Origin of the sequence: Pseudidiomarina salinarum (genome assembly GCF_000753715.1) — a bacterium.
Lineage (GTDB): Bacteria > Pseudomonadota > Gammaproteobacteria > Enterobacterales > Alteromonadaceae > Pseudidiomarina > Pseudidiomarina salinarum.
Genome location: NZ_JPER01000002.1, coordinates 1 through 56,784, shown reverse-complemented (window position 1 = coordinate 56,784; position 56,784 = coordinate 1). Strand labels below are relative to the sequence as shown.

The following is a 56,784-nucleotide window of genomic DNA, read 5'->3' as shown; positions in this document are numbered from 1 at the left end:
GTCGTTTCGCGGCGCTCCACGCGCCACAAATGCTGCAGTTCAGCCTCTAACTTATGGTAGCCCGCGCGGGTAATTAAGTTGGTTCTCATAAATTCACCCGCGCAATGGCTATTTATCCAGCCAGGCGGCGAGTAGTGGTATGTGTATTAGCACGTTGATGGGGAAGGTGATGCCCAGCGAGGCGAGCATGGCCAGCCCGATATCGGCTTTTTTGATGGCGGCGCGGATTGCAGCCGGTGCGGCGATATAGGACGCACTGGCGGTGAGCGCGGCCAGCACCAGCACGCTGCCAGTAGGTAGTTCCAGCCACCAACCGACGGCCAGACCGAGCCAGGCCAGCGGGAAAGGAGCCAGCGCCGCGAATATGATCAGACGCCAGTGCTGCCAGGGCAGTGGCTGGAATACCCGCGCGGTGCAGAGCCCCATTTCCAGCAGGAACAATGACAGGAAGGCTTTAAAGCCCCCGACCACAACCCCTTCGATAGGTGCCAGCCCCTCCGGGCCGTACGCCCAACCCAACAGCACACCGCCGATCAGCAAAATCACACCGCGGCTGGTTAGGGCTTCAATCCAGATGGCTGCCATCGAGCCTTCGATGTTTGGATCCCGGTGCTGATACAGGGCCAGCATCAGGATAATGGCTGGTAGCTCGAGAATGACCAGAAAGAGGGTGGTTTCTGGTGCCAGCGGCATGCCAGCGCTTTCGGCCAGCGCCCAGGCTACGGCGAAGGTACCGGCGCTGACTGAGCCATAATGGGCCGCGATACTGGCAGCGTTAGCTGGATTCAGTTTCACCGCGTAGCTTAGTACCGGGTACACCAGTAAGGGAATAATCAGGCCGAGGGCGCCGACGAGCAGGAGTTGACTTAATTCAATACTGGCGGCGTCAGCATGGAGTGCCAGACCACCTTTGATACCGATGCTCAGCATCAGCAATATGGTTAGAATTTCATAAACCGAGCCCGGAACCTTGAGATCAGATTTCAGTACCCCGGCCAGCAAACCAAGTGCAAAAAAGGCGATGACTATATCAGGCATAACGTCTCCAGAGTTGTTGCTGGCGGCAGTATAACAATCGGTGCTAAGAATGGCGATGAGAAAATCAACTGGCTTGACCAAAGAAATGAATCGTGATTCACTTCTTTGGTAGCCACTAATTTTGGTATTCAACAATGGCCTATCGTGAAACCGAGCGTGGTAAAGCACGCAAAGAAAAAACCCGCCAGCAAATACTTCAGGCGACGGCCGAACTGGTCGACGCAAGTGGCTTCAGACTCGTGCAGATGGCACAGATTGCCGAGCGGGCCGGTATCGCGGCCGGTACGCTGTACCGCTACTTCGCCAGCAAAGAAGCCCTGTTTGCCGACTACTTTCGCCGTGCCACCGAGCAGGAAGTGCGGCAGGTCGCCGCCGCACTTCAGGAGCCGGGGCAGAGCAGTGAGCGGGTAGAGGCCGGCTTACGGGTGTTTGCCCGGCGGGCGCTGCTGAAACCACGCACGGCGTGGGCGTTGATTGCTGAACCTGTCGATCCGGCGGTTGATGAGCAGCGGCTACGCTATCGCCAGCGCTACGCCCGATTGTTTGAACAGGTGATCAGTTTCGGCATCGACCATGGTGAGCTGCCGCACCAGGATGCCCGGCTGACCAGTACGGCTATGGTTGGCGCGCTGGCTGAAGCCCTGGTCGGGCCGCTGGCTGAGCCTCCGGCCCAAAACGAGACCACTATTGATCATATTATTGCGTTTTGCCTGGCCGGGCTGACGCGTAAGGAGTATCCGCAATGAGCAAAGAATCCTTCAGTCAGGCAGAGAAATTTCTTGCCAGCACTCATGAGGTGTTTAATCAGCCGCCGGCGCTGGAAAACTATAACCTGTATACATCCGATGTGGCGCTGCAGGAAGCGGTCCGCCGTGAGGGCGCCGGCTGGGCCGAAGACGATATCAGCGCTTTTGGTGCACTGGCCGGGCGCAGCGATATTATTGAACTGGGCTTTAAAGCCAATGCCAATAAGCCGGAGTTTCACTCCCACGACCGCTTTGGTCATCGTATTGACGAAGTAAAATACCATGACGCCTATCACCAGCTGATGCAGATTGCGGTTGAAAACGGGTTGCACAGCAGCCCCTGGGCTGATCCAAAGCCTGGTGCCCAGGTGGCGCGCGCGGCTAAATATTATCTGCATACTCAGGTTGAAGCCGCGCATGGCTGTCCCATTACCATGACCTTTGCCGCGGTGCCGGCGCTGCAGCATCAGCCGGATCTGGCTAAGCTCTGGGTGCCTAAGATCATCGCTCCGCACTACGACGGCCGTAATGTACCCCATAGCGAAAAACGGGGCCTGACCATCGGCATGGCAATGACCGAAAAACAGGGTGGCTCGGATGTCAGAGCCAATACCACCCGTGCTTATGCGATTGATCAGCAAGGACCAGGCCAGGCCTATGAACTGGTCGGCCATAAGTGGTTCGTGTCAGCCCCCATGTGCGATGCATTCCTGGTGCTGGCGCAAACCGATAACGGGGTGAGCTGCTTCCTGCTACCGCGCTGGCGGCCTGATGGCAGTAAGAATCCGCTGCAGATTCAGCGCCTGAAAAATAAGATGGGCAATGTCGCCAACGCCTCCAGCGAAGCGGAACTGCGTGGCGCGCTGGCCTGGATGGTAGGTGAAGAAGGCCGCGGCGTACGTACTATTATCGAGATGGTAGCCATGACCCGCTACGACTGCATGATTGGCTCATCGGCGGGGCAGCGGCAGGCGGCGGTGCAGGCGCTGCATCACTGCCATCACCGCGCGGCGTTCGGTGCGAAGCTTGACGATCAACCACTGATGCAGAACGTGCTCGCTGATCTGGCGCTGGAGAGTGAAGCTGCAATGACCTTCACCATGCGCATGGCCCGCGCCATGGATAACCTGCATGATGAACACGAGAAATTGCTCACGCGTATCGCCGTACCTGTAGGTAAGTACTGGATCTGCAAGCGCTCGGCGAATCACGCCTATGAAGCCATGGAATGTATTGGTGGTAGCGGGGTGATGGAAGACTGCATTATGCCGCGGTTGTATCGTGAAGCGCCGATCAACGCCATCTGGGAAGGCAGCGGCAACATCCAGTGTCTTGATGTGCTGCGCGCTATCAGCAAACAGCCGGAGGTGCTGGATGCCTATTTTACGGAAATCAAAGCGGCCCGCGGTGGCAACAAGTACCTGGATCGGGCGGTTAACCGGCTGCAGGATGCCTTCGCTGATACCAGTAATATGGCGTACCGGGCGCGCAGTATTGTTGACCAGCTGGCACTGACCCTGCAGGGGGCGCTGCTGGTGCAACATGCGCCGAACAACCTCTCTGATGCGTTCTGTGCCAGCCGCCTTGGCGATCAGCCCCATAGCAATTATGGTACCTTACCTCAGGGCATCGATGTTGAGGCATTGATCACACGCGGATTTAACCAGGCGGAGTAAACCAATATGAAAAATTTGACGCAATTGCTGGCGCTTACAGTCGGGCTGGCATTCGCTGCGAGTCTGCAAAGCGCGGCGGCCAACCCGGTGAAGCTGGATTACCAGAAACCGGCACAGGAAATTATCGATATCGTTGATGCGGCACCATCTCCCGGCGCCGGTCTGAGCCCGGATGGCCGTCTGTTGGTGGTTACCGGCTACCCGGCGCTGCCGGAAATCAGCGATCTTGCCGCGCCGGAATATAAACTGGCCGGCCGCCGTATTAACCCCGCCAATAACAGCATCAGCCAGGCCCGTTATATTAATAAGCTGAGCCTGATTGACGTGAACAACGGCAACGAGACCGCGATTAAAGGCTTGCCGAAAAATCTGAAGGTGATCGGTTTGTCCTGGGCTCCTGACAGCTCAGCCTTTGCGTTTTTGCAGATGAACGATGATGCGGTCAACCTCTGGCATGTTGATGTCGCTAAGCAGAAAGCAAAGCGGTGGAGCAAAGAAAAGATTAACGCGGTCTGGGGCAGCCAAATTGAGTGGAGCCATGATAGCAAGGGTGTCTATGTGCTGACGGTGCCAGGCAACCGCGGTGAAGAACCCAAGCGTAACCCGGTACCGACCGGGCCGGTTATTACCGAAAGCCGCGGCCGCAGCGCTCCGGCACGGACCTATCAGGATCTGCTCCAGGGTAAATATGATGAGGCCCTGTTTGACTATTACTTCACCAGTCAGGTGATGCATATCAGCACCCGTGGCAAAGCCACCGAGCTGAATATTCCGGCAGTGATTGATGACATCAGCCTGTCACCCAACGATGATTACCTGTTGGTGACTACCCTGCAGGCGCCTTATTCCTATGCGGTTCCCCATTACCGGTTTGCCCGCACTACCGATGTATGGAATACCAAAGGCCGCACCATTTATCAGGTGGTTGATCAGCCGCTGGCCGATGATATGCCAATCGCATTTGATGCGGTGGTGACCGGCCGTCGTGACATCAGCTGGCGCAATGACGCTGACGCGACCCTGGTCTGGGCACAGGCCACCGATGGGGGCGACCCGGCCAATGAAGCCGAGATCCGTGATCAGGTGTTTCAACTGGCAGCGCCATTTACCGGCGAGCCGCAGAAGCTGGTGGATTTAAGCAAACGTTATGCCCGCTTACTGGCCGCAGACGCGCAACACGCGCTGGTCTGGGAACGCTGGTGGGCCGATCGCGATGAAAAGCTCTGGTTAGTCGACACTACTGGCGCAAACGAGCCGCGCCTGGTGTGGGAGCGTTCATGGGAAGACAGATACAACAATCCGGGTACGCCGCAGACGATCACCCGTGATGGTCGCCAGTTACTTTACCTTGCCGACGGTGCCATGTTGCTGACCGGCGACGGTGCATCTGATGAAGGTGATCGCCCCTTTATTGACCGCTACTATCTGAGCGACGGCCGCACCGAACGCCTGTGGCGCTCAGCAGCGCCTTACTACGAAGAGCCGGTGGATTTGATTGACCCCGCGGCACTGACCTTCCTGACCCGGCGCGAAGCGGTGGACGAGCCAGCAGATTTCTATATCCGGGATCTGAAGCAGGACAAACTGACTGCCCTGACTGACACCTCGCACCCGATGCCGCACACCTTAGGTATCAGTCGCGAACTGATTCACTATGAACGTGAAGATGGTCTGGCGATGTCGGCCAAGCTCTTCCTGCCAGCGGGCTACGATAAAGAAAAAGATGGCCCGTTGCCGACTATCGTCTGGGCTTATCCACGTGAGTATAAGAGTTCCTCGGCTGCCGCACAGGTGTCGGGCTCACCTTATGAGTTCAACCGCATCAGCTACTGGACGCCGCAGTTCCTGGCAACCCAGGGCTATGCGGTCATGGATGCCGCTACCATGCCTATTGTTGGCGAGGGCGCGCAGCGGCCGAACGACAGCTTTCTCGAACAGCTGGTCATGAACGGCAAAGCGGTGATTAAAGCCGGTGTTGACCGCGGCGTGACTGACCCGGAGCGGGTGGCGCTGGGAGGCCATTCCTATGGTGCCTTTATGACCGCCAATATTCTGGCGCACAGCGATTTATTCGCCGCCGGTGTGGCGCGCAGTGGCGCTTATAACCGTAGCCTGACGCCGTTTGGCTTCCAGCGCGAAGAACGCACCGTGTGGGATGACGCTGAACTTTATGTGCGCATGTCGCCGTTCTTCCATGCCAACAAGATCAATGAGCCATTGCTGATGATCCACGGCATGAATGATAACAACTCGGGTACCTTCCCGATGCAGAGCGAGCGCCTGTATCAGGCTGTTAAAGGCCTTGGCGGCACCAGCCGGCTGGTGATGCTGCCGCTGGAATCGCATGGCTATCGCGCGCGTGAGTCGGTGCTGCATATGCTCTGGGAAACCACTAACTGGCTGGACGAGTTTGTGAAGAACAAGCCAGCTTCGGAATAAGTAACCAAGGGAACAGGGATATGACTATCGCGAATTTGCTGGCCCGCAATGGCCGTAAATATGCTGAACGGGAAGCCGTGATTGCCGGCGACCAGCGCTATAGCTGGCAGCAACTGGCAGAGCATGCTGCCCGGCTGGCGCAACTGCTGCGCAGTGAGCATGGTGTGGAAGCTGGGCAGCGTGTGGGCCTGGTGATGCCTAACAGCTACGGCTTTATCGTCGGCTTTTTCGCGATTCAGCAACTGGGCGCAATAGCAGTACCAATTAATGTGCGTCTGGCCACGCCGGAGCTGGACTACATTATTGATGATGCCGGCATTCGCCTGGTGCTGACCTGTCAGATGACCGACGCAGCGCTTAAGCCCCTGCTGAACGACGATGTCAGTGGCTACTGGCTGGATTCACCGGCCAGCCAGCTTGCTGACCAGAGCGAGCTGGCCGCTATCTGCGCACGCGCGGATGAGGACCCCTGTACCCTGTTATATACCTCCGGCACCACCGGCAGGCCCAAAGGCGTGTTGTTTAACCATAAGGCAATCGCGGCTGTCGCTACCATGATTGCGGTTGAGATGAAAATGGCGCCCGAAAGCCGGTTATTGCATTTGATGCCTTTTACCCATTCGGCGCCGCTGAATTTGTTTTTGATGGCCGGTACCCTGGTTGGGGCGACCCATGTGGTGGCACCCACCTTTACGCCTGATTTGCTGTTGAATTTGACCGAGCAGGAGCGGATAACGCACTTCTTCGGTGCACCGGTGGCTTATTTGCTGACCGCCCAGCATCCGCAAGTCAGCGAGCGTAATCTGTCATCGGTGCGTTGCTGGATATATGGCGGCGCGCCTTTATCCACTCAGCAGACCCAACTGGTGCAAAAGGCCTTCCGAACCGATCAGTTCTACTGCGTATATGGACTGACCGAAGCGGGCCCTTCCGGCACCTTATTGCTGCCTTCAGAGCATGCGGACAAAGCCGGATCAGTGGGACGGCGCGCGGCGCTGGGCTGCGAAGTCCGGTTACGCGATAAAAACGGCAAGCAGCCAGCGGTGAATGAGCCCGGTGAAATTCAGCTTAAGGGCGACAGCCTGATGCTGGAATACTGGAATAAGCCCGATGCCACGGCTGAAACCTTTACCGAAGATGGCTGGTTGAAAACCGGCGATATCGGCGTACGTGATAAAGATGGCTTTTACTGGATAAAAGACCGTATGAAAGACATCATTATCTCGGGCGGCGTGAATATTTATCCGCGCGAGATTGAAGACGCCCTGACCCAGCACCCCGCAGTCGCAGAAGCCGCGGTTACCGGGATCCCGCACGAGGAGTGGGGTGAAACCGCCAAAGCCTGGCTGGTGCTGCGCGATGAGCTGGCTGATCCGGCCGCCGAACTGAAAGCCTTTTTGCAGCAGCACATCGCGGATTATAAAATCCCGCGGGCTTTTGAGGTGCTGCCGGAACTGCCTCGTAACGCCAACGGCAAAGTGCTTAAACACCAACTGCGCTAAAACATTTGGAAACAAAAAGCCGCGCTGTGTTACATCGCGGTTATTGGTAAAACCCGCCGCTTCTTTTATAGTAGCTGCAGATGCCTATTTAACGGAGAGCACGGGATGTCACAGGAAACCTTCAAGGTTCTGGTCGTCGACGATGACGCGCGGCTACGCAGCCTGCTGGAGCGTTACCTGAGCGAGCAGAATTTTTATGTACGCACCGCTGGCCAGGGCGAACAGATGGACCGTTTACTCGAGCGCGAGAACTTTCACCTGATGGTGCTGGATCTGATGCTGCCGGGCGAGGACGGGCTATCAATCTGTCGCCGCCTGCGCCAGGCCAGTAATGATATTCCTATTGTCATGCTCACCGCCAAAGGTGATGAAGTGGATCGCATTATCGGCCTCGAACTGGGTGCCGATGATTACCTGGCCAAGCCCTTTAACCCTCGTGAACTCTTAGCCCGGATCCGCGCTGTGTTGCGCCGTCGCGGCAAAGAAATCCCCGGCGCGCCGTCCAACAGTGACGAGCAGATCAAATTTGGTGACTTCCGGCTTAGCCTGGGTACCCGCGAGATGTTCCGTGGCGATGAACCTATGCCGCTGACCAGCGGTGAGTTCGCTGTCCTGAAAGCCTTAGTTACCCACCCACGGCAGCCGATGTCGCGGGATAAGCTGATGAATCAGGCCCGTGGACGCGACTACAGCGCGCTCGAGCGCAGCATTGATGTTCAGGTTTCGCGGTTGCGGCGCATGCTGGAAGCCGATCCTGCCAACCCACGCTACATTCAGACCGTATGGGGACTCGGGTACGTGTTCGTGCCCGACGGCGAAAGTAAGTCAGCGTAAGCCTTGATGCGAATTCTGCCGCGTTCCGCATTTGCCCGCACTGTCGCATTAATTGCCGGTCTGCTGCTGATTAATCAGGTGGTGTCGTACATCATGGTGGGTTTGTATGTGGTCAAGCCCAGCATGCAGCAAATCAGTTCCGTGGTCGCCCGCCAGGTAGAAGGGGTACTGACCCTGGACCAATGGCTCTCCGACAGCCGCTTGTCGATGCCTGAAAAGCGCGATCTGGCGCGCGCATACACCGCTGCCACCGGCATCAAGCTCATGAGCCAGAATGAAGCGCTGCAACAGGGTCTGACCCAAACCACCGGTTATAGCTTTTTATCCTCAGAGATGAGCCGCCTGCTTGGCACTGACGCCGAGGTGCGGATCTCGCAGGGAAAGAATTATCAGGTCTGGATCCATACTGAAGGGATGCCGGATTACTGGCTGCAGATGGAACTGGACAGTTTTGATGAAGCGCGGTTTTCGCCGTTACTGTTCTATCTTATCCTGATCGGTATCCTCAGTGTCTTGGGCGGCATGCTCTTTACCAACTGGCAGAACAGGCCGCTTAAGGCCCTGCAGGCAGCGGCGCGCAAAATTGGCCGGGGCGAAGTGCCGGAGCAGTTGCCTGAACGCGGTTCCACCGAAGTGATTGCTGTAACCCGCGCCTTTAACCAGATGTCCAAAGGCGTGCAGCAGTTGGAGCAGGATCGCGCGTTGTTGATGGCCGGGGTATCCCACGACCTGCGCACGCCGCTGACACGGATCCGGTTAGCCACCGAAATGATGCCACCGAGCGAGGATTTTCTCGCTGAGGGTATTATCAGTGATATCGATGATATGAATGCCATCATTGATCAGTTTATCGACTATGTACGCATCGATACGTCTGCCGACAATGAAACCCAGAACCTGAACTACCTGATTGAAGATGTGGTGGGGCATGTGCCGGATACCTGGAAATCGATCATTACCGTGAATTACCAGACCATTCCCGATGTTCCGGTGCGGGCGATTTCTATTAAGCGGGTATTACTCAATTTGCTGGAAAATGCCGAGCGCTATGGTCGCCAGCGTATTCAGATTGATACCGGCTTTGATGTGGATGAGCAGCAGGTCTGGTTCAGTGTCAGCGATGATGGACCCGGCATCCCGGCCACCGATGTCGAGCATTTGTTGCTGCCCTTTACACAGGGCGACAAGGCGCGCGCAACCAGCGGCTCGGGGCTAGGATTAGCCATTGTGAAACGGATTATTGAGCGTCACCGCGGCCATATTAGTCTGGGCCGCAGCGAACAACTCGGAGGCTTGCAGGTACGGGTAGAGCTGCCGGTCAGCAGCTCAGCAGGCTCAGCCCCGTAGGCGGTTGAGCCCGTTCAGTGCTGCTACCCGATAGGCTTCGGCCATGGTCGGATAGTTAAAGGTGGTGCTGACAAAATACTCAATGGTATTGGCTTCACCTTTCTGCTCCATGATGGCCTGGCCGATATGGATAATCTCCGCCGCCCGCTCACCAAAACAGTGAATACCCAGTACTTCTTTGGTTTCCTGATGGAATAAAATCTTCAGGCTACCCACCGCCATATTGGAAATCTGGGCCCGGGCCAGATGTTTAAACTGGGCGCGGCCGACTTCATAAGGAACCCGCTGTTCCGTCAGCTCTTCTTCAGTTTTACCCACTGAACTGATTTCCGGGATGGTATAAATTCCCGTCGGGATATCGCTTTTCAGGCGCTGGGCGCAATCACCCGACAACATCGCGGTGGCACAGATACGGCCCTGATCATAGGCGGCGCTGGCCAGCGACGGATAACCAATGATGTCGCCGACTGCATAGATGTTGTCAGTCGAGGTCTGATAAAGCTTCGACACTTCAAGCTGCCCCCGGTAATTCGGTTTCAGGCCCACTTTATCGACCTGCAGCTCTTCGATATTGCCCGAGCGACCATTGGCAAACAGCAGACAGTCAGCAACAATGCGCTTGCCGGACTTGGTCTTCATGACCACATTGTCATCGGTGCCTTCGATGCTTTCATATTCTTCGTTATGGCGAATCACAACGCCACTGTTGCGCAGATGATAAGACAGCGCATCGGAAATTTCCGCATCCAGGAATGACAACAAGCGATCACGGGTATTGATCAGATCTACTTTAACGCCGAGGCCACGGAAAATGCTGGCGTATTCACAGCCAACCACGCCAGCGCCGTAAATGATAATACTGCGCGGCTCGTGCTCCAGGGCTAACACAGTGTCGGAGTCATAAATCCGCGGATGGCTGAAGTCGACGTCTTCGGGATGATAAGGGCGTGAGCCGCTGGCTATCACCACCTGCCGGGTTTCGATATATTCTTCGACGCCGTCGTCCTGAACCACCTTGATACAGCTCTCGCTTTCGAAACTGGCGACGCCGTGAATCACTGTCACGCCGTTGCGGTTATAAAAACTGCTGCGTAGATTGACCTGTTTGCGGATCACGCCCTGGGCGTGTTTCAGGATCTCGGCGAACGTCAGGCCGCGCTGAATGCGGTCGTTCGAGAACAGTGGATTACTGTGGTATTCAATGAGCCGGCTTACCGAATGCCGCAACGCTTTCGACGGAATGGTTCCCCAATGGGTACAGCCACCACCGATGGAGCTGTGTTTTTCGATCATTACGACCGAGCAGCCACTTTTTGCCAGTTGCATGGCCGCGCCTTCGCCACCAGGGCCGCTGCCAATCACTACTGCGTCAAATTGTGTCTTGGTCTGGCTCATTAAGGACTCCTTTAGGTTGTGCGGTGCTGTTCTTTCCCGTTATAGTAACTAAAACCAAGCATGTTGAGCCAGCTTTAAACGGATCTGTGATGGCGCGCAAACAAATTCCCGAAATACTGACCCGGCAAACCGTCGCCCGCAGCAGATTGCTGCGCATTGAGGCGATCGATCTGCGTTTCAGCAACGGCGTTGAACGTCAGTTTGAACGCATGCAGGGCAGCGGCCGGGGCGCTGTCATGATGGTGCCATTTATGGATGACGATACTATCATGCTGGTACGGGAATACGCAGCCGGTCTGCACAATTATCAGCTTGGTTTTCCCAAAGGCCTGATTGATGCCGGCGAGAGTCCCGAACAGGCAGCTATCCGCGAACTGAAGGAAGAAATTGGTTACGGTGCGCGCGAACTTATTCCGCTGAAAAGTGTGACCATGGCGCCCCAGTTTTTTGCCGCGACCATGCATATCTTCATTGCCCGTGACCTGTATCCCGAGCAGCTTGCTGGTGATGAACCTGAACCGCTGGAACTGGTGCCCTGGTCGCTGCAGAAAGTCGATGCGCTGCTGGATCAGGAAGATTTCACTGAAGCCCGCAGTATTGCGGCGCTGCTGATGATGCTAAGGGAGCGTAACGGTCATGACTAATGAATCACGTGATTATAGCAGTCCGGATCAGCTGACCGAGTGGCTGGAGGGCGCCGCCGATATCGCGGTGCGCGCCGGCGCACTTATCCTTGAGCTGTATCGCGATCAGGATTTCGAAACCTTTGAAAAAGAGGATGATTCGCCGGTCACCAGTGCGGATTTTGCCGCTAACCGGGTGATACTCGATGCCCTTGCCGATTTAACCCCTGATATTCCCGTGCTCTCTGAAGAGGGCTCCCATCTTAGCTTTGAAGAGCGCCGCAAGTGGCCCCGTTACTGGATAATTGATCCCATCGACGGTACCCAGGAATTTATCAGGCAAAGCGGGGACTTTGGTGTGGTGATTAGCCTGGTGGAGCATAACCGCCCGGTATTGGGGATCATCTACTGGCCAACTGAGGATGTGCTCTTTACCGCCCAACAGGGCAAGGGCGCCTATAAACAGGATCGGCAGGGTAAGCGCAAAGTTGAGGTCCGTTATCTCGATGACCCGCAACGTGACCCGCTGAAAGTGGCGATAAGCAGACGCCAGCCCGAAGCCCTGGTACTGGATCGGATGGGCAGCGAGCGCGAGCTCGAATTAGTGCGTGTGGGTAGTTGTTCGCTGAAGGCTTGTCTTATCGCTGAAGGCAAAGCGGATTGCTTCTTGAGAGTTGGACCTACCGGGGAGTGGGATACCGCTGCCGCCGAGGTCATTGTCGGTGAGGCCGGCGGCAATATTCTCAGTGAATATTTTGACCCGCTGACCTATAACCAGGAACCCAATCTGGGGAATCCGAATTTCATTATTATGGGCGATCCGGCGGTTAACTGGCGCGAGATCTTTACCTACCATCGGCAGGCAGAATAGTTACTGTCTCGTGCAATTCTGACCACACCAGCACCGCTTCACCGCGTTGCAATTGCAGCCTTACATCTGCAACTTTCTGTTCCATCGACTTTTCTTCAAGGCCATAGTCCGTGCCTTCGCGCAGCACGAAGCTCTCAATCAAATTAACCAGCGTCTGCTCATCAAGTTGCTGCCAGGGAATTTCCATCAGCTTCCTTCCTCGGCCTGTTGCAGTGCTTCAGCCGCTTCCATCCAGGCGGCCTCGACGGTTTCCAGTTTCTGCTTAAGGCTGGCTTGTTGCTGCAACAGGTCTGTCAGTTCTGCTTTGCGTTCTGCATCATAAAGGCCGTTGTCGGCCAGGCGGTCGTTCAGCGCATCCAGTTGTGTGCTGACTTCAGACATCTGTTTTTCAGCTTTTTGCAGCTGGTCTTTCAGCGGCTTCAGGGCCTGACGGCGCTCTGCAGCCTGGCGTTTTTCCGCCTTCCGGTCGCCCTTATCCGAAGCGGGGATTGGCTCGCCGGCTGCAGGCGCTGACGCCGAAACTTGCTGTTTCAGCCATTCGTGGTAGGCATCGAGGTCGCCGTCAAAAGGATTGACCTGCTGGTTCGCAACTAAGTAGAACTCGTCAACCGTGGTGCGCAGCAAATGGCGGTCGTGCGAAACGATAACCATGGCGCCTTCAAAATCCTGCAAGGCAAATACCAGTGCTTCGCGCATGGTACTGTCCAGGTGGTTGGTGGGCTCATCGAGTAACAGCATATTGGGTTTCTGGTAGACAATCAGCGCCAGCACCAGCCGGGCTTTTTCACCACCGGACATCGGCTCGACCAGTGAACTCGCCATATCACCGGAAAACCCAAAGCCACCGATGAAGTCGCGCAGTTGCTGTTCCGTCGCCTTCTCATCAAGACGTTGCAGGTGCTGTAATGGTGTCGCGCGTGAATCCAGTAACTCAAGCTGATGCTGGGCAAAGTAGCCCAGGCTTACGCCGGGGTTTAGCTGCACCACACCGGCCTGCGGCTCGAGCTCGCCAGCCAGCAGTTTAACCAGCGTCGATTTACCCGCGCCGTTGCGGCCGAGCAGGCCAATGCGGCTGCCTGGTACCAGGTTAAATTTAATGTCTTTTAAAATAGTCAGATCGCCATAACCCGCCTGCACTTTGTCCAGCGTCAGCAGCGGATTTGGCAACTGGTTAGGTTTGCGGAAGCTGAAGTTAAAGCCGCTGCGGGCCAGCATAGGCGCGCTCGCCTGCAACCGCTCCAGCGCCTTGATCCGGCTCTGTGCCTGGCGGGCTTTACTGGCTTTATAGCGAAAGCGGTCAATATAACTTTGCAAATGCTTTTTCTGGGCCTGCTCTTTTTCAAACAGCGCCTGCTGCTGCGCCAGTTGCTCGGCCTGCTGGCGCTCAAAGCTGCTGTAGTTGCCGTTGTAACTGGTGGCCTGCTGATGTTCGATGTGAATGATCTGCTGGGCAATGGCATCCAGAAAATCCCGGTCGTGAGAAATCACCATCAGGGTACCGGGAAATCGCTGTAACCAGTCTTCCAGCCAGAAAATAGCATCGACATCCAGGTGGTTGGTCGGCTCATCCAGCAGCAATAAATCGGCGCGGGCTATCAGCGCCTGTGCCAGGTTCAGGCGCATCCGCCAGCCGCCGGAAAAGGCATGCACCGGCTGGTGGATCTGCGCCGGGGTGAAGCCCAGGCCGTCGAGCAGGCTGGCCGCGCGGGCATTGGCGTCATAGCCGCCGATGGTACCCAGCTCGTCATGCAGCCGGCCGATGGCATGGCCATCCTGCCGGTGCTCGGCGTCAGCAATCTTTTTTTGTACCGCCCGTAGCTCGGTATCACCATCCAGCACGTATTCAATGGCAGGCTGATCCAGCGCCGGGGTTTCCTGGCGGACACTGGCAATGCGCCAGCCCGATGGCACATCGCAGCTGCCTTGCTCCACCTGCAGCTCACCGCGTAACAGCGCAAACAACGAGGATTTACCGGTACCGTTGCGACCTACCAGGCCCACATGGTGGCCCGGGAAAATGGTAATATCGGCGTCTTGTAGCAATAGCTTACCGCCACGCATCAGGGTCATGGCGCGGATGTTTATCATAAAGCTCCCGAGCTTAGGTGTTTAGCTGCTTTTTTAAATGAAATATGCGAAATTTCGCGCAAAGTCTGCCACAATTATACCGCATGCCAACAGAGGTGAATATGGCCCGACAACGTAAACGTTTTATTGCTGGTGCCCAGTGCCCGGCGTGTAATGCCCTTGATACTTTGATGCTGTTTGTCGAGGATGATGTCGAGACGGTCGAATGCGTTCAGTGTAAGCACCGCTTCAGCGAACGTGATGAGCCCGCTCAGCCCGGCGGCCAGCCTGATCCGGTGGCCGTAAATAAAAACATAATTGGGATATTCAAACCATGACCGCTAGCTATCCACTGATATTTTGGGGAATCATCGTTATTATTGCCACTGTCATTGTGCAGTCCGTGATTGCTGCCACGACCAAGGCAAAACAGCCCGATGCGATACCCGGTAAAATTGACCCTTCGCTAAGCCATTCTTCGCTGGTTTTCCGTACCCATCGCACCTTTATGAATTCGCTCGAAAACACTACCTTTATGCTGGCCACGATATTTCTCGGCCTGTTTATGGGTGTCAGCGTATTCTGGATGGGCATTTGGATCTGGATTTATGCCTTAGCGCGTATTTTCCACATGATCCTGTACTACGGCATCGCGACTGAGAAAAACCCCAGCCCGCGCAGCTATTTCTATCTGATAGGCCTGATTGCCAACATCGCGCTGTTGGTGCAGTGCGCTCTGGTTTTAATCTAAGCCATTGCCATCACACTTTGGTAAGCCAGCCGTGGTTGTCAGTGGCTTCACCCCACTGCACGGCGTTAAGTGCCCGGCGTAACTTGTCAGTGGTCGGGCCCTGAGCTCCGCTGCCAACATGGTAGTCCTTGCCGTTGTGGATAAGCGTACCGACCGGAGTCAGAACTGCCGCGGTACCAGACAGCGCAGCCTCAGTACCGGGTTTAGCTGCCCGTTCCAGTAATTCTTCCACGCTGAGCTCACGCTCACTGACAGTCATTCCCATGTCGCGCGCCAGCGTCAGCAGCGAATCCCGCGTGATGCCATGTAAAAACGACGTATCCAGGGCCTTGGTGATAATCTCGTTGCCATCGATGAGTAAGAAGTTCGCGGCACCGGTTTCCTGTACATCGCCACCCGGGCAGAACAGCACCTGATCGGCGTTCACTTCTTTGCGGGCCTGCATAATAGGTTGCAGCGCGCTGGCATAATTACCGCCACTCTTCACCATGCCCATATGCGCAGCACAGCGTGAGCCTTCCTCCTCAAGTAGCAGTCGCAATGGTTTAGCACCACCACTGAAGTAATCGCCGACCGGCGACAGCAAAATGTAGAGCATGGAGGTGCTGCTGGGGCTGGCAGCCTTGCCTATCGCCGGCTCGGTGCCGATATGGGTGGGCCGGATATACATTGAGCCCGGCGGCTCCGGTACCTCATCAGCATAATGAGCGACTATGCCGATAATCATTTCTTCTAACAGCTCAGGGCTGATTTCGGGCAAGGACAACAATCGGCCACTCTGAATCAGGCGGGCAATATTTGCCTCCATGCGAAAAATATTGACCGAACCGTCTTTGTGGCGAAAGGCTTTCAGGCCTTCAAAACAGCTGCTGGCATAGTGCAATACATGCGCGCCGGGATGCAGGTTAATCTGCTCTGCGGACACTTGTTCGGGGGTAGTCCAGCCTTCATCATCAAAAGTAGTAAGTGCCATTTTAGGCATGAAAACGGTACCAAAGGCTGCCATTGCTGCTTCCTGCTGTTAAGATCGGTCAGTTACAGACTGAGTGTAAAGGGCGCGGACGCTAAGAGCAAATGCCATTACCGCTGTGGTCCGATGGCAGTCACGAAGCTGGCTTTCCACGCTTGATGGTCTAGGCTATAGGCCACATACCTCTCATCAAGGGAAAGGGCTGAAAAAGGATTCAACGTGAAGACAAACCGATCACTTTCATTCTGGAGACATATTCCCCTGCGCGCTCAGATTATTGCTGGTTTCGCCGTGCCCATTGTGATCGTGGCGGGGCTATCCTGGGTTGTGTCCGTCAATATGGAAAGCGTGAAACGGCTGTCGGATCAGTCTGAGCGACTTGTGCGTGAAATCGCCTTGCGCACCGAGTTGCTCAAGGCAGTCGTTAACGCCGAAACCGGCGAGCGGGGCTTCATTATCACGGGTAACGAGGAGTTTCTCGAACCCTATGAGAATGCCCGTACGCAGTTCGTTAAATTGGCTGACGAATGGCGTCAACTTGCAGGTTACAACGGTGCAGAGCCTCAGCTGGATCGCATGGAAGCACTGTTCGCTCGATGGTTAAATGAAATTGCCGAACCGGCGATCGCGGCGCGCTCCCGGTCACCTGGTCGTCTCTTCAGTCATAGTTTCAATGCCTATTACCATCTGAACCGGATGCAGGAGCTGCTGCGTCGTGATGCGCTGATCGAACAGATACAATATGAACACGAACAATACCAGGCTGCCCGAAGCCGGGCCTTGCGTGATGTGCCTGATGAGAAAGCTGACGCAACCTGGCTGCCGATAGAAGTAACTAGCGGCCAGCTTGCGGCACTGGTTAATCAGCTGAATGAGACGGCCTGGTCGGCAGAAGATCGAAATCGTACTGATAATTTAATCGAGCAATTAGAGCGCCGGTGGCGCGAAATCGCCCATACTTACCGGGAAGCAGAGGACGTGAGTTCAGCACTGGTCGCTTCGGGTCGCGGTAAAGAACTGGTCGATGAAATGCGCGTCATCATCGGCGATGTCATCGCCGAAAAAGAGCTCTTGCATACCGAAGTGAAGGCGGAGGTCGACCAGCGCATGCAAGTGGTCGAACGGATGGCAATCCTGCTGCCGGTAATGGGAGTGGGCTTAGGTGTCGCGCTGTTGCTGCTGATGCAAATGGGCGTTATTTCCAGTATTGAGAAACTGCGATTGACCGCACGTCGTATTGAGAGCGGAGATCTGTCTGCCCGGGTTGAAGATACACGCTCGGATGAATTGGGCGTATTGGCTGGCGATTTTAACCGGATGGCCGATCAGCTGGAGCTGGCAGAACGAGAAACTAAGATACTATCGGGGCTGCAGTCGATGCTGGTGTCATCCAACACGGAAACTGAAGCCTATAGCGCGACCGCCAGAGCCTTTCAAAAACTGTTACCGCAGATACCGGGGGCGCTCTATCTTACTGCTCCGTCGCGCGATTATGCTGAACTCATTATGGACTGGAGCAATGGTATTGAACCGGTTGCGCGCTTTCATCCGGAAGACTGTCGCGCCCTGCGTCTGGGGCGTACCTATAAAGCCTCGAGTGAGTCGGCCGAACTCTTCTGTGCCCACGCCGACGAGCAGAAGCTGAGTTTTTCCGTATGCATACCGCTGGTCACCCGGGATGAGGTGTTGGGCACCTTATACCTGGCGAGTTCCAAAGAGGATTCGGTCAAGCTGAACGATCATGAACTGGCATTGGCAAAAACTGTGGCGGAGCGCCTGTCGCTCGCTTTAAGTAACCTGCGGCTCACTGAAAAACTGCGTCGTGAGTCGGTCCGTGACCCACTGACCGGCCTGTACAACCGGCGCTATCTGGAAGAAACCCTCGAGCGCGAAATGCAGCGGGTATCGCGATCCGGCAAGCCCCTATCGGTGATCACTCTCGACGTCGATCATTTTAAACGTTTTAACGATACCTTTGGGCATGAGGCCGGGGACCGTGTGCTCGAAGAACTGGCAACGCAGATGACCAGCCTGGCGCGGCCTGGCGATGTGGTTTGTCGCTTTGGTGGCGAGGAGTTTATGTTGATACTGCCGGAAGCTGCCGCTGATATCGCCGGTGCGCGGGCCGAAGAACTCCGCCGCCGCATCGAAGCGCTTGAGCTCTTTTATGGCGGGCATTCGCTGGGTACGGTGACGATTTCACTTGGCGTGGCCACCTTCCCCGATCATGCCAGCAGGAAAGAAGATTTACTGCGGCTGGCCGATAATGCGCTCTATGAAGCCAAGAAACGAGGGCGCAATCAGGTCGCCATAAACGGCGCAGATTAAAAGAGAGGTAGTTATGTCGGAAGATGACAAAGTACCGGAGGATTACAAAGATAAACGTGATCTGGATAAAACCTCAGAGCCATCGGGCGACGAGGTCAGTTTTGACTGGGCCGATGAGCGACCGATTTTTGTGATCCAGAAGCACGATGCGTCCAGTCTGCATTATGATTTCCGGATTGAAGTCGATGGCGTATTAAAATCCTGGGCGGTGCCAAAAGGGCCCTCTACTGATCCCAGTGATAAACGGCTGGCGGTTCCCACCGAAGACCACCCGTTAGACTATGCCGATTTTGAAGGCGTGATTCCGGAGGACGAATACGGCGGCGGCACTGTAATGATCTGGGATCGCGGCAGCTACCGAAACTTGAAAGACGATAAATCAGTTGCCGATCAGCTTGCAGATGGTCATGCCACCATCTGGCTGGAAGGTGAGAAGATCTGCGGTGGTTACGCACTGATCGATACCGACAGCGGCGATGATGAGCGCTGGTTGCTGGTCAAAATTGATGATGAGAGAGCAGATGCCCGGCGCAATCCGGTTTCTACTGAAACAGAGTCAGTCGACAGCCGTCGTAGCCTGAAGGAGATCGGCAACGAGGAGTCGGACGATGAGTGATCTGCTGAGCAGGTTATCTGACAACGCTCGCGAACAAGCGCACGAAGTAGAGCAGCCAGAGTGGATGGATCCCATGCAGGCCAAACTGACCCATGACCATTTCTCCGACGATGCCTGGCTCTACGAACGTAAGCTTGATGGTGAGCGCGTGATTGTGTACATCGAGAGCGACGGCAAGGTGCGCCTGATGTCACGCAATCAGGAATGTCTGAATGACAGTTACCCTGAACTGGAACGTGCGCTAAAGGAGTGCCATAAAGCCCCGTGTATTCTGGATGGCGAGGTGGTGGCCCTGAATGATGACGGCGTCAGTGAATTTCAGAAGCTGCAGGCGCGTATGAAAGTATCCAGCCGCGACGAAGCCTGCCAGAGCGATGTGAAAGTCCATTTCTACTTTTTTGATTGTCTTTACATTGATGGTTATGACGTGACCGATTGTCCGCTAACCGAGCGGAAGAAAGTGCTTAAAGAGGCGTTGGACTGGCAGGATCCTTTGCGCTTTACTGAGTATCGTAAAGGGGATGGGCTGGAATATTACCAAGAGGCCTGTGACAAGGGCTGGGAAGGGCTGATCGCGAAAGACGGCGAAGGTACCTATGTGCATAGCCGCTCGCCCAAATGGCTGAAGTTCAAATGTGTGATGGAGCAGGAATTCGTTATCGGCGGCTATACCGAGCCGGAAGGCGATCGGGTTGGCTTCGGTGCCTTGCTGTTGGGCTTCTACCGGGACGCTAAATTCGTTTATGCCGGGCAGGTCGGCACTGGCTTTGACGACGATACGCTCCGGGAACTGCACGACCGGTTGCAGAAAATCGAACGCGACACCTCGCCCTATGATGAGGGCGATCCACAGACAAAAGACGTCCACTTTGTAACCCCTGAACTGGTCTGTGAGGTGGGTTTTACCGAATGGACGAAAAAAGATCAGTTGCGGCATCCACGATACAAAGGGCTGCGGCGCGACAAAGAGCCTGAAGATGTGCATAAAGAGGAAGAGAGTCAGGCGGCCGAACCTGAGTTGTAAGCGAGGAGGAAATTACCGTGAAAATAGACGGCCATGACATTGATATCTCCAATAGCGATAAGGTGTTTTTCCCCGATGCCGGCCTCACCAAAGGTGATCTCATTGATTACTATGAGCAGGTGGCATCAACTATGGTGCCGCACATGCAGCACTATGGCGTGAGTATGCAGCGCTTCCCCGACGGTATCGACGGCGACAGCTTCTACAATAAAGACACCCCGGATTATTTCCCCGACTGGATAGATACAGTTAACTTTCCCAAACGCGAGGGCGGCAGTTTCAATGCGCCGGTGGTGAAAACCCAGGCCGGACTGGTGTACCTCGCCAACCAGGCGGTGCTGACACCGCACCTGTATCTGGCCCGCACCGATGATCTGAATCACCCCGATAAAATGATTTACGATCTCGACCCGCCTGAAGATACGAAAGACTATTCCACTGTGCGGGCAGCAGCGCTGGCGATCCGCGACGTGATGCAGGAACTTGAGCTTGATTGCTGGGTACAGACCACCGGGTCAAAAGGCTTCCACGTGATTATTCCGCTGGATTGTAGCGCGGATTTTGATGCTGTCCGCGAATTCGCCAAAGATACCGCGCGCTTACTGGTGCGGCGCGAACCCGATAAATATACCCTGGAGCAACGTAAGAGTGACCGCAAAGGCCGGGTGTTCCTGGACATGTTGCGTAACGCTTATGGTGCCACTGCTGTGGCGCCTTACGCCGTCCGCGCCCGGGAGGAAGCGCCCGTGGCGACGCCAATAGACTGGCAGGAAATCGAGGATGGCGCATCGCCCAGAGACTGGACTATTAAGAACCTGCCACGGCGGCTGGCGCAAAAGGAGGATCCCTGGGCAAGCATCCGTCAGCACAGCTATGCGCTGACCGGACGCCGCGAGCAATTGCATGAACTACTGGAGCAGGAAAAGCCCGCTGAAGAGGAGTCTTAACGTTGCTCCGCGAGCCCCAGAAAGTTAAGTACCGGTTGCAATGACTGGTCTGGATCTTCTTCCTGCGGAATATGGCCAAGATCCGGAAACACCACCAGTTCGCTATTGCGGACATCCCTGGCGTATTCATAGCCGTTAGCCACAGGGATCAGGCGATCCTGTGCGCCCCACAGAATAAGGGTGGGCTGCTCTAATGACCGGATAATGGCCTGCTCGTGACCGTTATCATCCTGCTGAAAACGCTGGCGTAATGCCTGCCGGTTACCCTCACGCCGGGCCATATCGTAATAAAGGTCAACCAGCTCGTCGGTGACTAAATCAGGGTTCGCGTAAACATTCTCCAGACTGTTGCGCACCATAAATCGCGGCAACATATAGTCCATAAGCTGACCCAGCACAGGTAATTGCGCTACGTGGAATGCCAGCGGCATCGACTTTGGCGGCAGCGGATAACCGCCACTGGGATCGACTAAGATAAGCCGGGTAACCCGCTCCGGAGCGACCGCGGCGGTGGTCCAGGCGATGCGTCCGCCCAGCGAATTGCCGGCGAGCACAAATTTATCAATCTGAAGGCTATCGGCCAGCGCAATGACAAATTCGGAATAGGCCGTGATGTGGTAATCCTCGCGTGGATGCGGGCCGGTTAAGCCAAAGCCCGGCAGGTCCATGCGGATTACCCGGCGGTGTTGTGCCAGGTGTTCGGCCCAGCCCTCCCAGGTATGCAAGCTGGCGGAGGTTCCGTGTAACAGAATCACGGGTTCAGGATCATTGCGCGGCCCCTCGTCACGAATATGTACCTGCATGCCATGCAGGTCCATGAACAGGGAAGGCGGGGTAGCCCATCGCTCTGCAAGTTCATCAGCGGGCTTGCCCGGGGTCCAGAAAACAATAACGGCCACCGCAATTACCGCGATAGCCAGAATCACTAATTTCGCGATTAATCGCAGCACAGCCGGGAAAAAGTTGTTCATAAAAGATGATTCCGGTGAATCGCTATTTTTTTAGTAAGTTCTGTTCATCAGAACTGCGTAGTTCTTCGGCTACCTGTTTATCGATAGTGTGATCGGCGCTGACATCGATCTCACCGGCAGCTGGCTCTTCGGGACCTGATCGTGCCTGCGCACCGGGCTCCTCCGGCACCTCCGTGACGGCCGGTAACTCGGGCAGGCCGGACTCAAAGAGCAATCGGTAAGTTGGCTCCGGCATTTCAATGGCAGCGTCATCAAAGGCTTGTTTAGTTAAGCGAATGGCCTCGCTACGCGCCTTTAATACATCAGTTTCGCGCTGGTCTACCCAGCCGAGCACGCGCAAAATAACGGTGCTGGCGCCAAGTTCATGGATCAGACACTGAGGCCCCGGGTCGCTCAGAATTCCTTTCATTTGTGTCAGGGTCTGTCTGGCCAGCTGGCGGGCGTCAGACAAATCTGTATCCGGCGTAATATCGACATTAAAATCAAAACGGCGCAATGGGTTAAGCGAAAAATTTGTCATCGAAGAGGTGATAATCACGCTATTCGGGATGCGCAGGTGATTGCCGTCCAGGGTCATCAGCACGGTATCGCGGGAGGTCAGGCGGACCACACTGCCGGTGAATTCACCGATCTCGATGACATCACCAATGGCAAATGGGTTGCGGGCACTCAATAAGATCCCCGCCAGATAATTTTCGACGATATTTCGAAAGGCAAAGCCGACGGCGATACCAAACACCCCGGCCACGCCCAGCACCGCGCTGAACAGGGCGGTAGCGTTAAGGATTTCCAGCGCAATGATTAAGCCGATAATGGTAATCGCCAGGCGGATAACCCGCCGGCCCAGCAGTGAAGCCAGCTCAGACATACCCATGCGTTGCAGCCAGCCGGATCGATTACTGGCCCAGCCACCGATAAACCAGAATAGCACCACCACGGCCAGCGCAATGAGCAAGAGTGGCAGCAACTGCAGGGTGGTATTTCCCAGTTCCTGAAACTTCTGGGTCAGCGGTTGCAGCCGGGCGCCAACTTCAAGTCGCTCGGTCAGATTGTTGCGGACATGCACGACCCCCTCAGTACGCTCGGCAATAGCAACCAGCGACCGCGCTTCGTTCAGGTTTGCGACTTCACCACTTAGCGTGACAACGCCTGATTCGACCGTGATGCTGACGGTTTCAAGCTCGCCAATGGCGGCCAGGATATTCCGGATGCGGGCGGCGATCGCTTCATCTTCAGGCGCGTCCACCACCTGGATTTGCGGCTCGGCGTTATCGGCTTCCTGAGCCACGGCCATACCCGGCACCGAAGTGGTCAGAATGATCGTAAACAGGGCTACCAAAGACAGATTTTTCATAATAAAAGCTTCTGTATTATTTGAACTTATTACCAGTGTAGCTGTTTTTTTCCTGTTGAGCGCCCATGACAGGTGCGTTATAACAGAAACTCATTTTTTCACACAAGGCTCAGGTATCCCGTGACTACATCCGTTCCGTGGTTTCGCATCGTGACTTTCATGCTGCTGGCGATACTTATCTCGTCGCCGTTTCGCTTTGGGTTGGCGGACTGGCCCATCATGGACGCCCACCTGTTCGGGGTGCCGGTACTGCGCGCCTTGCTGGAAGGCAGCGGCCCGATAATCGCGGTATTGGTTGTGACTGTGGGTCTACGCCAATACTGGCAACCGGTTACCTTTACCGGCGGCTCGACAGTCCATGCGCTGCTGATGCTGCTCACCGCCCCGGTCGTTTTTACCTTGATTGGCGTACCCAATGCCGCGGGTATTTCGCCGCATTGGTTCGGATTGGCGCTTGGCTCAGGCACCATTATTTATTGCCTGTTTGAGGAAGCTGGCTGGCGTGGATTTTTGCAAAATGCCCTGCAAAGCTGGTCACCGGTACGACGCTATGTGCTGGTGGGGGTGCTCTGGTATCTGTGGCATTTAGGCTTTTTAGCCGAAGGAGCCACCTGGGCCAATCAGCTAATGGCGTTAGCGGTACTTATCGGGGGTAGCTTCCTGCTGGGGAAACTGGCTGATGAGACCCACGCTGTGGCGGTTACCGCGGCCTTTCATCTGGTCGTCAATATTCTGGTATTCAACAGTCTGGCAAGGGATGTACCCGTTACCGATAAGTTGCTCTTGATCGCCGCTTGCGTGGTGCTCTGGGTGCCCATTCTGATTCACTGGAAACGCACCAGACCGGTGGCGCAACTATGACAGATCCGATCCGCCAGGCTTATCAGGAAGCAGCGCGCCACGCACGCTACTCTATTTTACGTCATCCGCCAGAATCGATGGCGACGACCCTGCGGCGGCTGGCTGATCGGGCAGAAGCTGGGGATGGCCCTGACTACTATGGCAGTGGGGCGTTGATTGAAGACTTTGAAGCCAGGATGGCGGCCATGCTCGGCAAGCCCGCGGCGCTATTTTTGCCCAGCGGTACCCTGGCGCAACCAATGGCACTGAAGATTCATGCCAACAACCGGGATAAGCAGGTTATTGGTTTGCATCCGACCTCGCATATGGTCTTGCATGAGCAAAATGGCTACCAGCAATTATGGGGCCTCGAGGGCCGGTTAATCGGCAATAAGCAGCAGGTATTGACCTGTGACGATTTGCAGCAGCAGCCCCAGGAGGATCTTGCCGCCGTGGTGCTGGAACTACCGATGCGCGAAATCGGCGGTCAGCTGCCGGCCTGGGGTGACTTACAAGCGCAGGTAAACTGGGCGCGGCAGCATAATATTGCGGTGCACATTGATGGCGCGCGGCTATGGCATTGCCCCGCTTACTATCAGCGGAGCCTGGCTGAAATCGCGGGGCTTGCCGACTCAGTATATGTGAGCTTGTACAAGGACATCGGGGGCATCGCTGGCGCTGTGTTGGCTGGCGAGGCCGACTTTATTGATGAGGCCCGCATCTGGAATCGCCGCGCCGGCGGTAATCTGATCGCTTTTTATCCTTATATTCTGGCGGCAGAGCAGGGGCTTGCTGATAATCTGCCGAGCATTGATGAAGCCGTCGCTTATGCCCGGCACCTGGGGCCCTTGCTCGGTAATGTGGCTGATGTGCAGGTGAACCCTGAGGCGCCTCAGGCGGCGATGTTCCATCTGCACATTGATCGCGATCCGCAGGTGGTGATCCAGGCGGCAACGGGTTATGCGCAGCAGCACGGCATTGTTGTTCTGCCGCTACCGCGGGCTACTGAAAATGGCCGCAGCGTGTGTGAGATCAGTGTCGGTCGGCGCACTATGGAGCAGCCGCCGGAGTTCTGGCAGCAGCATCTGCGGGCCTGTCTGGCGACCAGCTAGTCTGGTACTATCGATCTATCATCCAATTTAGCAAGCAGTAAGGTGCGTATTATGACCTCAAGAAAAGCATATGAAATCGGTACTCCGGGCAAACCCTGGGGATCAGAAGAAAAAGCCGAATGGCTGGCGCAACAGACGGTTAAGCGCTCTTATTTTGACGATGTGGTGGATAAAATTGACACCCTGGAGCAGGATTTTGATGTTGAGCGCTATGGTACTTTGCCCTACCAGGCCAATACCTACCCGCTATACCTGGTAAAAAGCCGCGACTGGGATGCCAGCAAGCCCGTGGTACTGGTCACCGGCGGTGTGCACGGTTATGAAACCAGCGGTGTGCACGGCGCGCTACGTTTTCTGGAAACCAAAGCACTGGACTATGCCAGGGTTGCGAATGTAATAGTAGCACCGTGCATCAGCCCCTGGGGCTACGAAACCATTAACCGCTGGAATCCGCTGGCGATCGATCCGAACCGTTCATTTGTGGAGAACAGCCCGGCGCGGGAGTGCCGTTTTCTGCTGGAATATATGAAGTCGCTGGAAGGGAAACTGTTGGTACATATTGATTTGCATGAAACCACCGATACCGACAACAGTGAATTCCGGCCGGCCCTGGCGGCCCGCGAAGGCACGGTGAATACCAACTGGAATATTCCTGATGGTTTTTACCTGGTGGCTGACGCGGATCGCAACGAGCCTGGTTTCCAGCAGGCTATTATCGAATCAGTGGAAAAAGTTACGCATATTGCTGAGCCTGATGAGGACGGTAAGTTGATTGGTGTTGCCCTGGCGCAGCACGGTGTAATTAACTACGCGGCCAAAAACCTGGGGCTGTGTATGGGCCTGACCAATGCCCGCTATGTCACTACCACTGAGGTTTACCCGGACAGCGAGAAAGCCACGCCTGAGCAATGTATTCAGGCTCAGGTCGCGGCCATAACCGGTGGCCTGGATGAGGTGTTAGCGTAACAGCATCCAGATACCGGCAATCATCATAAAGACATTCTCGGTCAGTGAAATTGCGCCTAGTGGTACGCGGCTGTTGCCGCCGACACAGGCGCATTTTAGTTCGCGCTTGTCGATGTAAACGGCTTTGATAACGGAAATAGCACCTACCGTACCTATAAAGAGGGCGACCGGGCCAACCACCCACCCGGGGAAATGCGCCAGCATACCGATGCCCGCATAAGCTTCAGCGAATGGATAGACGTAGGCATAAGGTACGTATTTCATTGATAGCAGGTCATAGGTTATGAACTGATTGGTAAAGGACGGTAAGTCCTGCAGCTTCTGAATGGCCAGCACGATCATACTCACCGCGATAAAAGTGAACAGTGTATCCGTTGAAATAATTGTTTGTGAGCGAGCCCAGTTGATGGCAAGCGCCGTGAGCAGCGCAACGCCGAAAATCGCAATAACCGGCACATAAGTGGTGCCTTCCCGTTCTTCTTTGGACATTCCGAAATACTCGCGGAGCTCGTCATAGCCGCCAATACGTTCACCATCAATAAACACCTGCGGGGTTGTGTCGACATTGTGCTTTTCCTGAAAGGCTTCGGTTTCTTCCCGTGAGTCAAAGGTATGATCCTCCACCTCGTAGCCTTTACGCTGCAGCAAATCCTTTGCTTTAAGCCCGAACGGGCAGATATGCCCGGAAAACTCCATACGATATAAAGTCGCTTGTTTCGCCATCAGATCGATCTCCTTGCGTTATCAGAATCGCTTTGCTGCTGTAAGTATAGTCGGCCTTCCGTTATTCGACAGCCGCGTGGCTAGCTGTATTGTTCTACACTAGTCTGAGTTCTGAGCGGCATGGGAAAGGATGAATCGCAATGGTGAATTTTATTGAACCGGTGCTGGCAGCCCTGGCTATCGGGCTTGGGATCGGCGACATCGCTCTGTTATCCGGCAGTATCGCCGCCCTCGGCGGGGTATTTATTGCGCTGGCATTAACACCGCTGCGGCGGCGGATGCAACTCGTCGCCACGGTGGCACTGGTGGTTTTTGCGCTGTTAGTTTGTGAGGTCGGCGTGCGCAAATACAAGGGCGATGATTCGCGGATTGTGGCGGACGAACTGCTGACCTTCCCCGTCGCGGTGCTGGCGCTGCCGATCCGGCGTCACCCCGGTTTGCTGGTAAGTGCTTTTGTGCTGAGCAGAACATTAGACTGGCTGAAACTGCCGCCGGCAGCTTCAGCAGAGCGGATAAGCGGTGGTGCCGGGGTTGTGCTTGATGATGTGGTAGCCAATTTATGGACCCTGCTGCTGATGCAATTAAGCTGGTTATGGCTGAAAAAGCGAAGTGCTTGGTTCTGACCGGTTGGATGGACTAAACTAAACGCAGATGAAAAAACGCTATCTGATTGTTTTTACAGTTACTCTGATGCTCGGCCCGCTCGTCGCGACGCCGGCGATGGGCGCGCAGGCGCAACATCTGGTATTGCTGCATGGTTTAGTGCGGTCCGCCGCGGCGATGGAGAACCTGGCCGAAGCCGCTGAAAATGCCGGTTATCAGGTCTGCAATATTGACTATCCGGCCCGCGAATATCCTGTTGAAGCGCTTGCCAGCGAACATGTGCTGCCAGCTATAACCGCTTGTATTGGCATCACTGAAACCAAGGTCGACTTTATTACGCACTCAGTTGGCGGCATTCTGGTACGTCAGCTCGAAGCCATGGATCCGCCTTTTTCGTTCGGGCGGGTGGTAATGCTGGCGCCCCCCAACCAGGGCACCCCCGTGGTGGATAAGCTAAAAGGTTCGGCGCTATTTAAATGGCTCGGTGGCCCCGCGGGGGCGCAACTAGGAACTAGTGCTGACTCGTTACCCAATCAGCTTGGGCCAACTGAACTGGAGGTTGGTATTATCGCCGGAACCACCTCGATTAACCCGCTGTTTTCGTGGTTGATACCAGGCAACGATGATGGCGTAGTGGGCGTTGATCAAACTCCGCTTGAAGGGATGGATGACTATATTAAGGTCAGCGCCACCCATGCGCTGATGATGTTTGATGACGAAACCATTTATCAGGCGCTGCATTTTCTGCAGCACGGCCAGTTTGATGACACACATGATGACGCACGTTAGGGAGAGCAGGGTATGTCTTTAAGTAAGACACAGCAGGAGCTTTGTAATAGTCACAACTATGATTTTTCCGGACTGTCGGCCCTGTTTCTGAACTGTACCCTGAAACCGACGGGCACCCTGTCACATACCGAGCACCTGATTGAAGTGCCTAAAGCAATCATGGAAGCCAACGGTGTAAAAACTGAACTACTCCGGCCGGTAGATTATGTGCTGCCGCCCGGTGTTTATCCGGACATGACCGGGCACGGTTTCGACCGCGACGACTGGCCCGATTTATGTAAGAAAGTCATGGCTGCGGATATTCTGGTGATTGGTACCCCGATCTGGTTGGGCGAGGAAAGCTCCGTCTGCAGGCGTTTGATTGAGCGCTTGTATGCCGAATCTGGCAAGCTGAATCAGCAGGACCAGTCGATCTATTATGGCCGCACCGGTGGTTGCATCATTACCGGCAATGAAGATGGTATCAAGCACTGCGCGATGACTATATGTTACGCCTTGCAACACCTCGGCTATACCATTCCGCCCCAGGCCGACGCGGGCTGGATTGGCGAAGCGGGGCCTGGCTTATCCTATGCCGATGAGGATTCCGGCGGGCAGGAAAACGATTTCACCCAGCGCAACGCCACCTTTATGGCCTGGAATCTTATGCACATGGCAAGGTTGCTGCGGGATGCCGGTGGCATTCCCGCCCATGGTAATCAGCGAACAAAATGGGATGATGGCTGCCGCTTCGATCACCCGAACCCGGATTATAGATGAACCGCTTACGCACGTTTTATTACGTTAACCTGCTGCTGATCGCCGCGCTGATTACCCATCAGGGCTATCTGCATCTGTCTGAAGCCGATTTTTCCGACCTGCACACCGAGCAGGTCGAAAACATTACCGCAAATCTTGCCGGCCAAAGCGAGTATAAATTTGCTGTCGTCGGTAATATTAAAAATTCGGTGCAGGTGTTTCAGGATGAAATGATCCCGCAGCTGCACAGCGGTGATTTTGCCTTCCTGGTATCAGCAGGCAACGCAGTGAGTTCGGGGGATGAAGAAAACTACCGGGCGATCTATGAAGTTTTTGAGCATCTGAAAATGCCTTACCTGCTTACTTTTGGCGAGCAGGAGGGCAGTGACTTCGGTGATTTCCGGTTTTATCAGTATTTCGGGCCGCATTTCTTTTCATTTGTGGCCGGTAACAGCCACTTTTTGTTTCTGGATGGCACGGGAAAGACCTCGCTGTCGTGGCAGATGAGCTGGCTGGAGCGCGAACTGAACGCCTCAACCGCCCGCCATAAACTGGTTTTTATCGGACTACCTGTTCACGAGCCGCTGGCCGATACGCCCTTGTTTGAAGAAAAAAATTATTTTGCTGATGCGCAAGCCCGTCAGCGGCTGCGGGAACTCTTTACCCGTCAGGGCGTGGATGTGGTGTTTTCAGCGAACCTGACACTTTTTGCCCGGCAAGCGATTAACGGCGTTGACTACGTGACCACTGGCGGTGCCGGGGGCCTTATCGTTGACAGCGAGAACAGCTTTCATCATTACCTGGAAGTGACCGTGACCGATAAGGGGGTAATGATTGAGCCGCAGCGCGTTGACCCGGCAGCGGAAGGCTGGCTGAAAACCCTCGAAAGCATCTGGTCCACTATTTATTCCTTCTTTTATGTGAGCTTTCTGCGCTTCCTGTTAATTGTCAGTTTGCTGGTGGTTGTTGCGATGAAGCTGCACCGGTTGCTGATTGAAGATAAAGACTACTACCGCGACTTTGATATTGACCCGGCGCCATTTATGAACCGCTCACTCAAAGTAGGGATGTTTACCAATAATTACTTTCCGTTTGTATCCGGCGTTTCGGTATCGGTTGAGCGCCTGCGGCGTGGCTTGCAGCATCTTGGCGATAAGGTATTAACTTTTGTTCCGCACTATCCGCAAAGTGAGACGAATGGATCCGAAGATGAACCAGGTATTGTCCGTCTGCCTCGCCTTTACACTTTTGGCAACCACGGAAACTTCCCGCTGGCGAATATCTTCTTACCCCGGTTTGGACGGCGCCTGAAGGAATTTAAGCCGGATGTTATTCATGTTCATCATCCGTTCTGGATTGGCTCGCTGGGACTCTGGCTGGGTCGGCGGCGGCGGATCCCAGTGGTATATACCTATCACACCAGGCTGGAACATTACGCCCATTACGTGCCCTTGCCCGGCCTTATTTTCCGCAACCTGATTTCACACTATCTGGTGAAACGTTTCGCGAACAAGTGTAATGGCGTGGTGGTGCCGACCTATTCGGCGGAAGAATATCTGCGAATCATCGGTGTGAAAACGCCGATACTGGTGTGTCCGACCGGGATCGAGTTTCAGCGCTTTCAGCAACTGGATAACCAGCGCTTAGCTGAGTTAAAGGAAAAATATCAGCTGCAGGATGAACAGGTGCTGATCAGCGTATCGCGCCTGGGCAGTGAAAAGAATATCGATTTTATGCTCGAGGCGCTGGTACGGGTGAAGGCGAAATCGCTGCGGCCGTTCAAGCTGTTACTGATTGGCGATGGGCCCGAGCGGGAACGTTTAAAACGCAAGATCCGCCAGCTCGATTTACATAACGAAGTGGTGTTGGTAGGCCCGGTGCCGCCGGAGGAGATCGCCGTTTACTACCAGTTAGGTGATATTTTTGTGTTTGCTTCGAAATCTGAAACCCAGGGTATGGTTATTCTCGAAGCAATGTCAGCCGGTCTGCCGGTGGTAGCGGTGCGTTCCAGCGGCATTGATGATGTGATCAAGCATCAGGTGAACGGTTACAAAACGCCATGCCGGCGCCGCGAATGGAGTACCGCGGTACGTGAATTACTGGAAGATGATGGCCTGCGAGCACGTATGAGCGGTGAAGCCCGCAGCTTTGCCGCAGATTACGATGTCGCGGAGTTCGCGCGCGAGATCCATGAATTTTACGCCTATCTGCTGGCAGAAGCTGCGCAGGATTAATCGACCTCAGGATCGTTTTGGCGCTGGCGGATATTAGCCAGGTGCCTTAACAGCAGCAGCGCTCCGATACCGGCGGCCAATCCTGCCAACGACCAGAGAATGTCGTCGCGATCGGCTGCGGTAACCAGTGCGCCGAGTTGGCTGCCCATTAAGGTAACCACTGCCAAGCCCGGCACCAGGCCCAGTACAGAGCCCAGGAAGTAATGGCGGAAGCGCAGGTGGAAAGCGCCGGCCAGCATATTCGTGAGGGTAAAAGGCGCCAGCGGCAACAGGCTGATGACAAACATGGTGCGCACACCCCGCTCAGCGAGATGACGGGCAATCTTATTCAGCCGCGCACCGCCGTAATTCAGCAAGGCTTCACGTCCCAGCCAGTGGCCGATCCAATAGGAGACCGCGGCTGAAGCCAGGCTTCCGGCCACAGCGTAGAAGAACCCCCATACCGGGCCCAGCAGCAGTCCGGTGGCCACCACCAGTACCGTAAGCGGAAACACCAGCAGTAGCGCAATAACATAAGTGACAATGACGGCGGGCAACATCCACCAGGCACGACGCCATTCCATGGTGGTCTCGATGATCTGCGCGACCCGCTCAGGAGTCAGGGTCCCCTGCGCGGACAACCACTGCCAGAAGATGGCACAGCCAATCAGAATCAGTAGCACCACAGCGATCGTTTTTAGTGATTTTGGCATTGAATCCTGGCAGTCCGGCTCGGCTCAGCAAAAAGTCAGTATAAAATGTCTCGATCCTGATGGCAATTCAGTGACCAGATGACTGGCGTTAGTTGCGATCTGAGCGACTTTGGTTAGGCTTAGTGGTAGGTATTACAGATTCAAATGGAGGCTATGTGGAGTCCTGGGAACGCTTACTAGAGCAAGTACGCGCCTGCACAATCTGTCAGGCAGAGTTGCCCCTGGGGCCCCGGCCCGTGGTGCAGATGCATCCCGATGCGCGGATCTTAATTGCTGCTCAGGCCCCCGGGCGCAAAGTGCACGCCTCAGGCCGGCCTTTTGATGATGCGTCCGGCGAGCGCCTGCGTGACTGGCTGGGGGTCACGCCGGCGACCTTTTACGATCCTCAGCAGATGGCAATTATCCCCATGGGTTTCTGTTATCCGGGCACTGGTAAGGCGGGGGATATGCCGCCGCGGCCTGAATGCGCGCCAGCCTGGCGTAAACCTTTACTGGCAGAGCTACCCAACCTGGAGCTGACACTGGTGATTGGCAAATATGCGCATGACTGGCATCTGGATAAACGCAAGACAGTAACTGAACATGTGAAAGACTGGGAGGCATTATGGCCGGAGGTGGTTCCGCTACCCCATCCCTCGCCCCGCAATAATATGTGGCTGCGCCGCAACCCCTGGTTTGAGGCGGAACTGATCCCCAGGTTGCGTGAACGCGTGGGTGAACTGCTGAAGCAGCAGTAGCTAGCGCGGCGGGAACAGCCGCTTGAAAATAAAATGCGAAGGCGTATAGACCACCAGAATAAACCCGGCCAGTAACAGGCTTAGATAGAGCAGCGCCGGCAAATCAGTACGCTGCTCAGCAATGCCGTACACCCAGTTGATATTATTTTCCGGTTCAGTCACCAGATAAGTGAAGGGGATGACCACCACTGCGATTGCTATCTGTAGCGGGTAGGCGCGTTTGTCATAACCGTATTTTACCAGCATCAGAATAAGTACCGGCGGCAACGCCAGATGAAAGGTGCCTGACAGCAATTTGATGTACCAAGGCTCTTTATCGGTAAACATGTAGAGTGCCACCTGCGTCAGATTCGCCCCGGAAACAAAGTCAGCTACCCAGTGTAACTCGATCAGCAATACGGCCACCGCCATAGTACTGGCAAGCAGGCGGTTCTCCCACCATAGCGCCGGTACCATCAGAATTAATGCGATATCCGAGAACCACAAAAAGTTGGTCACCCCAAGGGTATGCCAGTACACCGGGAGAATGACTAAAACCATCAGGGTATAGGCGATTTTTACCCAGAGAGGAATCCGCTGTTGTCTCATACCCTTATGGTCCTTCACCTGAAAAAAAAGAAGCTGATATAACTAAAACTGGCAGCCAACCCCAGAAAAAGCAACTTTAACTGGCCGCTGGTTTCGGCATAACTACCTGTCTTATACTATGATTTAATCTATCAGATCACCGAAAAAGCGCAGAGGAGGGCAACGCTGATGCTGCAACAAGAGCTATCAAATGTGAAGGTTGAGTGCGTGCGGGGAGACATTGCTGATCAACCCGATATGGATGCGGTGGTCAATTCGGCCAATGCACAGTTGCGCTCTGGCGGTGGCGTGGCGGGCGCGCTTCATGCCGCAGCCGGGCCCGGGCTTGAGCAAGAAAGTCAGCGTCATGCGCCAATAGAGCCTGGCGATGCAGTGATAACAGAAGCTTATGATTTACCTAATGATTATGTTATACACTGCCTTGGGCCGGTATACGATGACGATGAGCCGTCGGATAGCTTATTAGCTTCGTGCTATCGCGAAGCGCTGAAACTGGCTGATGAAAAAGGTATCGGCAAAATTGCTTTTCCGTCAATTTCTACCGGCACCTTTGGCTATCCGGTTGAAGCCGCCGCGCGGGTGGCCATGCATACCATTAAGCGCACCCGATCCGAACTCGATAATGTGGTGCTTATACGTTTTGTGCTGCATACCGAAAGTGATCAGCGCATTTATGACGATATCCGCAAAGAGCTGTCGCTTTAGTCAATAATAAGGAGTTGCGGTGGAACTGTTTGAACGGCTCGCAGTGGCCCTGGCATTGGGGCTGCTGATTGGCATTGAGCGCGGCTGGCACCAGCGTGGACGAAAAGAAGGGCAGCGTTTTGCCGGACTGCGCACGTTCGGGATTATCAGCTTACTAGGCGCCCTCAGCGGATTGTTGTCAGATAAACTCGGAAGTCATCTGATTCTGGCGGCAACCTTTCTCGGTTTCAGCATGCTGGTGGTGGCTGCGCATCTGCTTGAAGCGCGTAAAACCGAGGACTACGGCAGTACCACCTCCGTTGCTGCGTTGTTAACTTTTGCGCTGGGTGCTGTTGCTGCCCTGGGTTTTCTGGCCATCGCCGCCGCCGTTGCTGTGGTAACGGCAACCTTGCTGGGGCTCAAGCCTGTCCTGCACGACTGGGTAGAGAAACTTGAGCAGAAAGAACTCCATGCCATCTTTAAGATGCTGCTGATTTCCGTGGTGTTGCTGCCGGTGTTGCCGAATCAGACTTATGGCCCACTGGATATCTTCAACCCGTACGAAATCTGGCTGATGGTGGTCCTTATCGCCGGTATCTCCTTTGTTGGCTATTTTGCGGTCAAAATTGCCGGTACCAGCCGTGGCGTCACCATAACAGGCCTGTTCGGCGGCCTGGCTTCATCTACGGCAGTAACACTGAGTTTGTCTAAAATGAGCCGGGACAGTCGCGGCAGCGCCAACGCGGTGCTGGCGGTAGGCGTTATTCTGGCCTCCGGAACTATGTTTCCGCGCATCCTGGTCGAGGTGCTGGTTATTAACCCTGGCCTGGTCATGGATGTGGTATGGCCGTTGATGATTATGATGGTAGTTACTTACGGTGGTGCCTTGTGGCTGTTTCTGAGTAGCGATCGCGGCAAGGAAATGGAACCGGTAAAGGTTCAGAACCCTTTTGAAATCATGCCGGCGCTGAAATTTGCGGCCTTCCTGGTGGTGGTTATGGCCCTTGCCGAGCTTGGTCAGCAATGGTTCGCCGAAGAGGGCCTCTACACAGTGGCCGCGCTGTCCGGAATCAGCGATGTGGATGCCATTACCTTGTCGATTTCCCGTATGAGCAATCAGGATCTGGCCTATAGCGTGGCCACCAACGGCATTATTATTGCCGCCAGCGTGAATACGCTGGTGAAGGGGCTGCTAGTGGTATTCATTGGCGATCGGGCCATGGCATGGCGGGTAATGGCTGTGCTGCTATCGACTATTGCCGCGGGTATCGCCGCACTGCTATTGCTCTGAACAGCAGCGCGGGCGCGCTATTATTGATCACTACGCAGCAAAGTAACCGAGAACATCTGGTTGTCTGCCAGCCACCACTTTTCAGCGTGCCAGCCGGCTTTTGCTGCTAAATCTTCGAACTCGTGTGGATGGTATTTGTACGAATTTTCAGTGTGAATGGTTTCGTCTTTGGCAAAGTCAAACACCTGTGTACCCAGGGTCACTCGTTGCTCGCGAACACTGCGCAGGTGCATTTCGACCCGGCCTTTCGCGTCATTATACCAGGCCTCATGCCGGAACCCGTCCAGGTCAAAATCCGCTCCCAGCTCACGGTTGATTCGCACCAGAACATTTTTGTTAAATTTGGCGGTGACTCCCGCACTGTCATTATAGGCCTGATGAAGCAGTTGCTCATCTTTCTTGGTATCCACACCCAGGAGCATGTAGCTGCCTTCACCCAGAGTCTGGCGGGCATTGGCAAGAAATTCGACGGCCTCAGCCGGCGCCAGGTTGCCGATAGTTGAGCCCGGGAAGAAACCAAGATGCACGCGACCCTCGGCTTTTAACGGAAAGGGCCTGGTGAAATCCGCTTCGACACCGTGAATAGTTAATTCCGGGAAATAGTTTTTCAGCTCCGCACAGGCGCTTTGCAGGTGTGCACCGGAAATATCGATAGCGGTAAATTCGTCTATCTGCTCCACATGCTCCAGCAGGGGTTTGATTTTGTGTAAAGAGCCAGCACCAAACTCAATGACATGAATGCCATCGCTGGTCTGCTGGTGGAAATAGTCGTTCAGTTCTTTCGCAACTCGTGGTAGCAACTCAAGTTCGGTGCGATAGGGGTAGTACTCTTCCAACTGACAAATCTGGTCAAAATAGCGCGATCCCTGTTCATCATAGAAATATTTTGGCGCCAGTTGTTTCGGTTGACGGTGAAGGCCGGCAATAACGTCGTCAAGAAATTCCTTATCTGCCTGCTCTGTTTCTGGCAGCGTGGTGCTCACCGGGTCTGACATACTGCGTTACCTCGTCCATTTAAAGTTTGTTTATCTGGCCAGTCTCAGGCCACTAAATTGCCAGCGCTGGTGCGCGTAAAAAAAGTTGCGGTAGGTTGGTCGTAGCTGAGCTTTCGCGGTAGCGCAGGAGCCACCCCGTAACACCCATTGGTTGGCCATAAATTTACCGTTGTATTCGGCCAGCGCGCCACCCGGCGGCTGGAAGCCGTGATAGGGCAGAAACGGACTCTGCGTCCATTCCCAGACATCCCCGTAAAGTTGGGTTAAGCCTTTTTCTGCCGGGGCTTGCGGATGCCAGCGGCCTGACCCTGAAAAGTTGCCGTCGATGGTCTGATTGCGCGCCGCGACCTCCCATTCCATTTCGGTCGGCAACCGGTAACCGGCCCAGCGGGCAAAGGCATCCGCTTCGTAATAGCTGATATGACAAACCGGCTGCAATGGATCGACTTGCTGGTAGCCATGTAGCGTCAGCGCCTGCCAATGGTCTTCAGTTTGCCGCCAGTATAAAGGAGCCTGCCAGTGTTCGCGCTGACAGCGGGCCCAGCCATCCGAGAGCCAGAGCTTGGGCCGCTCGTAACCACCGTCAGCCATAAACTCCAGCCATTCCTGGTTGGTGATCAGGCTGTTACGAAGGCTGAAATCAGGTACATAGACCTTGTGCTCAGGTTGTTCGCAATCATAGGCAAAGCCGCTTTCGGCATTTGTGCCGATGGTGGTCAGGCCGCCTTTAAAAGCAGTGAACTCACGATCAGGTTGCGACGCGGGCAGTTGCTCGGCCGGTGCTGGCTCAGGAAAGGCATAATCGTTAAAAGATAAGGCGTGTTTGATATCGGTCAGGATCAGTTCCTGGTGCTGCATTTCATGATGCAGGCCAATAGTGACATCGTCATTGTGCTTGTCACCGGCCTGTTCAAAAAGCTTTACCATGGCTGAATCGACATATTCCCGATAGGCCAGCACTTCGCTGAGTGGCGGTCGCGACAGCAATCCACGGGTGGGGCGGGGGTGACGATCGCCGACCGTGTCGTAATAGGAATTGAATAAATAAGTATAAGACGGATGAAAAACCCGGTAACCGGGTAAATGCGGCTGCAGCAGAAAGGTTTCAAAAAACCAGGTGGTATGGGCCAGATGCCACTTGGTCGGGCTGGCATCCGGCATCGACTGCAGGATCATATCCTCGGCACTGAGCCATTCGGTCAGTGCCAGCGTCTGTTGACGTACTTGTTGATAGTCGTTAAGCAATGTTAGTTCCCTGGTAGTCCTGCCAGCAGGCCGGCCATATCATCAGCATGCTCTTCTTCCTGCGCCAGAATGTCTTCCATAATACGGCGTGAGGTCGGATCCTGATCACCCAGGTAGCGGACAATCTCCCGGTAGGTATCTATGGCGATGCGTTCAGCTATCAGATCTTCTTCAATCATTTCGCGTAGATTATCACCTTCGATAAACTCTGCATGGGCGCGGCTTGAGAGCCCCTCAGGGGAAAAGTTTGGCTTACCGCCCAGTTGTACAATACGTTCGGCGATGCGGTCAGCATGCTCCTGCTCTTCTTCGGCATGCTCAAGGAACTCTTCGGCTGCAACTTCGGCGTGAATGCCGTCAGCGCGGAAGTAATGGCTTTTGTAACGTAACGTGCAAACAATCTCGGTAGCCAGGGCCTCATTCAGAATCTGAATGACGTTTTCGCGGTTGGCGGAGTAGCCCTCGGTCACTGCACCTTTATCGATGTGCTTCCGGGCCCGTTCGCGAATGGTTTTAATGTCGGTCAGAAATGGTTGATCAGTCATGCTATTTTCCTCTCCGTTTTGGGCGTTAAGGTGCAGATAGTCATGCACGTTCATGTACTCATACTATTTATAATAGGCGAAAATGGCAAACCAGGAGAACTTTCAGCAGCTGTACTATCCTTAGTTTTTCGCAATAAAACAGGGAGATCTCTGGTTGCCGATACTGAGCCCTGATAACTGGACGTTATGGCAGGCGATTGTCATTTTTATCGCCGGTGCGCTGACGATTACGGTGGCTGGAACCCGTATAACCCGCGCGGTTGATCAGTTGGCCGACCAGACTGGTATTGGCGAAGCGGCAGCGGGCGCCATCCTGCTGGGCGCGGCGACCTCTCTGGGCGGTTCGGTTTTGTCGGTAACTGCCGCCTGGGGTGGTAACGCCGAACTGGCAGTGAGTAATGCGCTAGGTGGCATCGCCGTACAGACGTTTTTTCTGGCCGTGGCGGATATGAGCTACCGCAAAGCTAACCTGGAGCATGCTGCGGCCTCGGCGCCGAACATGATGCAAAATGCAGTGCTGATATCACTGCTGTCGCTGATTTTGCTCAGCCCGTTTTTGCCCGATGTCACTATTTTTGGCGTCCACCCCATTACACCGGTGCTATTTGGCTTTTATGGCTATAGCATACGGCTGGTCCATCAGGCACGCTCAGTGCCGATGTGGAGCCCGGTCAGTACCCGGGAAACTCGCGAAGATAAGCCCGACGAAAGCAGTTTCCAACCAAATCTTCGCGGTTTGTGGGGCGAATTTATCATCCTGATGCTGATCCTGGGCTTTGCGGGCTGGATTCTGGAACCGTCGGCGACGGTTATTGTGCAGCAAACCCAGCTTACCAATACCCTGGTTGGAATACTGATGACTTCTGTCTGCACCTCGATTCCCGAGCTGGTAACCTCGATCGCGGCGGTTCGTCGGGGCGCCTTAACGCTGGCGGTTGGCGGTATAATCGGTGGTAATGCCTTTGACACCCTGTTTACCGCAGCCTCAGATATCGCTTATCAGGAAGGCTCGATTTATCATGCCATCAGCGATGAAACGAAATTCTGGACGGTCCTTACCTTGCTGATGTCAGGGGTATTGATGATGGGCTTGCTGCGCCGGGAGCGGCAGGGGATCGGCGGCATCGGCCTGGAGAGCTTCACTATCATGGTGCTGTACTTGCTGGGGGGCGGACTGTTAATTACCGGCCTGGCGGGGTAACTGCTGGTCCCGTCGAAATGAGCGATTGACATTAAGTTGAATCAGCGTACAATCCTCTTTGTCGGATAGAAAAATATTTATTTAGATACTCCACTTCGTTGCACATTATTCGTAATCACATCGTCCTGTAGTTTTAAGTTTCAGTTATTTTTTTCCCGCATTATCGCCTCTAACAGGGCTTATTAACTACACAGGATTTATCATTATGTCTAATACAATTACTGGTTCAGTAAAATGGTTCAACGAAGCTAAAGGTTTCGGTTTCATCGAGCGCGAAAACGGCGCTGACGTATTCGCTCATTTCAGCGCAATCGCCAGCACTGGCTTCAAAACGCTGGCTGAAGGCCAACGCGTTGAGTTTTCTGTAACTCAGGGTCCTAAAGGCCCACAGGCAGAAAACATCGTAGCGATCTAAATCGCCTGCGAAAGACCTTTTAAAAGGCAAGCCCTAACAGGCTTGCCTTTTTTCGTTTCTACTCCACAGAAACATCGGCTATTCTTATTGTGGTCAATCACTTAATCGCTGGAGGAATACGGATGGCTATGCTGCAGGAATTTAAAAAGTTTGCACTGCGCGGCAATGTTGTAGACATGGCAGTGGGTATTATTATCGGCGCTGCGTTCGGGCGGGTGGTCTCATCCTTTGTCGCAGATATTGTCATGCCACCTCTGGGCGTGATGATCGGTGGTGTCCATTTTTCCCAACTTGCGCTGGTTATCCAGGAAGCCACCGAAACCCAGCCGGCCGTTGCTATCCTTTACGGTAAGTTTATTCAGACTACGGTCGACTTTATTATCGTCGCCTTCGCTATTTTTATGGCGATTAAAGTGATGAACTCACTGAAGAAGAAACAGGAAGAAGCGCCGCAAGCCGCGCCTAAACCTTCCAGCCAGGAACTGCTGCTGACGGAAATTCGTGATTTACTGCAGCAATCTAATGCCGCGAAAAAGTAACTAAGATGGCCACCATCCAACCGCAGACGCAGGATGTTATAACTCAAACCAAAGCCTGGGTTGAGCAACTTATCGTCAAATATTCAATCTGTCCTTTTGCCCGTCGTGAAGTTGACCGTGACAGTATCCGTTACCTTGTCTCTGAGTCTTCACGCTTGCCCGGGGTTTTAGAGGATTTAATCAGCGAGTGCGAGTATCTGGATCAGCATCCGGATACTGAAACCACTTTATTGATTATCCCTGCCGGCTTTGAAGGGTTCTGGGGCTATCTGGATTTGGTGGATCTGGCTAATGAACTCATCAGCCAACAGGGCTATGAAGGTGTTTATCAGTTAGCCAGTTTTCATCCGGATTACTGTTTCGATGGCGAGCCTGAAGATGACCCGGCCAATTATACCAATCGCTCACCTTATCCGGTTTTACATATTCTGCGGGAAGCTAGCCTGGAGCAAGCACTTGCCTCATACAGTGAACCTGAGTCCATACCTGATCGCAATATTGCCTTTGCCCGGCGTAAAGGGCGACATTTTTTTACGCAGTTACTGGCAACTATTTCCCGCAAAACTGCGCACAAATCCGACAACTGAGTCAGAAAGACTTCTTGTCAGGGTGACTATGGCAGTCTAATCTCAAAGTCACGACCTGTGATTGAGAAGAAGGGATTCATGAACGATGTTGGTCTGCTCTACCGTTATCGTCTCGCCTGGCTGATTGCCGGGACAATCATCTATTATCTGAGCGCGCACCTGGCCATGTCGACCTTTTCGCTGGGGCCAGACAACATCGCCTTAGTATGGTTACCGTCGGGCATCGGCCTGGTGATGGTGAAATGCTATGGCTGGCGCGCCCTGCCATTTATCTTTATCGCCAGTTATGGTGCTAATTTGCCGGGTATGGACGCACTCGGCTCAGTCACCAGTTACTTTCACACCGCAATCTCTGCCGGCGCCAATACGTTAGAGAGCTTTGTCGCCTATCAGCTGCTGCGGCGCTATCTGCCCCATGATCTGAAACGCTTTACCGATATAATCCCTTTTTTGCTGGCAGTCTGCCTGATCCCAACCGCCATAAATGCATCAATTCTCACCCCGAATCTGATATGGGGCGGCTACATTACCGTGGCTGAAGCGCTGCCTTTATGGGGCATGCTGATACTGACCAACAGCCTGGGCATTCTCATTGTCTATCCGTTGTCTACAGCCTTTAACCGCATAGAGCCGGTGGATAGCGGACAACTGCTGCGTTGCCTGAGCTTATTTATCATTTGTCTGGGCATGGTCTGGCTGGCTTTCAGCATGTTCAGGGGATTTATATTTCTGCTGTTTCCGGCGCTGTTATTTCTGGCAGTGCAGGGGCGCAGAGAAACGGTTTATATTACCCTGGCGCTTACCATCAGTTTCATTGTGGTACTGGCGGCGCAGCATCCCGGGCCCTTTGCGATGGCGGATGCCGGGAGCACGCGCTTACTGCTATTGGCCTATTTGTATACCATTACCATTTCAGTACTGGGATCGGAGCTGCATCAGCGTGATCTGATGAGCGAAACGTCCGCCAAAAAAAGCTGGCGCTATAAAGCCAATCATGACCCGTTAACCGGGCTTGGTAACCGGTTGTTATTTATGCCGCTGCTGGAAAATGAGATGAAGCGCGCCGAACGCATGGAGCGGCCGTTCTCGCTGGCACTGATCGATATCGACAACTTCAAGCAGATAAATGATCAGTATGGGCATATGTCGGGGGATAGCATACTGCAGGAATTCTCGCAGTTATTACTCAATTCATTGCGTGATATCGATGTCGCTGCGCGCATGGGCGGGGATGAATTTGCGGTGTTGTTTCCTGAGTCGCCGGCCACTGAGGCTGAAAACGCTCTCAAACGATTGCGGGAAAAAGTAGAAGAGCTGGATATCAGAGTTAAAGATACCCAGATTACATTCACCATCAGTGTGGGCCTGGCGGAGTTTAGTCCCGACCGTTTTGATTCGGCCGACAGCCTGTTGTCGCAGGTTGATCAGCTATTATACGAAGCGAAACGCCGGGGGCGTGACCGAATTCATCTGTAGCATCAGGCGTCGCGCGGCAGACCGCGCTCGACGGCGCGCACCAGCCGCAGAACCTGTTTAGCGGGCTGCACCGCGCCACTGCGCTGGCGTTCCAGCGCCCAGTCAATATGCTCCCGGACCATGTCCGACACCTGATCGCGGCGGCTTTCGAGGGCGCTGATGATCTCTGGATCAGTGGGTGCATTGCCGAGTCCGACGGCGAGATTCCGGGTCCAGCGTTCAAAGCCAATACGTCGAATCGGCGAGCCCTCGGTGCGGGCCAGAAAAGTTTCCTCATCCCATGCCCACAGATCGAGTAGTTCCGGCGCATGCAGATGCTGGCGTGGCGAGAAATCGGCTTCATCGGTTAGCTGCGCATAACGGTTCCAGGGGCAGATTAACTGACAGTCATCACAACCGTAAACACGATTGCCGATTAATGGGCGCAAGGGTTCCGGAATGGCTGTTTTCAGTTCTATGGTCAGGTAGGAAATGCAGCGGCGCGCGTCCAGAATATAAGGTTCGACTATCGCCTGGGTGGGGCAGATGGTGATGCAGGCGTTGCAGGTACCACACTTTTCAGCGACGGGTTTGTCTACCGGCAACGGCAGATTCACCAGCAGTTCGCCCAGAAAAAACCAGGAGCCGCCTTGCTCATCCAGTACCAGACTGTGTTTGCCGGTCCAGCCCAGTCCGGCCTTTACGGCCAGCGGCCGCTCCATTATTGGCGCTGAATCTACAAACGGACGAAACTCGAGTTCGGCACAGGCCTCTTTAATCCGGTCGCCCAACTGCTTCAGGCGCTTACGCATTAACTTATGATAATCGCGGCCTAATGCGTAGCGGCTGATATAGCCAAGCCGTGGGTTTTTAAGGGTTTTGGCAAACCCCGCTTCGGCCGGCAGATAGTTCATGCGTACTGAGATGGCCCGCACACTGCCCGGATGCAATTGTTCGGGATGGGCGCGTAGATCACCATGACGTTCCATGTAGTCCATCTCACCGTGCATGCCGGCTGCCAGCCAGCGCTGTAAATGCTCCTGCTCGGCACTCAGATCGAGATCGGCAATACCGACTTTCTGAAAGCCTAGCTCAGCGCCCCAGCGCTTAATATCGGCAGCGAGTTGATGAAAATCCATGGAATACGTCTTATGCTTGAATGATACGCCTAAAATACCAAAAAACGACGAGGAATTCACTGATGGCACTAAGCAGGTCGCAGCTTATTTACCGAACCGGGCAGGTGCGCGAGGGCGAACAGGATGCCGCAGCCAGTCTTGATATCAGCGAAAAGCAGCTTATGCAGCGGGCGGCGCAGGCTTGTCTGGAGCATATTCGGCAAGTGCAGCAGCTACCGGCACGGCTACTGATTCTATGTGGGCCGGGTAATAACGGTGGCGACGGCTGGGTACTGGCGCGGCTGGCGCGGGACGCCGGCTATGAAGTGCAAGTCGCCGCTGCGCAGGCATCCAGCGCGCTGGCACAGCAGGCCTGCGAGGTCTGGCGTGACCAGGGTGGTAAAGTGACGGCACTGGCTGAAGTCAGTGAAACCATATTGGCTGGCGCGGACCTTATCGTCGATGCCTTACTTGGCACCGGACTAAGCCGCGATCTCAGCGATGACTATCTGCAGCTCACCCGGCAACTCAATGATTTTTCTGCCTGTCACCGGGCGTATGTGCTGAGCGTGGATTGCCCCACGGGCCTCAATAGCGATACCGGACAACCCATGCCAGTTGCTGTCAAAGCCGATGCAACTATTACTATGGTGGCGCTGAAAGCGGGCCTTGTTACCGGCCAGGCCGCGACTTACTGTGGCGTGCTGGAACTGGCTGAACTGGGTATTGGTGAAGCTTTCCAGCGGCGGCAGCGTCCGGTTGCCACCAGTCTAAATGCCAGGCATGTTAGTGGGCGCTTACAACCCAGGGCCGGGGCTTCTCATAAGGGCCAACATGGCCACGTTCTTATTGTAGGCGGCTACAAAGGCATGTCCGGGGCGGCAATTATGGCTGGCCAGGCGGCTTTACGTTGCGGCGCTGGCAAGGTCAGTGTGCTGACCCATCTTCAGAGTCATCCCATTGTTGCTGGCGCTCAGCCGGAACTTATGGTGCACCCGCTTGATGCTGCTACTGCCGACGACAGCGGCCTTGAGGATTTGCTTAGCCAGGCCGATGTGGTGGTACTTGGCCCGGGGCTCGGCAAAGCTGAATGGGGGCAGTCGTTGTTCGATCAGGTAAGTCGCTGGGAAGGCTGCCTGGTGATGGATGCCGATGCGCTGAATTTGCTCGCGAACGGTAAACAAAAACCGGCTGCTGCAGCTAACTGGCTACTCACACCGCACCCGGGCGAGGCAGGGCGGTTGCTGCGATGCTCCGCAGCTGAAATTGAGCAGGACCGCTATGGCGCAGTGCGTGAGCTGGCGGATAAGTTTAACGCCCAGGTGCTGCTCAAAGGTGCCGGTAGTCTTATTGCGGCACCCGGTGACAGCTTAATTCAGGTTTGCCGGCAGGGCTCACCGGCGCTGGCAACCGGCGGCTCAGGAGATGTACTGAGCGGTATTATTGGTGCCTTGCTGGCGCAACAGATACCTGTGGAAGAGGTATTGGCGATAGCGGCCTGGCTGCATGGCAGCGCGGGTGAACTTGCGGCAAAACAGGGGGAACGTGGTACACTACCGACCGATTTGCTTTATTTTTTACGACGGCTGGTTAACCCCCACCAGCAACTGACCTCGCTTACGGACAACGCATGACTGCAGTAACTTTATTTCTCGCTGATGAAGCGGCATTGTTGGCGGTTGCCTCACGTTTAGCTAAAGCTACTGAGCGGCTGCCGGGCAAAGCTGATGGTGCTGGCCTGACATTTTTTTTGTATGGCGAACTGGGCGCCGGGAAAACCACCTTCAGCCGCGGCTTTATTCAGGAACTTGGGCATCAGGGCAAGGTCAAAAGCCCTACGTACACCCTGGTAGAGAGTTATGATTTGCCCAACTGGCAGGTGCATCATTTTGATCTGTATCGGCTGGCTGATCCTGAAGAGCTTGAATTTATGGGCATTCGTGATTACCTTGGCAACAACAGGATTATTCTGGCTGAGTGGCCGCAACGTGGAAAGGGCTATTTGCCAGACCCGGATATAACGATAAAGATTGATTATGCGGACACCGCAAGGTCAATGACATTAACTGCGCTAACACAACGGGGTCGGGAACTTCTCGATACATTCTGATGCATCGCTGGCTTATGGGAATACTGGCATGCCTCGCCACGCTTACGCTGGCGCCGGTTTACGCCAACAGTATTGAAAACGTTCGGGTCTGGCCCGCGCCGGATAACACCCGCGTGGTTTTTGATCTGTCCGAAACCCCGGCCTTCAGTTACTTCACCTTATATGACACCAAACCCTACCGCCTGGTCATCGATTTCGATAATACCAATCGCAAAATAGACGTCAGTAAAGTGCCAACCGACTCGCTGCTGATTAGCAAGATCCGCCTGAGTACCCCTAAAGATAAGCAAAGCACCCGCATTGTTTTCGAGTTAACCGAAAAAGTAGACCCAACGGTGTTCCCGCTGGCCGCAAATGATCGCTATGGTGAACGGCTGGTGGTGGATCTGCCCGGCCGGTCCATTGCCCGCAGCGCACCGGTATTAAGGGCCAGCGATCTGAAAGAGCGTAAAGTTACCGTGGCTATTGATGCTGGCCATGGCGGTGATGATCCGGGCTCGATTGGCCCTGCCGGTACCTACGAAAAGCATGTGGTATTGAAAATCTCCCGGGCGCTGGCCGATATGATTAATGAAGATCCAGCCATGCAGGCTTATCTGATTCGTTCCGATGATTATTACGTTGGCCTGAAAGCCAGAACCCGTAAAGCTGAGGAAATTAAGGCTGATTTGCTGGTATCGGTTCATGCGGATGCCTTTACCACCCCGCAGCCCCGGGGCGCCTCGGTATGGGTACTGTCAAACCGCCGAGCCAATAACGAAATGGGCCGTTTGCTGGAAGATAAAGAGCGTTTGTCGGATGTGCTTGGCGGGGTTGAGATCAGTATCCAGACCGATGATACCTATGGTTACCTGAACGAAGCGCTGGTATCTATGTCGATGGATCACGCCATGGCCAGTGGCTATGAAGCGGCTGAAGAAATTATCAATGAGATGAAGAAGATAACCCGCATGCACAAGAGTAAGCCGCAACATGCGAGTCTGGCGGTGCTGACTTCCGGTAGTGTGCCATCGATGCTGGTCGAAACCGGCTTTATCTCAAACCCTGAAGAAGAGCGGTTGCTGCTGAGCAATAAATACCAGCAACAGATTGCCCGTGCGGTTTATCATGGGGTCCGCAGTTACTTCACCCGCAAGCCGCCCGACGGAACCTATTTTGCCACCAACCGTGCCAGCAAGCATGTGGTGCGATCAGGCGAATCGCTGTCGGTACTGGCTGAGCGTTATAACACCTCAGTGCAGGCGATTAAAGAGCGCAATAAGTTAAAGAGTACCGTGCTGAAAGTAGGCCAGGTACTCGATATTCCGTCATCCGGATAGGTTAAGCGATGCCAATACACCTTTTGCCCGTCGCCCTGGCGAATCAGATAGCCGCCGGCGAGGTGATCGAGCGTCCCGCATCGGTCGTCAAAGAGCTGGTTGAAAACAGCCTGGATGCCGGAGCTGATCAGATCACCGTTGAAGTGGAGCAGGGAGGTCGCCGACGTATCCGCATTCGCGATAATGGCACCGGCATCGACAAAGCCGAACTGCCGTTGGCGCTAAGTCGCCACGCCACCAGCAAGATAAGCTGCCTGGCTGATCTTGAGGCGATTATGAGCATGGGTTTTCGTGGTGAGGCGCTGGCCAGTATTGCATCGGTTTCGCGGTTACGGCTGACCTCAAAACCTGCCAATCAGAGCGAAGCCTGGGAGGCCTGGGTTGAAGGCCGCGATATGCAGGCGCAGCTGGCGCCAGCCAGCCACCCCGACGGCACCACAGTAGATGTGCAGGATTTATTCTTCAATACGCCGGCCCGCCGCAAGTTTTTACGCACGGATAAAACCGAATTTGGCCACATTGATGAGGTGGTTCGGCGTATTGCGCTCGGCCGCTTCGATATCCGCCTGAATCTGAGCCATAACCAGAAATTAATCCGAAGTTACCCGGCGGCGACCGGTAAAGAGCAGTCACTGAACCGCTTAACCAAAGTCTGTGGTGCGGCTTTTACCGATCATGCCATTTATCTGGAGCAGCAAGCCGGACCGGTGCGTCTGCATGGCTGGATTGCGCCAGCCGCTCATTGCCGTCATCAGGGCGACGTGCAATATTTTTACGTCAATGGCCGCATGATGCGCGACCGGTTATTAGCTCATGCAATCCGCCAGGCCTATGCTGACGAACTTAGCGATGAGCGTAGCCCGACCTTTGTGCTGTACCTGGAGTTACCGCCAACTGATGTTGATGTGAATGTGCATCCGGCCAAGCATGAAGTCCGGTTTCATCAGGCGCGGCAAATTCACGATTTTGTCCTGCAAAGCCTGCGGCCGGTGCTGGCCGGTGCGGCGCGTGCTGAACCGGTGCCAGCTGCGCACCAGTATCAGCCAGCTGCTCCTGGCCTGCGGCAACAGTTACAGGAACTCAAACCTGCAGCGGCAACACCTTTGCCGGGCATCATGGGTGGCATGCCGGCGCCGGCACCAGCGGCAGTTTCTCGCAGTAGCGGTTACCTGGTGCTGCAGGTAGTAGCCGACCGTTTTGCACTGCTCAGTGACCCTGGGGCAAGCGCGCCGCTGGCGCTGCTCGATTTACAGCGTGTTCAGCAACAGCAACTGGCCCGGCAACTGGCGTTGCAGTGGCAGACTGGCCTGGCGGGCCAGCCGTTACTGATTCCGGTACAGGTTACTGATCCGGATGACTGCCAGCGGCTGCGGGCAACGGACAAGCACCGGCTGGCGCGGTTCGGGGTGCAACTGAGTACCAGCGGGCGGCAGCTCATAGTGCAACAGGTCCCCGCGCCACTGCGACAGACCGATGTCAGCCGTACCCTGATGCAACTGGTGAAGTTACTACCGGAGTCAGACGATGAACCGGCCCCAGAACTCTGGACCTGGCTGGCCTTGCAACAGGTCGCCTGCCATTACAGCGCCACCCGCGCTGAGCACTGGCTGCAGGTATGGCGTAATGAACTGGGGCAGCCCGGTGAGCTGCTGTTGCCGGTGCCGCTACCCGATCTACCGGAGCCATTACGATGAATCAGCCCGGCGTCATTTGCCTCTACGGACCCACGGCGGCGGGTAAAACTGGCCTGGCAATTGAGCTGTGCCGGCAGCTACCCTGCGATATTATCTCGGTCGATTCAGCGCTGATCTACCGCGGCATGGATATTGGCACCGCAAAACCGACCGCGGCTGAACTGGCGCAGGCGCCGCACCGGCTGATCGATATCTGCGATCCCGCTGAGAGTTATTCCGCAGCCCAGTTTGCCCGGGACGCGCGCCGTCATATCGACGCTATTATTGAAAAGCGCCGGATCCCGCTGTTGGTGGGTGGCACCATGCTTTATTTTAAGGCGTTGCTGGAAGGGATGTCGCAACTGCCTGAGGCCGATCCGGCCATCCGGCAGCAGTTGCAGGCGTTACTTGATGAGCAGGGCAGTGAGTACCTGCATCGCCAGTTGCAACTGGTTGACCCGGTAAGCGCCGGTCGGATTCATCCCAACGACCCACAACGTCTGATTCGGGCACTGGAAGTATGGCGCAGCAGCGGGCATTCGCTTACTGAATTGTCGCAGCAACGTGAGGGCGCATTACCTTATCCGATCTGGCAACTGGCGGTGGCGCCGCCTGACCGCGCTGTACTCCATGAGCGTATCGCGTTGCGTTTCCAACAAATGATGGAACAAGGGCTGCTGGATGAGGTCAAAGCCTTGCGAGCCCGACCGGATTTATATCTGGATCTGCCCGCACTGCGCTGCGTCGGCTACCGCCAGGTGTGGCAGTATCTCGATGGCGAGTTTGATTATCCCAAAATGATCGATCGGGGGATTTTTGCGACCCGTCAGTTGGCAAAAAGGCAATTGACGTGGTTGCGCAAGTGGCCGGGCGTACACTGGCTGGATAGCGAAGCTGATGACCTGGTGAGCCAGGCACTCGCTTACTGTCAGACGCCGCCAAGGTATTTCGCTGACTGGGCGCACTTGAAAAGCTGAAAAACATCCCTATATGAGTGGTGTGTAAGAAATATTTTGTTAGCAAAGGTGTCAAACAGAATAGCTTGTTCTATAGTTATCAACGATTGACATTGTGCGGATGGAAGTCATGACTGCACTCGAACTATAACAAAAAAAGGAAGCACTTATGGCCAAGGGACAAACGTTACAAGACCCTTTTTTAAACGCGCTGCGTCGCGAACGTGTGCCCGTTGCGATATATCTGGTCAACGGCATTAAGCTGCAGGGGCAAATTGAGTCCTTTGATCAGTTTGTTATTTTATTAAAAAATACCGTTAGTCAGATGGTTTACAAGCATGCCATCTCAACTGTGGTTCCGGCCCGGATTCCGCAGAATTATCTGCCCCAGGCTGAAGCCGACAGCGAAGAGGCAATCGATTAACGACGTGTTAGTTACAGAGGAGTAGTGATAGCTTGTTTGATAGGTTTGAAAGTGGTGAACAGGCTGTCCTGGTACATGTCAATTTCCCGACTGAAATTGATCGGGAAGACCTTTCTGAATTGAAGTTGCTGGTGTCATCAGCCGGGGTCGATACCCTTGGCGTGGTGACGGCGGCCCGCAGTACCCCAAGTTCGCGCTATTTCGTAGGCAGCGGCAAGGCTGAAGAAGTGGCCGAGCATGTTAAAGCCGTGGGTGCGAACCTGGTTATCTTTAACCATAGTTTATCGCCTACCCAGGAACGTAACCTTGAAAAGCTCTGTCAGTGCCGGGTACTCGACCGGACTGGCCTGATCCTGGATATCTTTGCCCAGCGCGCCCGCACCCATGAAGGTAAACTGCAGGTTGAATTAGCTCAGTTGCGGCACTTGTCGACCCGGTTAGTTCGTGGCTGGACGCATTTGGAACGGCAGAAAGGTGGTATTGGTTTACGGGGTCCGGGTGAGACCCAGCTGGAAACTGACCGTCGGTTAATCCGTGGTCGCATCCGCAATATTATGGCCCGTCTGGCCAAAGTTCAGAAACAGCGCGAGCAAGGGCGCCGGGCGCGACAGCGCGCTGAAATTCCGACGGTGTCACTGGTTGGCTATACCAACGCTGGTAAATCCACACTCTTCAACCGGATCACCGAATCCAACGTGTTCGCGGCCGATCAGTTGTTTGCAACCCTGGATCCCACCTTGCGAAAACTTGAACTACCAGATGTTGGTAGTATCATCCTCGCTGATACCGTTGGTTTTATCCGTCATCTTCCGCATGAACTGGTGGCAGCCTTTAAGGCAACCTTGCAGGAAACTCAGGAAGCCGACCTGCTGCTGCATGTCGTGGATATCAGCGATGACCGTCAGGCAGACAACATGCATCAGGTCACTGAAGTACTGAGTGAAATTGGTGCTGATGAAGTGCCGCAACTGTTAGTCTGCAACAAAATTGACGCGCTAGATGATGGCGAAGCACGCATCGATCGCGATGATCTGGGTATGCCCATCCGGGTCTGGCTGTCAGCCCGGCGCGGTGACGGCGTTGAGCTACTGGCAAAGGCCCTGACCGATCGGTTACGCCCGCGGATGGTTAATGTTTCCTTACGGATTCCTCCGTCAATGGGTAAATTACGTGGTAAGCTGTATGCACTGAACAGCGTGACCGGCGAGCAGACCTGTGACGATGGGCAACTGGCTCTGCAGGTAAGAATGTCTGCGGTAGACTGGCAACGGCTATGTAAGCAAGTTGCCACAGAGTATGGCGATAGCCTGCAAGGCTTTGTAGAATAGTCGCTGGACAGTTTTTTTAAGTTTTATATATCAACTCTTAACTGGAGTAATAAATGGCCTGGAATCAACCGGGAAACGGTAATAACAACGACCGTGATCCATGGAAAAATCAGGGTGGCCGCGATCAAGGCCCGCCCGACCTCGACGAAGCAGTGCGTAATTTACTGGGTAAATTAGGCTTTGGTGGCAAAGGTAAGAAATCCGGCGATGGCAAAAGTGGCGGTGGTTTTCCGTCTAAAGGCATCGGCGTTATTGCGGTAATTCTTGTTGCCGTCTGGTTCATTGCCGGTTTTTATACGGTAAAAGAAGCGGAACGTGGCGTTGTACTTCGGTTCGGTCAATATCATGATCTGGTTGAGTCCGGTTTACATTGGCGGCCAGTCTTTATCGACAGCGTTGAAGCAGTGAACGTTAGTAACGTTCAGCAGTTTCAATCTGAAGGTTTCATGCTGACGCAGGACGAAAACGTGGTACGGGTTGAGCTCGACGTACAGTACCGTGTGGTGAATCCGCGTGATTACCTGTATGCCGTCGAAAATGCTGACCGCAGTCTGGCCCAGGCGACCGACAGTGCGCTTCGTTATGTAGTGGGTCATACCACCATGGACGAAGTCCTGACCGTTGGTCGTGAAAGCGTGCGCGCCAATACCCTGCAATTACTTGAGACTATGGTTGCCCCGTATCAGTTAGGTATCCAGATTGTCGACATTAACTTGCTGCCAGCGCGGCCACCGGAAGCAGTAAAAGACGCTTTCGATGATGCGATCTCGGCACAGGAAGATGAGCAACGTTTCATTCGTGAAGCTGAAGCTTATGCCCGTCAGGTTGAACCGCTGGCTCGTGGTCAGGTTCGCCGGGTATTACAGGAAGCCCAGGCTTATCGTGAACAGACAATTCTGAAGGCTCAGGGTGAAGTGGCCCGTTTCGAGCAATTGTTACCGCAATACCGCGCTGCACCTGGTGTGACCCGTGAGCGTCTGTATCTGGAGACGCTGGAAGGCATCTATCAGAACACCAGCAAAGTTATGGTTGATGTTGAAGGTAGCAACAATATGTTGTACCTGCCGCTTGATAAAATCATGGAGCGTCAGCGTAACCAGTCTTCTGCCGGTGGTGCCAGTGAATCCATGTCGAAAGGCAGTGGATCCTCATCAGGTAACAACCAGACTTCATCAGATTCTGCCAGCGGCCGCAGCAGCGACCGCACCAGCAGTGGCAGGGGGTAAAGTATGAAAAATTTAATCGCGATTTTAGTCATTATTGCGTTGGCACTTGGGGTGTCCTCACTATTCGTAGTGAAGGAAGGCCAACGGGCTATCGTAGTACAGTTCGGTAAGGTTCAGCGGGATGCTGAAACCGGCGAGCCGACGGTATTTAAACCAGGTCTGCATTTTAAACTGCCCTTTATTGAGCAGGTAAAACGCCTTGATGCCCGCTTTAAAACCCTGGATGGCGACCCGGATCGTTTTATCACCAGCGAGAAAAAAGATCTGATCGTTGATACCTATGTGAAATGGCGTATCTCGGATTTTGCTACTTATTATCTGTCGACCAACGGCGGTAATCAGCAGCAGGCTGAAGCCCTGTTAACCCGCCGGGTAAGCAGTGGTTTGCGCGCTGAATTCGGTAACCGTACGATTAAAGAAATCGTTTCCGGCGAGCGTGACGATCTGATGCGTGAAGCGCTGATTCGTGGCGCTGACAGTGCCCGCGAACTGGGTATCGAAGTTATCGATGTGCGGGTAATGCAAATCAACCTGCCAAACGAAGTCAGTCAGTCGATATTCCAGCGGATGCGTGCTGAACGGCAGGCGGTGGCTACTGAGCATCGCTCAGAAGGTCGCGAGCAGGCTGAGTTTATCCGTGCCGACGTTGATGCCCGGGTAACCGTTATGTTAGCTGACGCAGAGCGTGAGTCGCGTGAAATCCGCGGTGAAGGTGATGCAGAAGCGGCTGGTATCTATTCCAATGCTTATAGCCAGGATACTGAGTTCTATGCCTTTATCCGTAGCTTAGAAGCCTACAAGGCAAGTTTTGCCGGCGGCAACGACGTGTTGGTACTTGATCCAAGCAGTGATTTCTTCCGTTACCTGAAAGACATCAGCGGCAAGGAATAACAACTACAGGGCCCACCGGATGGTAGTAACCGGTGGGCTTTTTTCCCGAACTCCCCCATTTTTATTACCAGGTCTTTTATGTCCTATAAACAGCACTACAGCCAGTTTATTGCTAAGCATCCCGACCGTTTGCATTGTTCTCCGCACAGCCATCATTACTGGCCGGACGTTACCCGTCAGGCACAGCTGGACTATTGGGACGATAGCGCGCGTGGCGTGGATCATAAATGGGATGAGATCTTCGGCAACCGTATTCCCGCGGTGCAGGGCCACCTTGCTAAGCTACTGAACTATCCGCGACCAGAGCAAATTGTTTTCGCCGGTAATACCCATGAACTGCTGTACCGGGTAATGAGTTGTTTTGCGCCCGATAAGCCATTACATATTCTTACCACTGACAGCGAGTTCTACAGCTTTTCACGCCAGCTCAGACGGCTGACGGAACGGCCTCAGGTTAAGGTAAGTATGATTGCCGTTGGGCCCTTTGCCAGCTTTGAAGAGCGCTGGCGCGAAGCGCTTCGCACCGCGGATTACCAGCTGATATTTACCAGTCAGGTGTTTTTTAATTCGGGACTGGTGGCACCAGCGGTCGACAGCTGGATTGACCTGGTACCGGAACAGACCCAGGTCGTGGTTGATGGCTATCATGGTTGTGGCGCCATTCCCACCGACTTATCCGCAGTAGCGGACCGGATTTTTTATCTGGCCGGATCCTATAAATACCTGCAGGCTGGTGAAGGCTGCTGCTTTATGCTGGTGCCGCATCAGTGTCGCCTGCGGCCCGAATACACCGGCTGGTTCGCCGACTTTGCCAGCCTTGCCAAACCACAGGACGGTCGGGTGGAATACGCTAGCGATGGCCTGCGCTTTGCTGGCGCTACCATGGATTATTCCGCGCTGTACCGGCTACAGGCAGTACTGCAGTGGTGGGATGAAGACAATCTCACGGTGGCGCAAATCCACAGCTACGTGCAACAGTTACAGCGGGAATTCCTGGCGATTATTGACGCCAGCGAACATTCGCAGCTAAATCGCGATAGCTTGCTGATGGCCGATGAAAATCATCATGGCCATTTCCTGACCTTTGAGCTGGCTAGTGCTGAGGCGGTCTCCGCCCTCGCCGCTGAGCTGGCGGAAGCCGGAATTGAGGCCGATTATCGCGGTAACCGGCTACGCTTCGGATTCGCGTTATATCACGAATCCGCAGACTACGAGCGGCTGAAAAAAGCCCTGGCAGCCCCTTGATCGGGCTACCTTCAGGCGCAAATACCTGCTAGAATCGCGCCTGTTTTTTCAGCAGCACCTGTCATTCACTACAGTCATAGACATCTGGTATCAGCATCATGGGTAAAAACGTCGTAATTCTCGGCACACAATGGGGTGACGAAGGTAAAGGCAAGATCGTTGACTTGCTTACCGATAAAGCATCACTGGTGGTTCGCTATCAGGGCGGTCACAACGCTGGTCACACTTTAGTTATCGACGGCGAAAAGACCGTTTTGCATTTGATTCCGTCGGGGATCCTGCGTGAGAACGTAAAATGCATTATAGGTAACGGCGTGGTTTTATCCCCCGAAGCGCTGATGGAAGAAATCGCTATGCTGGAAAAGCGTGGCGTTCCTGTGCGCGAGCGCTTGCTAATCAGTGAAGCCTGTCCCTTGATTCTGCCTTACCATGTGGCGTTGGATAAAGCCCGCGAAATCGCGCGCGGCGACAAAGCTATAGGCACCACCGGCCGCGGTATTGGCCCGGCTTATGAAGACAAGGTGGCGCGTCGCGGTCTGCGCGTGGGCGACCTGTTTAATTTTACGCGTTTCGAAGAAAAACTGCGTGAAGTGGTCGAATTCCATAACTTTACCCTGGTCAACTACTATAAAGTTGACGCGGTAGACGTTGAAGAAGTACTCGAGTACTGCCGTAAGATCGCCGGTGAACTGAAAGATATGATTGCCGATGTGCCATCGATGCTGGATGACGCGCGGAAGTCTGGCCAGAACCTGATGTTCGAGGGCGCCCAGGGCACCCTGCTGGATATCGACCATGGCACCTACCCTTATGTAACCTCATCGAATACCACAGCTGGCGGTGTCTCCACCGGCGCCGGTTTTGGCCCGCGTTATATTGATTATGTGCTGGGTATCGTCAAAGCCTATACCACACGTGTGGGTAGTGGCCCGTTTCCGACGGAACTGGATTGTGAAGTTGGTGAACACTTAGGCGTCAAAGGCCACGAATTCGGCGCGACCACCGGCCGTAAACGCCGTACCGGCTGGTTTGACGCAGTAGCCGCCCGGCGGGCAGTTCAAATTAACTCCGTCAGTGGCTTCTGCCTGACCAAGCTGGACGTATTGGATGGCCTGAAAGAGCTTAAGATCTGTGTCGGCTATCGCAAGCCTGATGGCACGGTGACGGACTATCCGCCATTAGCGGCGGAAGATTACGATAGTGTCGAGCCGGTTTATGAAAGCATGCCAGGCTGGGAAGATAACACCGTTGGCGTAACCCGCCATCAGGATTTGCCGACCGCGGCGCTGGCTTATATTAAGCGGATTGAAGTGTTAACCGGCGTACCTGTTGATATTATTTCAACCGGGCCGGATCGGGTTGAGACTATTATTTTACGGCATCCGTTCGCAATTTAAGCAAACGGCGGCGAATTGCCAAAAAAAATGCCATTTTCTATTGCATCCGTAAAATCGGTACAATACAATGCGCTCCACCTAACCGGGGTGCCGGCATAGCTCAGTTGGTAGAGCAACTGACTTGTAATCAGTAGGTCCCGAGTTCGACTCTTGGTGCCGGCACCAACTCAAAATTTGTCTGGAGGGGTTCCCGAGCGGTCAAAGGGATCAGACTGTAAATCTGACGGCTCAGCCTTCGCAGGTTCGAATCCTGCCCCCTCCACCAATTTGCATTGTGGTTTTAATGCGGCGAGTACCGAATGGTTTGAGGTGGCCCCGAATCAAGGCTTGCGGGTATCGTATAATGGCTATTACCTCAGCCTTCCAAGCTGATGATGTGGGTTCGATTCCCACTACCCGCTCCAAATAATCTGAAAGTGCTGATATAGCTCAGTTGGTAGAGCGCACCCTTGGTAAGGGTGAGGTCGGCGGTTCGAATCCGCCTATCAGCACCATTTCTTTTTCGGCCATTCCTCTTCTGTTCATCTTTCGGTTAGCAACTGAATTATTGGTGTTTAACCACCGTAAGTTGTCAAAAGAGAGGCTGTTATGTCTAAAGAAAAATTTAATCGCGTCAAAC

55 protein-coding genes and 4 tRNA genes (1 of these 59 only partly in view) are annotated in these 56,784 nt (G+C 54.5%); 44 read left to right on the top strand and 15 right to left on the bottom strand.

Annotated elements, in window-relative coordinates; all coding sequences use genetic code 11:
- Both greB and IDSA_RS05790 read right to left on the bottom strand, forming a co-directional pair.
- Positions 1-89, bottom strand: partial view of a transcription elongation factor GreB gene (gene greB / locus IDSA_RS05795; RefSeq protein WP_034775125.1) — the 5' end (the start) only. It extends 397 nt beyond the left edge of the window; the window shows 89 of its 486 coding nt (coding positions 1-89); its start codon is at positions 87-89; the stop codon falls past the left edge of the window.
- A gap of 19 nt (positions 90-108) precedes the next feature.
- Positions 109-1,038: a sodium-dependent bicarbonate transport family permease gene (locus tag IDSA_RS05790; protein WP_034775124.1), complete on the bottom strand. Its 930-nt coding sequence runs from the start codon at positions 1,036-1,038 to the stop codon at positions 109-111.
- 134 nt (positions 1,039-1,172) lie between these two features.
- On the opposite strand from IDSA_RS05790, the gene IDSA_RS05785 reads away from it, so the two are divergent.
- From IDSA_RS05785 to envZ, 6 genes are all read left to right on the top strand, one after another.
- Positions 1,173-1,784, top strand: a complete 612-nt coding sequence (locus IDSA_RS05785; protein WP_034775123.1) for a TetR/AcrR family transcriptional regulator — start codon at positions 1,173-1,175, stop codon at positions 1,782-1,784.
- Positions 1,781-3,460: an isovaleryl-CoA dehydrogenase gene (locus tag IDSA_RS05780; protein WP_034775122.1), complete on the top strand. Its 1,680-nt coding sequence runs from the start codon at positions 1,781-1,783 to the stop codon at positions 3,458-3,460. The genes IDSA_RS05785 and IDSA_RS05780 overlap by 4 nt, the downstream gene beginning before the upstream one ends.
- A gap of 6 nt (positions 3,461-3,466) precedes the next feature.
- Positions 3,467-5,899 carry a S9 family peptidase gene (locus IDSA_RS05775; protein WP_034775121.1) on the top strand — a complete coding sequence of 811 codons (2,433 nt, stop codon included), beginning with the start codon at positions 3,467-3,469 and terminating at the stop codon, positions 5,897-5,899.
- Between the two features lie 20 nt (positions 5,900-5,919).
- Positions 5,920-7,401 carry a class I adenylate-forming enzyme family protein gene (locus IDSA_RS05770; RefSeq protein ID WP_034775120.1) on the top strand — a complete coding sequence of 494 codons (1,482 nt, stop codon included), beginning with the start codon at positions 5,920-5,922 and terminating at the stop codon, positions 7,399-7,401.
- A 105-nt stretch (positions 7,402-7,506) separates the two neighbouring features.
- Positions 7,507-8,235 (top strand): osmolarity response regulator transcription factor OmpR, encoded by a 729-nt coding sequence (ompR, locus tag IDSA_RS05765; protein WP_034775119.1) that lies wholly within the window; start codon positions 7,507-7,509, stop codon positions 8,233-8,235.
- A gap of 6 nt (positions 8,236-8,241) precedes the next feature.
- A complete protein-coding gene (gene envZ / locus IDSA_RS05760; protein WP_034775118.1) occupies positions 8,242-9,582 on the top strand; it encodes a two-component system sensor histidine kinase EnvZ in 1,341 nt (446 codons plus the stop codon).
- Here the strand turns inward: envZ and sthA are convergent.
- Positions 9,571-10,977, bottom strand: a complete 1,407-nt coding sequence (gene sthA / locus IDSA_RS05755) for a Si-specific NAD(P)(+) transhydrogenase (protein ID WP_034775116.1) — start codon at positions 10,975-10,977, stop codon at positions 9,571-9,573. The two genes, envZ and sthA, sit on opposite strands and share 12 nt — an antisense overlap.
- An 89-nt stretch (positions 10,978-11,066) precedes the next feature.
- Between sthA and nudE the strand changes: the two genes are divergently transcribed.
- Together nudE and cysQ are read left to right on the top strand one after the other, a co-directional pair.
- Positions 11,067-11,621, top strand: coding sequence for an ADP compounds hydrolase NudE (gene nudE, locus IDSA_RS05750; protein ID WP_034775115.1), 555 nt, complete (start codon positions 11,067-11,069; stop codon positions 11,619-11,621).
- A complete protein-coding gene (cysQ, locus tag IDSA_RS05745; RefSeq protein WP_051986118.1) occupies positions 11,614-12,471 on the top strand; it encodes a 3'(2'),5'-bisphosphate nucleotidase CysQ in 858 nt (285 codons plus the stop codon). Before nudE ends, cysQ begins: the two co-directional genes overlap by 8 nt.
- Here the strand turns inward: cysQ and IDSA_RS05740 are convergent.
- On the bottom strand, positions 12,446-12,658 hold the full coding sequence (locus IDSA_RS05740; RefSeq protein ID WP_034775113.1) for a YheU family protein: 213 nt from the start codon (positions 12,656-12,658) through the stop codon (positions 12,446-12,448). The genes cysQ and IDSA_RS05740 overlap by 26 nt on opposite strands.
- Positions 12,658-14,559, bottom strand: a complete 1,902-nt coding sequence (locus IDSA_RS05735; protein ID WP_034775112.1) for an ATP-binding cassette domain-containing protein — start codon at positions 14,557-14,559, stop codon at positions 12,658-12,660. The genes IDSA_RS05740 and IDSA_RS05735 overlap by 1 nt, the downstream gene beginning before the upstream one ends.
- Positions 14,560-14,660: 101 nt before the next feature.
- On the opposite strand from IDSA_RS05735, the gene IDSA_RS05730 reads away from it, so the two are divergent.
- Together IDSA_RS05730 and IDSA_RS05725 are read left to right on the top strand one after the other, a co-directional pair.
- On the top strand, positions 14,661-14,876 hold the full coding sequence (locus IDSA_RS05730) for a YheV family putative zinc ribbon protein (protein ID WP_034775111.1): 216 nt from the start codon (positions 14,661-14,663) through the stop codon (positions 14,874-14,876).
- A complete protein-coding gene (locus IDSA_RS05725) occupies positions 14,873-15,289 on the top strand; it encodes an MAPEG family protein (RefSeq protein ID WP_034775110.1) in 417 nt (138 codons plus the stop codon). Before IDSA_RS05730 ends, IDSA_RS05725 begins: the two co-directional genes overlap by 4 nt.
- Before the next feature lie 10 nt (positions 15,290-15,299).
- Here IDSA_RS05725 and IDSA_RS05720 read toward each other — a convergent pair whose 3' ends face one another.
- Complete coding sequence (locus IDSA_RS05720; RefSeq protein ID WP_034775109.1) at positions 15,300-16,295, bottom strand: branched-chain amino acid aminotransferase; 996 nt, start codon at positions 16,293-16,295, stop codon at positions 15,300-15,302.
- Positions 16,296-16,478: 183 nt separating this feature from the next.
- Between IDSA_RS05720 and IDSA_RS11835 the strand changes: the two genes are divergently transcribed.
- Genes IDSA_RS11835 through ligD (IDSA_RS05700) form a run of 4 tightly spaced genes read left to right on the top strand, consistent with a single transcriptional unit; the run spans position 16,479 to position 21,174 of the window.
- Positions 16,479-18,587 carry a diguanylate cyclase gene (locus IDSA_RS11835; RefSeq protein ID WP_051986117.1) on the top strand — a complete coding sequence of 703 codons (2,109 nt, stop codon included), beginning with the start codon at positions 16,479-16,481 and terminating at the stop codon, positions 18,585-18,587.
- A gap of 13 nt (positions 18,588-18,600) precedes the next feature.
- On the top strand, positions 18,601-19,203 hold the full coding sequence (locus IDSA_RS05710) for a DNA polymerase ligase N-terminal domain-containing protein (RefSeq protein ID WP_034775108.1): 603 nt from the start codon (positions 18,601-18,603) through the stop codon (positions 19,201-19,203).
- Complete coding sequence (gene ligD, locus IDSA_RS05705) at positions 19,196-20,227, top strand: non-homologous end-joining DNA ligase (protein WP_034775107.1); 1,032 nt, start codon at positions 19,196-19,198, stop codon at positions 20,225-20,227. Before IDSA_RS05710 ends, ligD (IDSA_RS05705) begins: the two co-directional genes overlap by 8 nt.
- 17 nt (positions 20,228-20,244) lie before the next feature.
- A complete protein-coding gene (gene ligD, locus IDSA_RS05700; protein ID WP_051986116.1) occupies positions 20,245-21,174 on the top strand; it encodes a non-homologous end-joining DNA ligase in 930 nt (309 codons plus the stop codon).
- Here the strand turns inward: ligD (IDSA_RS05700) and IDSA_RS05695 are convergent.
- Both IDSA_RS05695 and IDSA_RS05690 read right to left on the bottom strand, forming a co-directional pair.
- Positions 21,171-22,145, bottom strand: a complete 975-nt coding sequence (locus tag IDSA_RS05695; protein WP_034775106.1) for an alpha/beta fold hydrolase — start codon at positions 22,143-22,145, stop codon at positions 21,171-21,173. The two genes, ligD (IDSA_RS05700) and IDSA_RS05695, sit on opposite strands and share 4 nt — an antisense overlap.
- A 22-nt stretch (positions 22,146-22,167) precedes the next feature.
- Entirely contained in the window at positions 22,168-23,499 is a 1,332-nt protein-coding gene (locus IDSA_RS05690) for a mechanosensitive ion channel family protein (RefSeq protein ID WP_034775105.1), read from the bottom strand.
- Between the two features lie 120 nt (positions 23,500-23,619).
- On the opposite strand from IDSA_RS05690, the gene IDSA_RS05685 reads away from it, so the two are divergent.
- The 3 genes from IDSA_RS05685 to IDSA_RS05675 are packed head-to-tail and all read left to right on the top strand — an operon-like array spanning position 23,620 to position 26,417.
- Positions 23,620-24,360 (top strand): CPBP family glutamic-type intramembrane protease, encoded by a 741-nt coding sequence (locus IDSA_RS05685; RefSeq protein ID WP_126760549.1) that lies wholly within the window; start codon positions 23,620-23,622, stop codon positions 24,358-24,360.
- The gene (locus IDSA_RS05680) at positions 24,357-25,451 is read left to right on the top strand and encodes a threonine aldolase family protein (protein WP_034775103.1); all 1,095 of its coding nucleotides are present in this window, start codon (positions 24,357-24,359) and stop codon (positions 25,449-25,451) included. Before IDSA_RS05685 ends, IDSA_RS05680 begins: the two co-directional genes overlap by 4 nt.
- A 51-nt stretch (positions 25,452-25,502) precedes the next feature.
- Entirely contained in the window at positions 25,503-26,417 is a 915-nt protein-coding gene (locus tag IDSA_RS05675) for a M14 family metallopeptidase (protein ID WP_034775102.1), read from the top strand.
- Here IDSA_RS05675 and IDSA_RS05670 read toward each other — a convergent pair.
- Positions 26,409-27,140: a MauE/DoxX family redox-associated membrane protein gene (locus IDSA_RS05670; RefSeq protein ID WP_034775101.1), complete on the bottom strand. Its 732-nt coding sequence runs from the start codon at positions 27,138-27,140 to the stop codon at positions 26,409-26,411. The genes IDSA_RS05675 and IDSA_RS05670 overlap by 9 nt on opposite strands.
- 140 nt (positions 27,141-27,280) lie before the next feature.
- Between IDSA_RS05670 and IDSA_RS11830 the strand changes: the two genes are divergently transcribed.
- Genes IDSA_RS11830 through IDSA_RS05650 form a run of 4 tightly spaced genes read left to right on the top strand, consistent with a single transcriptional unit; the run spans position 27,281 to position 31,504 of the window.
- Positions 27,281-27,763, top strand: coding sequence for a phosphatidylglycerophosphatase A family protein (locus IDSA_RS11830; RefSeq protein WP_051986115.1), 483 nt, complete (start codon positions 27,281-27,283; stop codon positions 27,761-27,763).
- 28 nt (positions 27,764-27,791) lie between these two features.
- Entirely contained in the window at positions 27,792-28,532 is a 741-nt protein-coding gene (locus IDSA_RS05660; RefSeq protein ID WP_034775099.1) for an esterase/lipase family protein, read from the top strand.
- Between the two features lie 12 nt (positions 28,533-28,544).
- Complete coding sequence (locus tag IDSA_RS05655) at positions 28,545-29,291, top strand: flavodoxin family protein (protein ID WP_034775098.1); 747 nt, start codon at positions 28,545-28,547, stop codon at positions 29,289-29,291.
- Positions 29,288-31,504 (top strand): glycosyltransferase, encoded by a 2,217-nt coding sequence (locus tag IDSA_RS05650; RefSeq protein ID WP_034775097.1) that lies wholly within the window; start codon positions 29,288-29,290, stop codon positions 31,502-31,504. Before IDSA_RS05655 ends, IDSA_RS05650 begins: the two co-directional genes overlap by 4 nt.
- Here the strand turns inward: IDSA_RS05650 and IDSA_RS05645 are convergent.
- Positions 31,501-32,196, bottom strand: coding sequence for a TVP38/TMEM64 family protein (locus tag IDSA_RS05645; RefSeq protein ID WP_034775096.1), 696 nt, complete (start codon positions 32,194-32,196; stop codon positions 31,501-31,503). The two genes, IDSA_RS05650 and IDSA_RS05645, sit on opposite strands and share 4 nt — an antisense overlap.
- A gap of 155 nt (positions 32,197-32,351) precedes the next feature.
- Between IDSA_RS05645 and IDSA_RS05640 the strand changes: the two genes are divergently transcribed.
- Positions 32,352-32,933, top strand: a complete 582-nt coding sequence (locus IDSA_RS05640) for a uracil-DNA glycosylase family protein (RefSeq protein ID WP_232221271.1) — start codon at positions 32,352-32,354, stop codon at positions 32,931-32,933.
- Here the strand turns inward: IDSA_RS05640 and IDSA_RS05635 are convergent, their stop codons facing one another.
- A complete protein-coding gene (locus IDSA_RS05635; protein WP_051986114.1) occupies positions 32,934-33,521 on the bottom strand; it encodes a hypothetical protein in 588 nt (195 codons plus the stop codon).
- Positions 33,522-33,689: 168 nt separating this feature from the next.
- Between IDSA_RS05635 and IDSA_RS05630 the strand changes: the two genes are divergently transcribed.
- Both IDSA_RS05630 and IDSA_RS05625 read left to right on the top strand, forming a co-directional pair.
- Positions 33,690-34,226 carry a macro domain-containing protein gene (locus IDSA_RS05630; RefSeq protein ID WP_198024044.1) on the top strand — a complete coding sequence of 179 codons (537 nt, stop codon included), beginning with the start codon at positions 33,690-33,692 and terminating at the stop codon, positions 34,224-34,226.
- Positions 34,227-34,245: 19 nt separating this feature from the next.
- A complete protein-coding gene (locus IDSA_RS05625; protein WP_034775095.1) occupies positions 34,246-35,496 on the top strand; it encodes an MgtC/SapB family protein in 1,251 nt (416 codons plus the stop codon).
- 20 nt (positions 35,497-35,516) lie between these two features.
- Here IDSA_RS05625 and egtD read toward each other — a convergent pair whose 3' ends face one another.
- The 3 genes from egtD to IDSA_RS05610 are packed head-to-tail and all read right to left on the bottom strand — an operon-like array spanning position 35,517 to position 38,281.
- Positions 35,517-36,491, bottom strand: coding sequence for an L-histidine N(alpha)-methyltransferase (gene egtD, locus IDSA_RS05620; RefSeq protein ID WP_034775094.1), 975 nt, complete (start codon positions 36,489-36,491; stop codon positions 35,517-35,519).
- Between the two features lie 30 nt (positions 36,492-36,521).
- On the bottom strand, positions 36,522-37,736 hold the full coding sequence (gene egtB / locus IDSA_RS05615) for an ergothioneine biosynthesis protein EgtB (protein ID WP_034775093.1): 1,215 nt from the start codon (positions 37,734-37,736) through the stop codon (positions 36,522-36,524).
- Between the two features lie 2 nt (positions 37,737-37,738).
- Positions 37,739-38,281, bottom strand: a complete 543-nt coding sequence (locus IDSA_RS05610) for a ferritin-like domain-containing protein (protein WP_034775092.1) — start codon at positions 38,279-38,281, stop codon at positions 37,739-37,741.
- Between the two features lie 154 nt (positions 38,282-38,435).
- On the opposite strand from IDSA_RS05610, the gene IDSA_RS05605 reads away from it, so the two are divergent.
- The 5 genes from IDSA_RS05605 to IDSA_RS05585 all read left to right on the top strand — a co-directional run bounded on the left by IDSA_RS05605 (position 38,436) and on the right by IDSA_RS05585 (position 42,499).
- Positions 38,436-39,482 (top strand): sodium:calcium antiporter, encoded by a 1,047-nt coding sequence (locus IDSA_RS05605; protein WP_051986113.1) that lies wholly within the window; start codon positions 38,436-38,438, stop codon positions 39,480-39,482.
- Between the two features lie 205 nt (positions 39,483-39,687).
- Positions 39,688-39,897, top strand: a complete 210-nt coding sequence (locus tag IDSA_RS05600; RefSeq protein ID WP_034775091.1) for a cold-shock protein — start codon at positions 39,688-39,690, stop codon at positions 39,895-39,897.
- Between the two features lie 122 nt (positions 39,898-40,019).
- Positions 40,020-40,436, top strand: a complete 417-nt coding sequence (mscL, locus tag IDSA_RS05595; RefSeq protein ID WP_034775090.1) for a large-conductance mechanosensitive channel protein MscL — start codon at positions 40,020-40,022, stop codon at positions 40,434-40,436.
- Positions 40,437-40,441: 5 nt separating this feature from the next.
- Positions 40,442-41,023: a DUF1415 domain-containing protein gene (locus IDSA_RS05590; protein WP_051986112.1), complete on the top strand. Its 582-nt coding sequence runs from the start codon at positions 40,442-40,444 to the stop codon at positions 41,021-41,023.
- 78 nt (positions 41,024-41,101) lie between these two features.
- Complete coding sequence (locus IDSA_RS05585; protein ID WP_034775089.1) at positions 41,102-42,499, top strand: sensor domain-containing diguanylate cyclase; 1,398 nt, start codon at positions 41,102-41,104, stop codon at positions 42,497-42,499.
- A gap of 2 nt (positions 42,500-42,501) precedes the next feature.
- Here the strand turns inward: IDSA_RS05585 and queG are convergent, their stop codons facing one another.
- The gene (queG, locus tag IDSA_RS05580) at positions 42,502-43,617 is read right to left on the bottom strand and encodes a tRNA epoxyqueuosine(34) reductase QueG (RefSeq protein WP_034775088.1); all 1,116 of its coding nucleotides are present in this window, start codon (positions 43,615-43,617) and stop codon (positions 42,502-42,504) included.
- 62 nt (positions 43,618-43,679) lie between these two features.
- Between queG and IDSA_RS05575 the strand changes: the two genes are divergently transcribed.
- From IDSA_RS05575 to IDSA_RS05505, 15 genes are all read left to right on the top strand, one after another.
- Positions 43,680-45,230 carry a bifunctional ADP-dependent NAD(P)H-hydrate dehydratase/NAD(P)H-hydrate epimerase gene (locus IDSA_RS05575; RefSeq protein WP_034775086.1) on the top strand — a complete coding sequence of 517 codons (1,551 nt, stop codon included), beginning with the start codon at positions 43,680-43,682 and terminating at the stop codon, positions 45,228-45,230.
- On the top strand, positions 45,227-45,706 hold the full coding sequence (gene tsaE / locus IDSA_RS05570; protein ID WP_034775084.1) for a tRNA (adenosine(37)-N6)-threonylcarbamoyltransferase complex ATPase subunit type 1 TsaE: 480 nt from the start codon (positions 45,227-45,229) through the stop codon (positions 45,704-45,706). Before IDSA_RS05575 ends, tsaE begins: the two co-directional genes overlap by 4 nt.
- The gene (locus IDSA_RS05565; protein WP_034775082.1) at positions 45,706-47,025 is read left to right on the top strand and encodes an N-acetylmuramoyl-L-alanine amidase; all 1,320 of its coding nucleotides are present in this window, start codon (positions 45,706-45,708) and stop codon (positions 47,023-47,025) included. Before tsaE ends, IDSA_RS05565 begins: the two co-directional genes overlap by 1 nt.
- A gap of 8 nt (positions 47,026-47,033) precedes the next feature.
- Entirely contained in the window at positions 47,034-48,719 is a 1,686-nt protein-coding gene (gene mutL / locus IDSA_RS05560) for a DNA mismatch repair endonuclease MutL (protein WP_034775081.1), read from the top strand.
- The gene (miaA, locus tag IDSA_RS05555; RefSeq protein ID WP_034775080.1) at positions 48,716-49,675 is read left to right on the top strand and encodes a tRNA (adenosine(37)-N6)-dimethylallyltransferase MiaA; all 960 of its coding nucleotides are present in this window, start codon (positions 48,716-48,718) and stop codon (positions 49,673-49,675) included. Before mutL ends, miaA begins: the two co-directional genes overlap by 4 nt.
- 148 nt (positions 49,676-49,823) lie before the next feature.
- Positions 49,824-50,078 carry an RNA chaperone Hfq gene (gene hfq, locus IDSA_RS05550; RefSeq protein WP_034775078.1) on the top strand — a complete coding sequence of 85 codons (255 nt, stop codon included), beginning with the start codon at positions 49,824-49,826 and terminating at the stop codon, positions 50,076-50,078.
- Positions 50,079-50,110: 32 nt separating this feature from the next.
- Positions 50,111-51,406, top strand: a complete 1,296-nt coding sequence (hflX, locus tag IDSA_RS05545; RefSeq protein WP_034775077.1) for a ribosome rescue GTPase HflX — start codon at positions 50,111-50,113, stop codon at positions 51,404-51,406.
- 53 nt (positions 51,407-51,459) lie between these two features.
- Entirely contained in the window at positions 51,460-52,632 is a 1,173-nt protein-coding gene (hflK, locus tag IDSA_RS05540) for an FtsH protease activity modulator HflK (protein WP_034775076.1), read from the top strand.
- A gap of 3 nt (positions 52,633-52,635) precedes the next feature.
- Entirely contained in the window at positions 52,636-53,523 is an 888-nt protein-coding gene (gene hflC, locus IDSA_RS05535; RefSeq protein ID WP_034775075.1) for a protease modulator HflC, read from the top strand.
- Between the two features lie 78 nt (positions 53,524-53,601).
- A complete protein-coding gene (locus tag IDSA_RS05530) occupies positions 53,602-54,768 on the top strand; it encodes an aminotransferase class V-fold PLP-dependent enzyme (protein WP_034775074.1) in 1,167 nt (388 codons plus the stop codon).
- Between the two features lie 98 nt (positions 54,769-54,866).
- Positions 54,867-56,165, top strand: coding sequence for an adenylosuccinate synthase (locus tag IDSA_RS05525; protein ID WP_034775073.1), 1,299 nt, complete (start codon positions 54,867-54,869; stop codon positions 56,163-56,165).
- A gap of 89 nt (positions 56,166-56,254) precedes the next feature.
- Positions 56,255-56,330 (top strand) — tRNA-Thr (locus IDSA_RS05520).
- A 15-nt stretch (positions 56,331-56,345) separates the two neighbouring features.
- Positions 56,346-56,430: transfer RNA gene (locus tag IDSA_RS05515), tRNA-Tyr, on the top strand.
- A 64-nt stretch (positions 56,431-56,494) separates the two neighbouring features.
- Positions 56,495-56,569 (top strand) — tRNA-Gly (locus tag IDSA_RS05510).
- A gap of 14 nt (positions 56,570-56,583) precedes the next feature.
- A tRNA-Thr gene (locus IDSA_RS05505) sits at positions 56,584-56,659 on the top strand.
- Positions 56,660-56,784: the final 125 nt, after the last annotated feature.

Bases quoted from the DNA above. Each gene is read 5' to 3' on its own strand.
- IDSA_RS05790 (WP_034775124.1), bottom strand. From the start codon at position 1,038: ATGCCTGATATAGTCATCGCCTTTTTTGCACTTGGTTTGCTGGCCGGG.
- IDSA_RS05785 (WP_034775123.1), top strand. From the start codon at position 1,173: ATGGCCTATCGTGAAACCGAGCGTGGTAAAGCACGCAAAGAAAAAACC.
- IDSA_RS05780 (WP_034775122.1), top strand. From the start codon at position 1,781: ATGAGCAAAGAATCCTTCAGTCAGGCAGAGAAATTTCTTGCCAGCACT.
- IDSA_RS05775 (WP_034775121.1), top strand. From the start codon at position 3,467: ATGAAAAATTTGACGCAATTGCTGGCGCTTACAGTCGGGCTGGCATTC.
- IDSA_RS05770 (WP_034775120.1), top strand. From the start codon at position 5,920: ATGACTATCGCGAATTTGCTGGCCCGCAATGGCCGTAAATATGCTGAA.
- ompR (WP_034775119.1), top strand. From the start codon at position 7,507: ATGTCACAGGAAACCTTCAAGGTTCTGGTCGTCGACGATGACGCGCGG.
- envZ (WP_034775118.1), top strand. From the start codon at position 8,242: ATGCGAATTCTGCCGCGTTCCGCATTTGCCCGCACTGTCGCATTAATT.
- sthA (WP_034775116.1), bottom strand. From the start codon at position 10,977: ATGAGCCAGACCAAGACACAATTTGACGCAGTAGTGATTGGCAGCGGC.
- nudE (WP_034775115.1), top strand. From the start codon at position 11,067: ATGGCGCGCAAACAAATTCCCGAAATACTGACCCGGCAAACCGTCGCC.
- cysQ (WP_051986118.1), top strand. From the start codon at position 11,614: ATGACTAATGAATCACGTGATTATAGCAGTCCGGATCAGCTGACCGAG.
- IDSA_RS05740 (WP_034775113.1), bottom strand. From the start codon at position 12,658: ATGGAAATTCCCTGGCAGCAACTTGATGAGCAGACGCTGGTTAATTTG.
- IDSA_RS05735 (WP_034775112.1), bottom strand. From the start codon at position 14,559: ATGATAAACATCCGCGCCATGACCCTGATGCGTGGCGGTAAGCTATTG.
- IDSA_RS05730 (WP_034775111.1), top strand. From the start codon at position 14,661: ATGGCCCGACAACGTAAACGTTTTATTGCTGGTGCCCAGTGCCCGGCG.
- IDSA_RS05725 (WP_034775110.1), top strand. From the start codon at position 14,873: ATGACCGCTAGCTATCCACTGATATTTTGGGGAATCATCGTTATTATT.
- IDSA_RS05720 (WP_034775109.1), bottom strand. From the start codon at position 16,295: ATGGCAGCCTTTGGTACCGTTTTCATGCCTAAAATGGCACTTACTACT.
- IDSA_RS05710 (WP_034775108.1), top strand. From the start codon at position 18,601: ATGTCGGAAGATGACAAAGTACCGGAGGATTACAAAGATAAACGTGAT.
- ligD (WP_034775107.1), top strand. From the start codon at position 19,196: ATGAGTGATCTGCTGAGCAGGTTATCTGACAACGCTCGCGAACAAGCG.
- IDSA_RS05695 (WP_034775106.1), bottom strand. From the start codon at position 22,145: ATGAACAACTTTTTCCCGGCTGTGCTGCGATTAATCGCGAAATTAGTG.
- IDSA_RS05690 (WP_034775105.1), bottom strand. From the start codon at position 23,499: ATGAAAAATCTGTCTTTGGTAGCCCTGTTTACGATCATTCTGACCACT.
- IDSA_RS05680 (WP_034775103.1), top strand. From the start codon at position 24,357: ATGACAGATCCGATCCGCCAGGCTTATCAGGAAGCAGCGCGCCACGCA.
- IDSA_RS05675 (WP_034775102.1), top strand. From the start codon at position 25,503: ATGACCTCAAGAAAAGCATATGAAATCGGTACTCCGGGCAAACCCTGG.
- IDSA_RS05670 (WP_034775101.1), bottom strand. From the start codon at position 27,140: ATGGCGAAACAAGCGACTTTATATCGTATGGAGTTTTCCGGGCATATC.
- IDSA_RS11830 (WP_051986115.1), top strand. From the start codon at position 27,281: ATGGTGAATTTTATTGAACCGGTGCTGGCAGCCCTGGCTATCGGGCTT.
- IDSA_RS05660 (WP_034775099.1), top strand. From the start codon at position 27,792: ATGAAAAAACGCTATCTGATTGTTTTTACAGTTACTCTGATGCTCGGC.
- IDSA_RS05655 (WP_034775098.1), top strand. From the start codon at position 28,545: ATGTCTTTAAGTAAGACACAGCAGGAGCTTTGTAATAGTCACAACTAT.
- IDSA_RS05650 (WP_034775097.1), top strand. From the start codon at position 29,288: ATGAACCGCTTACGCACGTTTTATTACGTTAACCTGCTGCTGATCGCC.
- IDSA_RS05645 (WP_034775096.1), bottom strand. From the start codon at position 32,196: ATGCCAAAATCACTAAAAACGATCGCTGTGGTGCTACTGATTCTGATT.
- IDSA_RS05635 (WP_051986114.1), bottom strand. From the start codon at position 33,521: ATGAGACAACAGCGGATTCCTCTCTGGGTAAAAATCGCCTATACCCTG.
- IDSA_RS05630 (WP_198024044.1), top strand. From the start codon at position 33,690: ATGCTGCAACAAGAGCTATCAAATGTGAAGGTTGAGTGCGTGCGGGGA.
- egtD (WP_034775094.1), bottom strand. From the start codon at position 36,491: ATGTCAGACCCGGTGAGCACCACGCTGCCAGAAACAGAGCAGGCAGAT.
- IDSA_RS05610 (WP_034775092.1), bottom strand. From the start codon at position 38,281: ATGACTGATCAACCATTTCTGACCGACATTAAAACCATTCGCGAACGG.
- IDSA_RS05600 (WP_034775091.1), top strand. From the start codon at position 39,688: ATGTCTAATACAATTACTGGTTCAGTAAAATGGTTCAACGAAGCTAAA.
- mscL (WP_034775090.1), top strand. From the start codon at position 40,020: ATGGCTATGCTGCAGGAATTTAAAAAGTTTGCACTGCGCGGCAATGTT.
- IDSA_RS05590 (WP_051986112.1), top strand. From the start codon at position 40,442: ATGGCCACCATCCAACCGCAGACGCAGGATGTTATAACTCAAACCAAA.
- IDSA_RS05585 (WP_034775089.1), top strand. From the start codon at position 41,102: ATGAACGATGTTGGTCTGCTCTACCGTTATCGTCTCGCCTGGCTGATT.
- queG (WP_034775088.1), bottom strand. From the start codon at position 43,617: ATGGATTTTCATCAACTCGCTGCCGATATTAAGCGCTGGGGCGCTGAG.
- IDSA_RS05575 (WP_034775086.1), top strand. From the start codon at position 43,680: ATGGCACTAAGCAGGTCGCAGCTTATTTACCGAACCGGGCAGGTGCGC.
- tsaE (WP_034775084.1), top strand. From the start codon at position 45,227: ATGACTGCAGTAACTTTATTTCTCGCTGATGAAGCGGCATTGTTGGCG.
- IDSA_RS05565 (WP_034775082.1), top strand. From the start codon at position 45,706: ATGCATCGCTGGCTTATGGGAATACTGGCATGCCTCGCCACGCTTACG.
- mutL (WP_034775081.1), top strand. From the start codon at position 47,034: ATGCCAATACACCTTTTGCCCGTCGCCCTGGCGAATCAGATAGCCGCC.
- miaA (WP_034775080.1), top strand. From the start codon at position 48,716: ATGAATCAGCCCGGCGTCATTTGCCTCTACGGACCCACGGCGGCGGGT.
- hfq (WP_034775078.1), top strand. From the start codon at position 49,824: ATGGCCAAGGGACAAACGTTACAAGACCCTTTTTTAAACGCGCTGCGT.
- hflK (WP_034775076.1), top strand. From the start codon at position 51,460: ATGGCCTGGAATCAACCGGGAAACGGTAATAACAACGACCGTGATCCA.
- hflC (WP_034775075.1), top strand. From the start codon at position 52,636: ATGAAAAATTTAATCGCGATTTTAGTCATTATTGCGTTGGCACTTGGG.
- IDSA_RS05530 (WP_034775074.1), top strand. From the start codon at position 53,602: ATGTCCTATAAACAGCACTACAGCCAGTTTATTGCTAAGCATCCCGAC.
- IDSA_RS05525 (WP_034775073.1), top strand. From the start codon at position 54,867: ATGGGTAAAAACGTCGTAATTCTCGGCACACAATGGGGTGACGAAGGT.